The sequence below is a fragment of the Streptomyces sp. NPDC031210 genome, from assembly GCF_055570395.1.
On record NZ_JBVIHH010000015.1, the window covers coordinates 167,812 to 210,459 of the forward strand.

Below are 42,648 nucleotides of genomic sequence, written 5' to 3' on the forward strand. Positions count from 1 at the left end.
ACCTCCCCGTGCTCACTGCGCAGCACGGCGGTGGCACCGGCCGGGAGGCGCGCCCCGGTGGCGATCGCGATGGCGTGCCCGTCGGGGAGCACATCGGTGGGGGCGTGCCCGGCGAGGATGCCGTGGGCGGAGCGGGAGGCGGCGCCGGCGGGGCGGTCGAGGCGCCAGGGGCCGGGGCCGGAGACGGCCCAGCCGTCCATCGCGGAGGTGTCGAAGGACGGCAGATCGGTCAGCGCGGCCAGGGGTGCCGCGAGCGTACGGCCGAGCGCATCGGCGAGGGGGGCGGACTCGGGCGCGGGCGGCCCCGGCACGGCTCGGGCGGCGAGCTCACGCGCAGCCTGCCAGGCGGTGGCTTCGTGGGGGCGGTCCTCGGGTGAGCCGGGGAGGTCTTGCGCGCCGGGGGTGCCCGGGGAGGGGGAGAAGCCGGGGGACTCGGGCGAGTCGACGGTGGTGCCGCTGGTGTCGGCGGCCGGGCCGCGGTGACCGACCGACGCGGGGCCTGGGTCCTGGGCGGCGGGGTCCGGGGACCGGTTGGGATCGGCGGGATCGCAGGGACGGCCGGAGGTGAACGCGTCGTCGGAGCCGAATGCGTCGCCGGTGGCGGACGCGTCTCCGGCGCCGGACGCACGGCGGGTTCCGGACCCATCAAAAGCTCCCGGCACGATCACCGCATCGAAATCGAAGACCTCTGACGGATCGGGGAAATCGGCGTGGCCGGAGGGATGAGCGGAACCGGCGTCGGACGCGCTGGTGACCCCGGACGCGGCCGAGGCCGACGGGCCCGATGGGGCCGACGCTGTCCCCGTCGTCGCGTCTCCGTCCCGGTCAGGCGCCCGGCCGTCCCCGGGCCGCTCCCCGCGCGCCGGTGCCAGGCCGTTGGCCAGCGCGAGCGCGTCCTCCAGCGCGGCGTCGAACTCCCCGTCGTTCATTCCGCGCGCTTCGCTTCGGCACCCGCTGCGCCGCCGGCACCGTTCGCGCCCTCGGTCCCCGATTCCTCGGCGCTCTCCGCGGCCCAGCGGTTGGCCAGCGCGGCGGCCTTGCCGGCCAGCTCGTTCACGTCCCGGCCCTGCTGTCCGGCCGCGTAACCGATGAGGAACGTCGTCAGCGGCGCGGCCGGGCGGGCCACGCCGTGTGCCGCGTCCCGCGCGAGGTCGAGGAGTGCCGCCGTGTCGACATCGAGTGCGATGCCCAGTTCGGCCTTGACTGCGGTGATCCATTCGTCCAACACGTTCCCATGCTCCCTGATCCGGGCCCGCGCCGCGCTGAGGTCTTCCCAGGTGTCGCAGTCGAAGGACGCCCCGGCGGTGACATCCGGGACCCGTACGAGCGTCAACGCGGACGTCAGGGCGCGCAGCGGCAGACCGGCCAGGGTGCCGTGGGCGGCGCGCAACACGGCCAGCTCGCGGCGCAGCGCCTCGGCCCGGTAGGCGGCCACCAGCGGCTGGTCCCGGCCCTGCGCGTCGCGCAACACCGCCCCGTCGGGCGATCCGGCACGGCCCGCATCCGTCCCCGCGGTCCCCGCATCCGTTCGCTTCGCCGCCCCCAGCAGGGCGTCGACGGTCGCGGTGGTCAGGAACGGCAGGTCCGCCGACAGGACGAGGACGGTCGGGGCGGTGGTGTGCCGCAGACCGGCCTCCAGCGCGGCGAGCGGACCGCCACCCGGCGGGTCCTCCAGGGCCCGGACGACGGGACGGCTGGTCGGTCGCGCCGGGCCGACGACGACGGTGACCGCGGCGTCGGGGCAGGCGGCCAGCACCCGGTCCAGCAGGGGGCGGCCGCCGACGGACAGGGCGGGTTTGTCCGCCCCGCCGAGCCGGCGCGCCGCCCCTCCGGCCAGCACGAGGGTGTCGTAGTCGGTGTGGTCGCTCACCCCATGAGTATCACCGGACGCATCGCCCCCACACAGGGTTCATAGCGCGGATCACAGAGATCACAGAGGCCACAGACAGCCGGGGAGATCAGCGGAGATCGGCGGAGATCAGCAGAAGTAACGGTGAGGACCCCAATCGGCACGGCCGAGACCAAAAGGCCATGCCGGGATCAAAAGGCATGCCGGGATCAAGCGGTCACGGGAGCGACCACAGCCGGCTCACAGCGTGCGCAGCAGCAACGCCGGCTGTTCCACGCAGTCGGCGACGAACCGCAGGAAGCCGCCGGCCGTGCCGCCGTCGCACACCCGGTGATCGAAGGTGAACGAAAGCTGGACGACCTGCCGGACGGCCAACTCGCCGTTGTGCACCCAGGGTTTGGCGGCTATGCGGCCGACGCCGAGCATCGCGGCCTCGGGGTGGTTGATGATCGGCGTGGAGCCGTCGACCCCGAAGACGCCGTAGTTGTTGAGGGTGAACGTGCCGTGGGTCAGCTCGGCGAGCGACAGGCCACCGGAACGGGCGGTCTCGGTGAGCCGGGCCATCTCGGCGGACAGGTCCTCGACCGTACGGGCGTGCGCGTCCCGCACCACCGGCACCACTAGGCCGCGATCGGTCTGCGCGGCGAATCCGAGATGGACGGCGGGCAGCCGGACGATCTCCTGGGACTCGGTGTCGACGGTCGCGTTCAGCTCGGGGAACCGGGCGAGCGCGGCCGTGCAGATGCGGGCCAGCAGCGCGAGCAGCGAGACCTTGGGTGCGCCCGGCACGTTCATCGCGGCGCGGGCGGCGAGGAGTTCGGTGGCGTCGGCGTCGACCCAGCACGTCGCGTCCGGGATCTCCCGGCGGCTGCGGCTGAGCTTCGTGGCGGCGGCGCCCCGCATACCGCGCAGCGGGATCCGCTCGCCGACGGCGGCTCCGGCGCTGTCCCCCAGCCGTCCGGCTCCGGAGACCGTGCGGGCCCCGGTCCTGGTGGCGGTCGCGGCCCCCACCGCGTCCCTCTCCGCGATCCGGGCCGTCTCCTGCCGCTCCCGGAGGGCCTCCTCCTGATCGGCGCGTTCCCGGATGGCCCGCTCGACGTCCGTACGAAGAATCAGCCCGTCTCGGCCGGACCCCCGCAAACCCCGCAGATCCAGGCCGTGTTCGCGGGCCATCCGGCGCACCAGGGGCGAGATGACGGCCACCGCCCGCCCGTCGGCCGACTCCGCCTCCGCGCTCACGGGCCGCTCCTCCCCGGCAGCCGCCGCGAAGGCCGGCTCCACCGTGGCCGGCTCCACCGTGGTGGGCGCCGACGACTCGGACGCGGCGCCGGCGGTCCGCCCGCTGCGGGGGCCCTCACCGGGCGCCTCGTCCCGCGCGGTCCCGGCCGCACGCGGCGCGCCCGCCGCGGGGCCCACGCCGCCGGGCCGGATCCTGCGCCGCCGTGCCGCCGACGTGCTCGTGCCATACCCGACCAGCACATTTCCCGATCCCGAGTCCGCCGAACCGGAGTCCGCCGGCGCGGAGTCGGCGGCCGACTGCCCCGACCGCGCCGCCGCAGGTCCGGAAGCCGCCGCTCCCTCGGGCGCCGAGGTGGCCGCCGCACCAGCCGCGCCGGGCTTCGTGCCGTCCGCCACCAGGTCCTCCGGCACCGCGCCCACCGCGACCGTCACCAGCGGCGTGCCCACGGGGACTTCGTCCCCCTCCGCCCCGAAGCGGGCGGTCACCACGCCTCCGTAGGGGCACGGCACCTCCACCATCGCCTTGGCGGTCTCCACCTCGACGACCGGCTGGTCGACGGCCACGACTTCGCCGACCTCGACCAGCCAGTGCGTGATCGTCGCCTCGGTGAGGCCCTCCCCCAGGTCGGGGAGGGTGAATTCACGGACCACGGCCATCACTCACCACGTCCCTCGGTCCAGTCCGACTCCCACTGGAGACGGGCCACGGTGTCCAGAATCCGGTCGACCCCGGGCAGATGGTGCCGCTCCAGCATCGGCGGCGGATAGGGGATGTCGAATCCCGCGACGCGCAGGACCGGCGCCTCCAGGTGGTGGAAGCAGCGCTCGGTGATCCGTGCGGCGATCTCCCCGCCGGGGCCGCCGAAGCCGCCGGACTCGTGGACGACCACGGCCCGCCCGGTGCGCCGCACCGACGCGCACACCGTCTCGTCGTCGAACGGCACCAAGGAGCGCAGGTCGAGGACTTCCAGGTCCCAGCCTTCCGCGCGGGCCGCCTCGGCGGCCTCCAGGCAGGCCGGCAGCGACGGACCGTAGGTGATCAGCGTGGCGTCCCCGCCGCGGCGCCGGATCTCGGCGCGGCCGATGGGGGCGACCGGTGTGGGGTCGTCGGCCGCCCAGTCGGCCTTCGACCAGTACAGCCGCTTGGGTTCGAGGAAGACCACCGGGTCGTCCGAGGCGATGGCGGCGCGCAGCAGCCCGTAGGCGTCCTCGACGGTCGCCGGGGTGACGACATGGAGGCCGGGCGTGGCGAGGTAGTACGCCTCGGAGGAGTCACTGTGGTGTTCGACGCCGCCGATTCCGCCGCCGTAGGGGACGCGGATGGTCAGTGGCATCGGCAGGCCGCCGCGGGTGCGGTTGCGCATCCGCGCGACATGGCTGACCAGTTGCTCGAAGGCCGGGTAGGCGAACGCGTCGAACTGCATCTCGACGACCGGCCGCAGGCCGTACATGGCCATGCCGACGGCGGTGCCCAATATGCCCGCCTCGGCGAGGGGCGTGTCGGCGCAGCGGTCCTCGCCGAACTCCTTGGCCAGGCCGTCGGTGACCCGGAAGACGCCGCCCAGGGCGCCGACGTCCTCCCCCATGACGTGGACGGTGGGGTCCTCTGCCATGGCGTCGTGCAGCGCGCGGGTCAGTGCCTGCGCCATCGTGGCGGGTTTGCGGGCGGTCACCGGAGCGGTGGTCGTCATCGTCGGGCCCCCTCGGCGGACTCCTCGGCAAGGGCAGCGCGCCCGGAGGCCGCGGTATTCCCGCCGCTCGCGTCAATCTCGGCGTCTTCTGTGCCTTCTGCGGCTTCGGCGGCCAGCTCGGCGCGCAACCGGTCGGCCTGCTCCCGCAGTTGGCCGGTCTGCTCGGCGAAGACATGGGTGAACAGGTCCATCGGGTCCAGGACCGGGTCCTGGTTCATCCGCTCCCGCAGGTCCGCCGCGAGCTCCTCGGCAGCGGCCTTGGTCGCGTCGGTGAATTCGCCGGTCAGCAGGTCACGGTCCGCCAACTCGCGCTCCAGAAGGGCTATCGGGTCGTGTGCCCGCCAGGCCCGCACCTCGGAGTCGGTGCGGTAGCGGGTGGCGTCGTCGGCGTTGGTGTGGGCCTCGATGCGGTAGGTGACGGCCTCCACCAGGGTGGGGCCGCCACCCCGGCGGGCGCGTTCGACCGCGTCGGTGAGGACTTCGTGCACCGCCGGCGCGTCATTGCCGTCGACCAGGCGGCCCGGCATGCCGTAGCCGACGGCCTTGTGGGCGAGGGAGGGCGCGGCCGACTGCTTGGCGAGCGGTACGGAGATCGCGAAGCCGTTGTTCTGGACGAGGAAGACCACCGGCGCCTGCCACACGGCCGCGAAATTGAGCGCCTCGTGGAAGTCGCCCTCGCTCGTGCCGCCGTCGCCGACGAGCGCCAGGGCCACGACGTCGTCGCCCTTGAGCCGGGCGGCGTGCGCCAGGCCCACGGCGTGCGGGAGTTGGGTTGCCAGCGGGGTGCACAGCGGGGCGATGCGGTGCTCGCGCGGGTCGTAGCCGGTGTGCCAGTCGCCCCGGAGGAGGGTCAGGGCCTGTACGGGGTCGAGGCCCCGGGCGACCGCGGCGAGGGTGTCGCGGTAACTGGGGAAGAGCCAGTCGCGGTCCTTCAGCGCCAGCGCGGCGGCCACCTGGCAGGCTTCCTGCCCCGTGGAGGACGGATAGACCGCCAGCCGCCCCTGCCGGGTCAGGGCCGTGGCCTGCGCGTTGTACCGGCGGCCGCGGACCAGCTCGGCGTACAGCCGCCGCAGCAGGGCCGGGTCGAGCCGGCTCGCGGCGTCCGTCCCCAGGACGCGGTACGGCTGCGCGTCCGGCAGGAGGGGCGCGGGGTCGACGCGCGGCCGCCAGGCGGGCGGCGGGCCGGACAGGCCGCTCTTGTTCCTGCTGCTGCCGGGCTGCTCAAGGACCGTCATGACGAGCACCTCCTCGAATCGAAGGGGTGGCGCGAAGCGCCTCATATGGGGTGGGGGGCGGACGACGGACGGGCAGGATGGAACGGGTCGGGGCGGGTAGCCCTTCCCTACCGATTGTTCGGTCGCCGGTGCAATTTGGCTACAGGCGGGCCCAGCCTGTGGACAAACGGTTCTCCACAGCATGAGATGAAGCCCGGGCGTCCACAAAGGGGAGGCGGGACCATATGCAGGACGAACAGATGGCCAATCCCGGCGGGTCACCGGGGGCGGTCACGCCACCGTCCACGACCCCGCCGCCGCCCGTCGTCCGCCCGCTCGACACCATCGACCGCTCGATCCTGCGCATGCTCCAGACCGACGGCCGGGCCTCCGTCCGGTCCGTCGCCGAGCGGGTCCACGTCTCGCGTGCGAATGCCTACGCGCGGATAAACCGCCTGATCGACGACGGCGTCATACGCGGCTTCAGCGCCCGCGTAGACCAGGAACGCGCAGGTCAGGGCGCCTCGGCCTATATCACGCTGAAGATCGTGCAGAACTCCTGGCGGACGGTGCGCAAGCAGTTGACGGCGCTGCCGGGGGCGTCCCACATCGCGCTGGTCAGCGGCGATTTCGACGTCCTGTTCCTGGTGCACACCCGGGACAACCGCGAGCTGCGGGAACTGGTCCTCACCCGCATCCAGTCGATCCCGGAAGTCCTCAGCACCCGCACCCTGCTGGTCTTCGAGGAAACCGACCTCGGGACGGAGCAGCAGTAAGCACCGGGTGACGGGTGGCCGGGCGGTGACGGGCCGCGGTCCCGGAACCCCGCAGGCCCCGGTGGCGGCCGCGCTCCCGAAACCCCGCAGGCCCCGGTGGCGGCCGCGCTCCCGAAACCCCGCAGGCCCCCGTGACGGGCCGCGCTCCCGAAACCCCGCAGGCCCCGGTGGCCGGAATGACCTCAGCGGCCCCGGTGGGCCTAACGCCCCCGGCAACCCCGCCGACCCCTCAGGACTTGCGCAGACCCACGAAGGCCGTCCGCACCACGGCCTCGGCGACCTCGTCGCGGCTGGCCGCGCCCCCGCGCCCCGGCCGGTACCACTCCACGATCGAGTTGATCATGCCGAAGAGCAGCCTCGTGGCCAGCCGCAGATCGACGTCGTCCCGCAGGTCACCCTCGGCGGCGGCCTGCTTGAGCAGGTCGGCGACCTCATGGTCGAACTGGCGGCGGCGCTCCATGGCCCACCGCTCGGTGTCCGTGTTCCCCCGCACCCGCAGCAGCAGCGTGACGTAGGGAAGTTCGTCCATCAGCACCTCGGCCTCGCGCCGGGTGACGTACTCCAGCCGCTCGATCGCCCGCCCGCCGACCGCGCCCGGCTCCTCCAGCACACCGAACAGCCCGTCCAGGGCGCGGCTTATCGCCCGGCGCAACAGCTCTTCCTTGCTGCGGACGTGGTGGTAGATCGAGGACTTCGAGATGCCGGCCGCCTTGGAGAGGTGCTCCATGGAGGTGCCGTCGTACCCGCGCTCGATGAACACCTCCACGGCGACCGCGAGGAGCGAATCGGGCGTGTAGGTGTCGCGCTTGGCCATGGTCATGATTAGAACACCTGTCCTTGGAGTTCCGCACGGCGCCGCAGCGCCCAGGACGGTGCGTAGCGTCCACCGGCATTCTGGTGCATGGCCTCCAGCAGGTCCCACACCCACTCGGCACCCAGCCGCTCCGCCCACTCCAGGGGGCCGCCGGGGTAGTTCACGCCCAGGCGCATCGCGGTGTCGATGTCCTCGGGGGTCGCCACGCCGCGGCCCGCGGCGTCCACGGCGAAGTCCACGATCATCGCGACGGTCCGGGCGACGATCATGCCCGGTACGTCCTCGATGACGCTGACCTGCTTGCCCAGCGCCTGGAACAGCCCGACCGCCTCCGCGACGTCCCCCTCGGAGGCCGTCACCGAGGCGGCGAGGGCGATCCGGGTCGCGGCCCGGTAGTCGAGCGAGAGGTCGAACCGGATGTGCTTGCCGTAGACCACGCTCGTCGCCGGATTGCCGTTGGTCAGCGCCAGCGCGGCCCCGCCGGGCAGCCGGATGAAGCCCTCGGGCCCCGGGGCGCGGTCGCGGGTGACCTTGATGCCGGCCTCTTCGATCATCTCCCGCAGCACCTGGGCGGGCCCGGGCAGCTCGGCGTGCACGGCGACGGCGTCCGGGGCGGGGCACGGAGCGGCGGTGTGCGGCGCGGGGCGGGCGGCGCCCTCGGCGTAGTCGTACCAGCCCCGCCCGGACTTCCGGCCGAGCAGACCGGCCTCGACCAGCCGCCGCTGCGCCAGCGAGGGCGTGAACTTCGGGTCCTGGAAGAAGGACCGCCACACCGACTGGGTGACCGCTTCGTTCACGTCCTGGCCGATGAGGTCGGTCAGTTCGAAGGGGCCCATCTTGAAGCCGGCGCCCTCGCGCAGCACCGCGTCGATGGTGGCCGGATCGGCCGCCCGCTCCTCGTAGACGCGCAGGGCCTCGGCGTAGAACGGGCGGGCGACGCGGTTGACGATGAAGCCGGGGGTGTCCGCGCAGCGCACCGGCGTCTTGCCCCAGGCCGCGGCGGTCTCGTACGCGGTCGTCGCGGCCGACTCCTCGGTGGTGAAGCCGCTGATGACCTCGACCAGGGGGAGCAGCGGCGCGGGGTTGAAGAAGTGCAGGCCCACGCAGCGGCCGGGGTGGCGCAGCGGGCCGGCGACGGCGGTCACCGACAAGGAGGAGGTGTTCGTGGCCAGCAGGCAGTCCGGCGCGACGATCTCTTCCAGGGCGGTGAAAAGCTCCTGCTTGGCGGGCAGTTGTTCCGCGATCGCCTCGATGACCAGCGCGCTGCCGGCCAGGTCGGTGAGCGCGGCGGCGGGGGTGAGACGGTCGCGTGCGGCGTCCCGCTCGACCGCCTGGATCCGGCCTTTTTCGACGAGCCGATCCAGCCGCCGCACGATCTCCGCCGCGGCCTGCCCGGCCCGCCCGGGCACGGCGTCGTAGAGGCGCACGGGATGGCCGGCGACCAGCGCCACCTGCGCGATTCCCTGACCCATGGTGCCGGTGCCCACTACTGCCACGGGGCTGCTGGCCTCGATTGCCGTCATGCCGACAGATCCTTCCCGACCGACTTGTCCACAGGTTCGCCGGGCCCTCTTGCCCCGACCGATCGTTCGGTTACTCTAACTCCGTTGCCCTGTCCGCTCCCACTCCCGCGCGGCACGCGAGAAGGTGCGCCGCTCGGGGCCCGGAAAAGATCGCCCCGGGTCGCCCTTCCTTCTCTTCCCGCTTCCGCCGCTCTCCGCCCCATCCGCTCATCCCTTTCCGTTTCGCTTTCCGTTTCGCCTTTCGTTTCGCCTTCCGTGTTCCGCCCCATCCGCTTTCCGCCCGGCTCGACGAGGAGTTGGTCATCGATGGCCGCCGAAATGACCACAGCGCAGTTGATCGAGAAGCACCGCCCGACCCTCGATCAGGCGCTGGAGGCAATCCGCACCCGCGCCTACTGGTCCCCCCACCCCGAGCACCCGAAGGCGTACGGCGAAAACGCCGCGCCGGACGGCCTGGCCGCCTTCGAGGCGCTGCGCGGCAAGCGCTTCGAGCTGGACCAGCCGGGGACGGACGCCTGGACGGGCGGCGAAGTATCGCCCTACGGCCCGGAGTTGGGCATCAGCTACCCGCATCCGGATGTGGACGTGCTGCTGCCGGCCATGCGGGACGCGATCCCCGCCTGGCGTGCCGCGGGCCCTGAGGCGCGTGCGGCGGTGTGTGTGGAGATCCTGGCGCGCATCAGCGCCCGCACCCATGAGTTCGCGCAGGCCGTGATGCACACCAGCGGGCAGGCGTTCATGATGGCCTTCCAGGCGGGCGGGCCGCATGCCCAGGACCGCGGCCTGGAGGCGGTGGCGTACGCCTACGCCGAGCAGATCCGCACCCCGCAGCAGGCCCCGTGGTCCAAGCCGCAGGGCAAGCGCGATCCGCTGGAGCTGAGCAAGAGCTTCACGGCCGTGCCGCGCGGTGTGGCGCTGTTGATCGGCTGCAACACCTTCCCGACGTGGAACGGCTATCCGGGCCTGTTCGCCTCTCTGGCCACCGGCAATCCGGTGCTGGTCAAGCCCCACCCGAGGGCCGTCCTGCCGCTGGCGTTGACGGTCAGGGTGGCGCGCGAGGTGCTCGCCGAGGCCGGTTTCCCCGCCGACCTGGTGTGCCTGGCCGTCGACAAGCCGGGCGAGGGCCTGGCCAAGACCCTCGCCGTCCGCCCCGAGGTCCGCATCATCGACTACACCGGCTCGACGTCCTTCGGCGACTGGCTGGAGACGCACGCCCGCCAGGCGCAGGTCTTCACGGAGAAGGCCGGCGTCAACACCGTCGTCATCGACTCGACCGACGACTACAAGGGCATGCTCGGCAACCTCGCCTTCTCGCTGTCCCTCTACAGCGGCCAGATGTGCACCACACCGCAGAATCTGCTGATCCCGCGCGAGGGCATCAGCACGGACGCCGGACCCAAGTCGTACGACGAGGTGGTCAGCGATCTCGCGGGCGCGGTGAGCGGGCTGCTCGGCGATGACGCGCGGGCCAACGCGCTGCTGGGTGCGATCGTGAACCCGCAGGTCAAGGAGCGGATCGAGGCGGCTTCGGGGTTCGGCGAGGTGGCCTTGGCCTCCCGGGAGGTGACCCACCCGGAGTTCCCCGGCGCCACGGTCCGTACGCCCGTGATCGTCAAGCTCGACGGCGCCAAGCCGGACTCCGAGGCGGCCTATCTCTCGGAGTGCTTCGGCCCGGTGTCCTTCGCGGTGGCCGTCGACTCGGCGGCGGACGCGGTGGAGCTGCTGCGGCGTACCGTCCGGGAGAAGGGCGCCATGACCGTCGGCGCGTACACCACCTCCCCCGAGGTGGAGCAGCTCGTCCAGGACGCCTGCCTGGAGGAGTGTGCGCAGCTCTCGCTGAACCTCACCGGTGGCGTCTATGTGAACCAGACGGCGGCGTTCTCCGACTTCCACGGCTCCGGCGGCAATCCGGCGGCCAACGCGGCGCTGTGCGACGGCGCGTTCGTGGCCAACCGTTTCCGGACGGTGGAGGTGCGCAGGCCCGCGTAGGCGGCCGAGGAGCTGGGCGCCTTACGGGGCGCCCGGCGCCTCGATGCGGGCGTGGCGGCCTATCCAGGCGTGCATGGCGATGGCGGCCGCCGCCCCCGCGTTGATCGAACGGGTCGATCCGAACTGCGCGATCGAGCAGACCACGGAGGCGTGCCGGCGCGCTTCCTCGGTCAGCCCCGGTCCCTCCTGGCCGAACAGCAGCACACAGCGGCGGGGCAGCGCGGTCGTCTCCAGCGGCACGGCGCCGGGGAGGTTGTCGATCCCGATGATCGGCAGCTCTTCGGCGGCGGCCCAGGCGGTGAGGTCCGCGGTGTCCGGGTGATGGCGGACGTGCTGGTAGCGGTCGGTGACCATCGCGCCGCGGCGGTTCCAGCGGCGCCGGCCGACGATGTGGATCTCCTGGGCGAGGAAGGCGTTGGCGGTCCGGACGACCGAGCCGATGTTGAAGTCGTGGCCCCAGTTCTCGACCGCCACATGGAATTCGTGGCGGCGGGTGTCGAGGTCGGCGACGATCGCCTCCCGCGTCCAGTAGCGGTACTGGTCGACGACGTTGCGCCGGTCACCGTGCGCGAGCAGCTCGGGGTCGTAGTGGTCGCCCTCCGGCCAGGGCCGCGGATGCGGGCCGACGCCGATCTCGGGGCCGTAGCCCTCGTCGTACTGCACCGGCTCGGCGGGACCGGCCTCCGCGAGGGCAAGGGCGGTCGCGACCGCCCCGGGCTGGGCGTTCACGGCCTTGGGGGCGGTGTGCGGCCCGTCGGCGGCGGTCCGCACGCCGCCGACGGCCGTGATCTCGCCGCCCGGGGCGGTTTTCTCGCTGCTCACCCGACGAGGGTATGGCCATCGCCGCCGCCGCGCGTACCGGCCTCCTGGTCACCGCCCGGGGACTCGTGGCCGGGGCGGGGGGAGCGGCCGCGCCCGAACAGCCGCACGCGCAGTGCGGAGGCCCGCTCCGAGAGCCAGGTCAGGAAGTTCGTCGGCAGGAAGACCGCGTCCGCCGCGATCATCGCGAGGGAGAAGAACGGCAGGCCGAGCAGCACCGCGATCGAGAGGTGCTCGCAGATCATCACGACCAGCAGGACGTTCTTCAGCCGGCGGTTGAAGAGGGTGAAGGGGAAGGCGACCTGCACGATGACCGTGCCGTAGGTGATCAGCATGACGACCAGCCCGTTGCCGCCCAGCAGCTCCGAGAGGGCCGGCCAGGGGGAGAAGTAGTCCAGGTGCATCGGGTAGAAGACCGCGGTGCCGTCCTGCCAGCGGGAACCCTGGATCTTGTACCAGCCCGCGGTGGCGTAGATCAGGCAGACCTCGACCATGATCACCAGCAGGGCGCCGTTGTGCAGGAGCTTGGCGAGGGTGTCCATGACGATCCGGGGCTCGCCCGGCGCGTAGCGCCGCACCGCCCACCACAGCCCGTGTCCGGCCCACAGGGTCCACAGGGCCAGGCTCCAGCCGATGTGCGGGAACGGGCCGTTCTCGAACCAGGTCAGGCCGTAGCGGCCGAGGATCTGCGCGAGGGCCAGGCCGAGGCCCAGCACGCTCCACAGGACGACGCCGGGCACGTCCCGGGGGGCGGCGGGGGCGGCGGGGGCGGCGAGGGGACCCTCGCCGTCCTCGGCCGCCGTCCGCGCCGCTGCCGCCCGCTTCGCGCGGCGCGCGTCCAGCGACCACACCTGCCCACAGCGGGTCAGCACGAGGTAGAGCGACATCAGGTGGATGACGTTGTCGCCGCCGTCCCCGATGAAGACGCTGCGGTTCTGCAGGGAAAGCACGCCGACCATGAAGAGGACCGACATCGTGCGGGTGCGCCAGCCCAGCATCAGCAGGGCGCTCGCCACGATGGCGAACAGGTAGACGCACTCGAACCAGCCGGGGCTGTCGGACCAGGGCAGTACGGAGAAGGCGTGATTGCTGTCGAAGAGGCGGCGCGCCATGTCCAGGGTCCACGGGCTGTCGGGCCCGTAGAGCTCGTGGCGGTGGGGCCATTCCCGCAGCAGGAAGAGCAGCCAGGTGGCGGAGAAGCCGATCCGGATGACGGCGGTTTGGTACGGGGCCATCGCCCGGGCGGTGGCGCGTACGAAGCCGCGGCCGATGGCCCGCTCGATACGGGTCTCCTCAAGAGAGTCGGCCGGCGCGGCGGGCGCCGGCGGCTCCGGTGCTTCCGGGGCCTGGGGGTCGGGCGTGTGCGGTGCGTTCGGCCGCGAGTTCGTCGGCCGCTGCGGCGTGGGTGAGGTCACTTGTTCGTCGCCCCCTTGGGCAGGTCGTCTGCGGTGACCTGCCACCAGGGCAGCACGCGGTACACGGGCTTGGTGCTGATCTTCTCGGTGCTCCACGGCGGCGGGCTGACGGCCGTCGTCATGGAGCGGACCTGTATCCGCTCGACCCGGCCACCGCTGCGGGCCCACTCGGCGCCGAGCCGGGCCATCATGACGCGGCGGATGTAGCGCTCGGAGAGCTCGCCGCGCGGGCCGGTGGCGCGGTTCTGCGCGGTGTGGGAGTTGAGGTAGAACTCCCAGCCGCGGCGCAGTTGGTTCTGCTGGGTGTGGCTGGGCAGTGGGTTGTGGAGGATGGCCTGGCCGTCGCGGGCGGTCACATCGGTCCACCCGGTCGTCCGTCCGGCGCCGTCCCCGGTGCGCAACTGGGCTCTGACCTGCACGGCGATGTTCTGCTGGAGGGGGTTGGGCGCGAACAGCTTCCAGTTCTGCTCGTACTCGGGATACACGTAGTCGCCGATCAGCGAGCCCTGCTGTCTGCTGAGCGTGTTCGGCGGCGCGACGTGCAAAAACATCATCGCCAGATGAATCGCGACGGCTACCGCGACGGCGCAGGCCGCTGTGCCTATGACGATTCGTGAGGGTAGCGAGAGCGCGGCCAATGGCCGCGATTCGTCCCCGTATGACTGCATTCCCGCCCCGTTTCCAGAATCCGGTCGACTGACTCCGCTTCGGAACCGTACCTACGCGCCGACACCGGGCACACCCTCCCCCGAGTTATCCACAGCCTTGACACCGGCCGCCCGCCCACTCAACATTGAACCGAACGATCGGTCGGTCGGGAGCGAGGGGGCACCACATGACGACGATCGCGCCGGAAGATACGGCCTCCCAGGCCGCATTCGACGCCACCGTGGCCGCGGACGAGCGCATCGAACCGCGGGACTGGATGCCGGACGCCTACCGCTCATCGCTGGTCCGCCAGATCGCGCAGCACGCCCACTCCGAGATCATCGGCATGCAACCGGAAGCCAACTGGATCACCCGGGCGCCCTCACTGCGCCGCAAGGCGATCCTCATGGCGAAGGTGCAGGACGAAGCGGGCCACGGCCTGTATCTCTACAGCGCCGCCGAAACCCTCGGCACCAGCCGCGACGAGCTGCTCGACAAGCTGCACTCCGGCCGCCAGAAATACTCCTCGATCTTCAACTACCCCACCCTGACCTGGGCCGATGTCGGCGCCATCGGCTGGCTGGTGGACGGCGCGGCGATCACCAACCAGGTCCCGCTGTGCCGCTGCTCCTACGGCCCGTACGCCCGCGCCATGGTCCGCGTCTGCAAGGAGGAGTCCTTCCACCAGCGCCAGGGGTACGAACTGCTGCTGGCCCTGAGCCGGGGCACCGAGGCGCAGCACGCCATGGCGCAGGACGCGGTCGACCGCTGGTGGTGGCCGTCGCTGATGATGTTCGGCCCGCCCGACGACGAGTCGGCGCACTCCGCGCAGTCCATGGCCTGGAAGATCAAGCGGCATTCCAACGACGAGCTGCGCCAGCGCTTCGTCGACATCTGCGTCCCGCAGGCCGAAGCCCTCGGGCTCACCCTGCCCGACCCGGATCTGACGTGGAACGAAGCCCGCGGGCACTGGGATTTCGGACCCATCGACTGGGACGAGTTCCGCGAGGTGCTCAAGGGCAACGGCCCCTGCAACGCCGAGCGGATCGGCCGCCGGCGGCAAGCACACGAGGACGGCGCCTGGGTGCGCGAGGCAGCAGCCGCCCACGCGGCCAAGCACGGGGAGACGAACCGATGACCACACCCCTACCCGCGCAGCCCCCTACGGGCACGGCCGCGCCGACCGCCGAATGGCCGCTGTGGGAGGTGTTCGTCCGCAGCCGGCGCGGTCTGTCCCACACCCACGCCGGCAGCCTGCACGCCCCCGACGCCGAGATGGCCCTGCGCAACGCCCGCGATCTGTACACCCGCCGTTCCGAGGGCGTCTCGATCTGGGTGGTGCCCTCCGCCCAGGTCACCGCGTCCTCCCCGGACGAGAAGGACACGTTCTTCGAGCCCGCCGGCGACAAGCCCTACCGCCATCCGACCTTCTACGAAATCCCGGACGGGGTGCGACACCTTTGATGAACGTCACGCGCACCCCGGCCCTGGCCCTCGGGGACGACGCCCTGGTCCTGTCCCATCGCCTCGGCGAATGGGCCGGCCGCGCGCCGGTCCTGGAGGAGGAGGTCGCGCTCGCCAACATCGCCCTGGACCTCCTCGGCCAGGCCCGCGTCCTGCTCTCCCTGGCCGGCGACGAGGACGAGCTGGCGTATCTGCGGGAGGAACGGCAGTTCCGCAACGTCCAGCTCGTCGAGCAGCCCAACGGCGACTTCGCGCACACCATCGCCCGCCAGCTTTGCTTCTCCACCTACCAAGAGCTGTTGTTCGGCCATCTCGCCACCGCCGACAGCGAGTTGGCGCCGCTGGCCGCCAAAGCGGTCAAGGAGGTCGCCTACCACCGCGACCACGCCGAGCAATGGACGCTCCGCCTGGGTGACGGCACCGAGGAGAGCCACACCCGTATGCAGCAGGGTCTGGACGCCCTGTGGCGGTACACCGGCGAACTGTTCGAACCGGTCGACGGCCTGGACGTGCCCTGGTCCACGCTGCACGACACCTGGACGACCCGCGTGACCACCCTCCTCACCCGCGCCACGCTCACCGTTCCGCAGGGTCCGCAGCGCGGTGCCTGGACGGCGGGCGCCGGGCGCCAGGGCCTGCACACCGAGCCGTTCGGGCGCATGCTCGCCGAGATGCAGCACCTCCACCGCAGCCATCCGGGGGCGACATGGTGACCGACACGGCCCTGGAAGAGGAACTGCGCGCCCTGGCCGGCTCCGTGCCCGACCCGGAGCTGCCGGTCCTCACCCTCGCCGAGCTCGGCGTGGTGCGCGACGTGCGGCTGACGGCCCCCGACCACGTCGAGGTGCGGCTCACCCCCACTTACACCGGCTGTCCCGCCGTAGAAGCCATGTCGGCCGACATTGAGCGCGTCCTCCACGACCACGGCATCGCCGAAGTAGTCGTCCGTACGGTCCTCAGCCCGCCCTGGACCACCGACGCGATCACCGCCGAAGGCCGCCGCAAGCTCGCCGAGTTCGGCATCGCGCCACCGCGGCCCACCGGCCCTGCGGGCGGGCCGGTGGCCGTCGACCTCGCCATCCGCTGCCCGCACTGCGGGTCGACCGACACCACCCTGCTGAGCCGCTTCTCGTCCACGGCCTGCAAGGCCCTGCGCCGCTGCGAGTCCTGTCGCGAGCCTTTCGACCACTTCAAGGAGTTGTGATGTTCCACCCGCTGCGGGTCCGGGAGATCGAGCGGCTCACGGACGACGCGGTGGCCGTCACCTTCGCGGTCCCGCCCGAGCTGCACGAGACATTCCGGTACGCCCCCGGGCAGCACATCGCCCTGCGCAGAACGGTCGACGGCCAGGAGATCCGCCGGACCTACTCCCTGTGCTCCCCCGCCACCGACCCGCCCGTCCTGCGGGTGGGCATCCGCCTGGTCGAGGACGGCACGTTCTCGACGTACGCGCTCAAGGAGCTGGCGGTCGGCGACACCGTCGAGGTCATGGCGCCGGCCGGACGGTTCACGCTGGAGCCGCGGGCCGGTCATTTCGTGGGCATCGTCGGAGGCAGCGGCATCACTCCCGTGCTGTCCATCGCCGCCACCCTGCTCGCCCAGCGGCCGGACGCCCGCTTCTGCCTGATCCGCAGCGACCGCACGGCGGCCTCCACGATGTTCCTGGAGGAGGTGGCCGACCTCAAGGACCGCTATCCCGAGCGCTTCCAGTTGATCCAGACCCTCACCCGCGAAGAACAGCAGGCCGGTCTGCCCTCGGGACGGCTCGATGAGGAACGGCTGCGCGCCCTGCTGCCGGCGCTGCTGCCCACCGAGTCGGTGGACGGCTGGTTCCTGTGCGGCCCCTTCGGCCTGGTCCAAAGCGCCGAGCGGGCCCTGCGGGCCCTCCGCGTCCCCCGGGGCCGCATCCACGAAGAGATCTTCCACGTCGAGGACGGCACCGCCCTGGCACCGGCCGCCTCCACCCTGCCCACTCCCGCACACAGCACGGTGACCGCCACCCTGGACGGACGCTCCGGTAGCTGGCCCGTACAGGACGGCGAATCGCTGCTGGAGGCGGTCCTGCGCAACCGCGCGGACGCGCCGTACGCCTGCAAGGGCGGGGTGTGCGGCACCTGCCGGGCGTTCCTGGTCTCGGGGGAGATACGCATGGACCGCAACTTCGCGCTGGAGGCCGAGGAGGTCGACGCCGGTTATGTGCTGGCCTGCCAGTCGCATCCGGTGACCGAAAAGGTGGAGGTGGACTTCGACCGCTGAACCACCTCGGCACGCCGGCGCCATTCCCAATTCCTGCAACCTGTTCTACCTTGACGCTTCGTCAGATCGACGCGGCGCGTGGGAGGACAGACCAGTGGACTTCACCTTCACCGAGGAGCAGCAGGCCGCCGTCGAAGCGGCGAAGGCCGTCTTCTCCGGAGTCGCTCCCGATGGCGTACCCAGCCCGGCGCTCACCCCGGGAGCCGTCGCCGACGACTTCGACCGCGCCCTGTGGCACAAACTCGCCGACGCCGACCTGCTGAGCCTGCTCATCGCCCCGGAACACGGCGGTGCGGGACTCGACCCCCTCGCGCTCTGCCTCGTGCTGCGCGAGTCCGCCAAGGTGTTGGCACGCGTTCCGCTGCTGGAATCCGGCGCCGCCGCCCTGACCCTCCAGCGCTACGCGTCCGCCGAACTCCGCGCCGAGACACTGCCCCGCATCGCCACCGGCGACCTCGTCGTCACCGTCGCCTCCGGCGGCCGCACGGGGCACGATCCGGCAGAACTGGCCGTCGAAGCCCGCCAGGAAGCCGCCGACTGGATCCTGGACGGCTCCCACACCACCGTCCCCTGGGCCCAGGCCGCCGATCGCCTCCTGCTCCCCGCCCACACCCCCGACGGCCGGGCCGTTCTCGCTCTCGTCCCCCGCACCCACCCCGGCGTCACCCTCGACGACCAGGTCTCCACCAACGGAGAGCGCTACGCCGAGGTCCACCTGGCCTCCGTACGCGTCAGCGCCCGCGACACGCTCACCGACCCCGCCGCCTGGGAGTCGCTGCGCGACCTGCTCACCCTCGGCACCTGCGCGCTCGCCCTGGGCCTGGGAGAGCGCGTACTCACCATGACCAGCGACTACACCAGCAAACGCGAACAGTTCGGCTACCCCGTCGCCACCTTCCAGGCCGTCGCCGTCCAGGCCGCCGACCGCTTCATCGACCTGCGTGCCATGGAAGCCACCCTCTGGCAGGCCGCCTGGCGCCTCACCACGGACGCGGCCGGCCCGCTGCCGCCCGCCGGCGATGTCGCGGTCGCCAAGATCTGGGCCGCCGAGGGCGTACGCCGCGTCGTCCAGACCGCCCAGCACCTGCACGGCGGTTTCGGCGCCGACACCGACTACCCCCTGCACCGCTACCACGCCTGGGCCAAGCAGCTCGAACTCTCCCTCGGCCCCGCCGCAGCCCACGAGGAGGCCCTCGGCGACCTGCTCGCCGCGCACCCACTGGGCTGAGGCCGCTGAGGCATCAGCGGCCTCAGCGGCCACGACGCCACCGCAACACAGGCCCGCCCGCCCGCCGGCGGGCCACCGAAACGGCGGCGGGACGACCGGTCGAGCGACCCGGTCCCGCGCCCCGGTGAAGGCCGGCTAGATGACCGCGCCGGGGCCGCCCTGGGCATCCGTGACGGGACGGCCGGCGGCCTCCCACGCCTGCATGCCGCCGTCGACATTCACCGCGTCGATGCCCTGCTGCACCAGATACTGCGCCACCTGCGCCGAACGGCCACCGACCCGGCACACCACATAGACCGGCCCGCCATCGGCGGGAACGGCCTCGGTGAGCTCACCGAGGCGGGCGACGAACTCACTCATCGGGATGTGCAGCGCGCCCTCGGCGTGCCCCGCCTCCCACTCGTCGTCCTCCCGGACGTCCAGAAGGAAATCCTCCGACGTCAGAGCGTCGACACCGACCGTGGGCACAGAACCAATTCGCATACTTGCGACGCTACCCGACGAGCTGCGCGAGGTACGCCTCACGTTCCGCGACATCGGCGAGCAGCTTCTCGGCGATCTCGTCGAGCAGGGCGTCCGGATCCTGCGGCGCCATCTTGATCATCGCACCGATCGCACTCTCCTCCAGCTCCGCCGCGACGACAGCCAGCAGCTCCTTGCGCTCGGCCAGCCACTCCAGCCGGGCATAGAGCTCCTCACTCTCACTGAGCCGCTCCTCGACAGGCGCCGGACCGGCCTCCCACTCCCGCGCCAGTTCCCGCAGCTCCGCCTCGTCGCCCCGGCCGTACGCCGCGTTGACACGCGCGATGAACTCGTCCCGCCGGGCCCGCTCCGCGTCGTCCCGCGCCAGGTCCGGGTGCGCCTTACGCACCAGATCGCGGTAGGCCTTACGGGCGTCCTCGCTGGGCCGCACCTTCTGCGGCGGCCGCACCGACTGCCCGGTGAGCATCGCCTGCGCCTCCGGGAAGATCCCCTCGGAGCCGATCCACCCGTGGAACAGCTCCTCCACGTCCGGCATGGGCAGTACCGAGGCGCGCGCCTCGCGGGCCTTGCGGAGGTCCTCCGCGTCTCCCGTACGCGCCGCGACCGCCTCCGCGATCTGCGCGTCCAGCTCGTCCAGCCGCGCGTACATGGGGCCGAGCCGCTGGTGGTGCAGGCGGGAGAAGTTCTCCACCTCCACGCGGAACGTCTCCACCGCGATCTCGAACTCGATCAGCGCCTGCTCGGCCGCCAGCACCGCCTTCGCCAACCGCCGTGTCCCCTCATCCAAGGCAGCCTGATCGGCGGCCCTGGCCTCGGCATCGCCCTCCTGGTGCCGCCGGTCCTCCTGACCGCTGCCCGGGTCCTCCGGTGCCGGTGTGGCGTCCGGGGCCTGGGCTGCGGCCGGAGCTTGGGCGGCGGCCGGGGCGGACGGTGTGTCCGGCGCGTCCGGTCGTTCCTGGCCGTCCTGCGCGTTCTCCGCGTGCGAGTTCGTCACCCGGTCAGCGTACGGCCCACAGCGGGGAGCACTGTCCGCGTCCGGACGGCTCCGGACAGTGCCACCCCTACGTCACCGAGCGCCCACCCCCAGGACCAGCCCGTCGACATCCTGTGCTCGGGCACGCCCGCGTACCGCCCGTACCCACGCCGGAACACGTACCCGTACATGCACCGCTGCCGCCACGGCATCCGACGCGCGCACGCACCGGTGCCCCTACGCACACCGGCACTCGCACCGGCCACCCACCGCTTCGGGGACCGTCCCTCATACCCCCATTTCGGCCGCTATCCGGCCGCTCTTGACCGCCGCGATCAGGTCGGCGTGATCGGCTTCCGTACGGTCCGCGTAAGCCACCGCGAAGTCCGCCAGCGCCACGTCCAGCTCTTCCCCCTTGCCGCAGTATCCGGCCACCAAGCGCGGGTCGGCGCTGTGGGCATGGGCACGCGCGAGGAGCGCGCCCGTCATCCGTGCGTAGTCGTCCATCTGGTCGCCGGACAGTTCCGCCGGGTCCACGCTGCCCTTGCGGTTCCGGAACTGGCGGACCTGGAACGGCCGTCCCCCGCGCCGGCCCGCCCCGGCACGGGCACCGGCGCGGGACGCCGCCACGCCCGGCACATGCGCCGTGTCCCGCCCGGCCCCCGCCTCCCCTACGTCGGGCACGGTCGTCCAGCCCAGCAGCACGTCGCTGACGACCTGCATCCTGCGCTGTCCCAGCACCACCCGGCGCCCCTCGTGCGCCACGGGAGGCACCACGAAGCCCACCTTCTCCACGAACGGCGCCAGCACGGAGGCGCGGGCCTCCTTCACCTGGAGCACCAACGGCTCGCCCCGGTGATCGAGCAGCAGCACCACGTAGGAGCGCAGCCCCACGCTGCCCGTCCCGACCACGCGGAATGCCACGTCGTGCACGGCGTACCTGGCCAGCAGGGGCAGCCGGTCCTCCGGAAGCGTCTCCAGATAGGACGCGAGGGAGGAGGCAACGGCTGCCGCCTCCTCGTCCGGCACCCGGCGCAGCACCGGTGGCGCGTCGACGAACCGCCGCCCGCCGTCCGGGGTCTGTTCCGTCGCCTTCGCCGCGAACCGCGCGCTGGTGTTCTTCCGCGCCTTCGCCGCCACCCGCTCCAGCGTCCCCAGCAGATCCCGGGCGTCGGTGTGCGAGACCAGGGCTTCGTCGGCGATGGCGTTCCACGCCTCGGTCACCGGCAGCTTCGCCAGCAGCCGCATGGTGCGGCGGTACGCGCCCGCCGCGTCCTGGGCCGCCTTCCGGCAGTCGTCCTCGCTCGCGCCCGCTTCCCGGCCGGCGAGGACCAGGGAGGCGACGAGCCGCTTCACATCCCATTCCCACGGGCCGTGGAGGGTCTCGTCGAAGTCGTTGAGGTCGATGACGAGGCCGCCCCGGGCATCGCCGTAGAGGCCGAAGTTGGCGGCGTGCGCGTCGCCGCAGATCTGCGCCCCTATGCCAGTCACGGGACCTGCGGTCAGGTCATGCGCCATCAGGCCCGCGGATCCGCGCAGGAAGGCGAAGGGGCTCGCCGCCATGCGCCCGACCCGTATCGGGGTCAACTCCGGTCGGCGCCCGGCGTTGGACGCCTCGACCGCGGCCACCGCGTCCGGCCTGCCGGCCGGGACCGACAGCACCGCCTGCCGCGAACGGGACAACCGCTCCCGCAGCGCCCGGCCGACTGCCTTGGGCGACGGCCCGTCCGCCTCCGGCCTCGCGAACCCCGGTACGTACGGCACACGCGACATCGCGGCCACCTCCCCCTTCGCAACCTGCATCACCCGGCCTGCCGACCGGCACCGAATCCTTCCGACCCGGCTGCGCATGACGTTACAGAGAGTCCGGCCGCGCGGCAGAGGGCTGTGGATAACTCTCCGTGCGGAGCGGAAGGGGTGGACGGAGGGAGCGGGCGGGGAGGGGGAGTTGAGGGAAGTTGAGGGTAGGTCAGGGCACGCGGCCCGGCTTCGCGACCGGACCCACCCGACCGCCCCAAATCCCAATCCCCGCCCAACGCCCCAACGCCCCTTACACCCCTACACCCCCACAGCCTCCTCCATCTCCTCCTCCGCAGCCCCCCGCTCCGGCACCGTAGCCACCCCCGTAGTCGCCGCCCCCAGAGCGGCCACCCCCGCAGCCGCCACCCCAGTAGCACGCGCCACCGCCTCCGCCTCGGCCACACGCCGCCGCTTCTCCGCCACCGACGCCGCGCCGACCATCAGCAGACCGGCCACCAGCCACCACACCAGGGTCCAGACGTGCCCGGCCAGGCCGTACCCGTCGAAGTAGACATGGCTTCGGGTGCCCTCGACGAAGCCCGCGCCGTTCCAGAAGGCGTGCAGCGCCGCGAAGAACCCGTTCTGCATCTCGGGCCGGAAAATCCCTCCGGAGGACGTGAAGTTGAGCATCACGAACAGCGCCATCACGCCGAGCGTGGTCCACCGTTTGAGGAAGGTGTGCAGCCCGGTGCCGATCAGCAGGATGCCGGCGGAATACAGCCAGGCCATGCCCCACAGCCCCCACAGGCCGTGGTCGACAAGGTGGAAGACCGGCCCGGCGAACGCGGCCCCGATGACGCTGACGACGAGGGACGTGCCGGCCGCCAGCATCACCCGGAGCCGCAGGGGAAGGACGGCTCCGGCGCCGCCGATGACCGCGACCGAGGCGTAGGAGCCGATGCTGATCGCCACCAGCAGGAAGAAGATGCCCTGGCCGGTCGGGTCGTCCTCGGCGGTCGGCGCCACATCGGTGACCTTCAGCGGCGCGCCGTGCTGTGCCGCGATCGGCGTGAAGACCTTCTGCACCACCGAGGCACTGGTGTCGGATCCGGCGGTCGCCACGACCAGTTCGGGGTTCGGCTTCGCGCCCTTGGGGGCGTTCATCACGTAGGCGCCGAAGATGTCCTGGTGCTTGAGCCGGTCGACGGCGGCGGCGCGGTCGGGCAGCGTCCGTACGGTCAGGTCGCCGCCCGACGCGTCGTTGAGCGACTGGGCGAGCAGTTGGGCGCCACGATCCGAACCGACGACCGCGACGGGCAGGTGGTGCGGCGCGGGGTCAGCGAACGCGCCCAGGTAGGCCAGGCCCATCCCGACGCACATCAGCAGCGGGGTGATCAGGTGCGTCAGCACGTGACGCAGGCCGGCGGAATGGGTGGCGCGGTGGTCGTGGCGGCCGCCGCGCGCGTCGCTTCGGGGAGCGGTGGGTGGGACCGGACTCATGGGGCAGGCCCTCTCGGCTGGTCGGCTCAACTGCCGCCGGTAGCGGGCCACCGCGCACACAGTTGGTAATTACAACTCTCAATCTATGTTGTACTATACAACTAACTTCAGGAAAGGCAACCCGATGCCGCACCGCGATGACGCCGTCGAGACCATCCAGCAGGAGATGACCGCGTTCGCCCGCCGGGCCCGCGCCGCCGCCGCCCGCATGCACCCCGAACTGTCCCTGGTCTCCTACACCCTGCTCGCGCACCTCGACGACCAGGGCGGATGCCGGGCCACGGACCTCGCGGCGCACTACCTCCTGGACAAGTCCACGGTCAGCCGGCAGATCGCCGCGCTGGAGAACCTCGGCTTCGTCGAGCGCCGCGTGGACCCCGGCGACCACCGGGTGCAGGTGCTGCACCCCACCGCCAAGGGCGCCGAGGTGCTCGCCGACGTCACCGCGAGCCGCCGCCGGGCCTTCCGCGAACGCCTGGCCGACTGGGACGAGGACGACCTCGACCGCTTCGCGTCCTATCTGGTGCGCTACAACGCCGCCCAGCACAGGACCGGCTGATCCGACCGGCGCGCGGCGGACACCGAACGCCCCTCACCCGGCGACGCCCACAACCGGGCCACCATCCCGGGAACGCTCTCACTTGCGCTCACTTACGGAACCGATCCCCTTACGGAACCGATCCGCCTTACGGAACCGATCCGAACACTTACTTACGGAACCGCTCCGGACACTGCCCGCCTTCGGTGAGATACGTCTCCGCCCAGCGCGCCAGCTCCTTGAGCGAGGGCTCCATCGCCCGGCCGGCCTCCGTCAGCCGGTACGCGACGCGCAGCGGCGGCCCGGCGTCCACCTCGCGGACGACCAGGCCCGTCCCGGCCAGTTCCATGAGGCGGTCGGAGAGCATCCGCTCGCTGATCCCGGGGATGGCCCGCCGCAGATCGGCGAAGTGCACGGGCCCCGGCATCAAAGTGGCGACGATCAGGCCCGTCCAGCGCTTCCCGAAAAGCTCGAAAACGCGCGTCATGCCGACGTCGACCTGCCTGCACATCGCCTCACCACGGTCCGCCATGACACCAGCGTACCGCCCTCCCGTACGGTGCTGCGGAAAAGTAAGCTCCTGTGTTATACATAGTGGCATACGGAATTCAACCAACGTGCCGCGTCTCGTCCGGCCGCGAACCGAAGGACCGATCCTCATGGCCACGCTTCTGCACATCGACTCCTCCGTCTTCCCCGAGGGCGGCTCCGCCTCCCGCTCGGTCACCGCCGCCTTCCGCACGGCATGGGAGGAGCAGCACCCGGACGGCACGGTCATCTACCGCGACCTCGCGGCCGACCCGATCCCCCACCTCGACGGCGCGGGCGCCGGCGCGGCCTTCTCCGACCCCGCGACCCACACCCCCGAGCAACGGGCCGCCTACGCACTGCGGGTGGAGCTCGCCGAGGAGCTGGAGCGGGCGGACGCGATCGTCATAGGCGCGCCGATGTACAACTTCACGATCCCCTCGACGCTCAAGGCGTGGCTCGACCAGGCGATCATCATGGGCCGCACGGCCGGTGCGGAGCCGAGCGCCAAGGGCACCCCCGTCACCGTCGTCGCCAGCCGCGGCGGCTCGTACGCGCCGGGCACCCCGCGCGAGGGCTTCGAGTACGTCCAGAACTACCTCCAGGCCGTCCTGGGCGGCGGGCTCGGCCTCGACGTCGAGTTCATCGTCCCCGAGCTGACCATGGCGCCCTCCAACCCGGCGATGTCGGACCTCATCCCGAAGTTCGAGGCGTCCCGCGACAAGGCCCACGCGGACGCCGCGCTCAAGGCCAAGGCGTACGCCGAGCGCCTGGCCGCCTGACCCGCCGCCCTTCGCGGTCGCCCTTCGCGCCCGCCCCGGAAAGCACAGCCACACGGGGCGGGCCGGCCACCGGCGCGCACAGAGCGAGCCGGATGTGACGTACACCACGCACAACCGATGCCCCACCCCGCACCCCACGGGACTCCCCGCACCACAGGCAACAAAAAGACCCCCGGTCTCCGGATTTCTCCGGAGACCGGGGGTCTCATCTGTGCGCGAGGGGGGAGTTGAACCCCCACGCCCTTTCGGGCACTGGAACCTGAATCCAGCGCGTCTGCCTATTCCGCCACCCGCGCATGGGTGCTGCCGATCGATTCTCTCACGCGATCCGGGCTGTTCCGTCCGGGTCTTGTGCGAGCGCCTGCCGACATCCAGAAGATTAGCACGCTGTCGAGGGTGCCTTCACACGCCTTTCCCGAGGCCCCGGCCGGGCCCCGCACCGCGGCGCACGTCGAGGTGGCCGGCCGCCGCACGGCCGCCGCCGGCCCGCCGGCGCCCCCAGGGTTCACACTCGCGGTGTGCGCCAACGGAGATCGCCGCGCCCGCCGCGGGCCCCCCACCCACCGGAGCGGGTCGGCGGTTGCGGGACACTGTCGTCGGGGCACATCTACGATCGCAGTGCACAAGTGGTGAGCAAGGAGAGAGAAGCACCGGGCAACCCTGTGAGGGGCGACACTCGTCCTCCAGGCGGGAAAGGGGAACCAGCCGATTTCCCGACGCGTGGATACGATCAGTAAGCAGTATGAGGACGACCCCGACGAAGACTGAGGAAGGAGGTGCCCCGTGGGAGTACTGAAGCGTTTCGAGCAGCGTCTCGAAGGTCTCGTCAACGGCACCTTCGCCAAGGTGTTCAAGTCCGAGGTGCAGCCGGTGGAGATCGCCGGCGCGCTCCAGCGCGAGTGCGACAACAACGCCACCATCTGGAACCGCGACCGTACGGTCGTCCCCAACGACTTCATCGTCGAACTGAGCACCCCCGACTACGAGCGGCTCAGCCCCTACAGCGGGCAGCTCGGCGACGAGCTGTCCAGCATGGTGCGCGACTACGCCAAGCAGCAGCGGTACACCTTCATGGGCTCGATCAAGGTGCACCTGGAGAAGGCCGACGATCTCGACACCGGCCTGTACCGCGTCCGCAGTCGCACCCTCGCCTCCAGTTCGTCGCAGGAGCCGGGCCAGGCGGCCGACCGGCGCGCCCCCGCGGCGCCCCACGGCGGCCGGCCCGTCGGGGGCCACGTGGGCCCGCCCCCCATGCCCTCGTCCCCGCCTCCCGGCGGCGCGCAGCCCGTACCCCGTACGGCACCGCCCGGTGCAGGACCCCAGCCCTACGCGCAGACCCGGCGCTGGATCGAGATCAACGGCACCCGCCACCAGATCTCGCGCCCCACGCTCGTTCTGGGCCGCAGCACCGACGCTGACGTACGGATCGACGACCCGGGTGTCTCCCGGCGTCACTGTGAGATCCGGGTCGGAACGCCCCCCACGATCCAGGATCTGGGTTCCACGAACGGCATCGTGGTAGACGGGCAGCACACCACTCGCGCTAATCTCCGCGACGGCTCGCGGATTGTCGTGGGCAGTACCACCATCGTTTACCGGCAAGCCGAAGGGTGAAGCGGGGGCAATGTCAGAGCTGACCCTCACGGTCATGCGGTTGGGTTTCCTCGCCGTACTGTGGCTGTTCGTCATCGTGGCCGTTCAGGTCATCCGCAGCGATCTGTTCGGCACGCGCGTCACACAGCGCGGAGCCGCCAGGCGCGGCGGGCAGGAACCGCGCACGCAGCGCCAGGCTGCCGCGCCACCGCCGCAGCAGCGCCGCCAGGAAGGCGGCCGCGGCAACAACCGTCAGCGCCGAGGGGCCCCCACGAAACTGGTGGTCTCCGAGGGCACGCTGACGGGCACCACCGTCGCCCTCCAAGGCCAGACGATCTCGCTGGGTCGTGCACACGACTCGACGATCGTGCTGGACGACGACTACGCGTCGAGCAGGCATGCCAGGATCTACCCGGACCGTGACGGCCAGTGGATCGTCGAGGATCTCGGTTCCACCAACGGCACGTATCTGGACCGGACCCGGCTGACGACCCCGACACCGATTCCTCTGGGAGCCCCGATCCGCATCGGCAAGACCGTCATCGAGCTGCGGAAGTAGTACGACAATGAGCGAGCGGAGCGAGCGAGCCGCGGCGGTCCACTCGGCGGACCCGAGCGTGCTCCCGACCGGAGGGTGGGCACCGTGCGGATGTACCCCGAACCGACGGGTGAGGTGCGCATGAGTCTGTCACTGCGCTTCGCCGCCGGATCGCACAAGGGCATGATCCGGGAGGGCAACGAGGACTCCGGCTATGCCGGGCCGCGCCTGCTCGCCATCGCCGACGGCATGGGCGGCCAGGCCGCCGGCGAGGTCGCCTCCTCCGAGGTGATCTCCACCCTCGTCCAGCTCGACGACGACGTCCCCGGCTCCGACATCCTCACCTCCCTGGGTACGGCCGTTCAGCGCGCCAACGACCAGCTCCGCGTGATGGTCGAGGAGGACCCGCAGCTCGAGGGCATGGGCACGACCCTGACCGCCCTGCTGTGGACCGGTCAGCGGCTCGGCCTCGTGCACGTCGGCGACTCGCGGGCCTACCTGCTGCGCGACGGCGTGCTCACCCAGATCACGCAGGACCACACCTGGGTGCAGCGGCTCGTCGACGAGGGCCGCATCACCGAGGAAGAGGCGACCACCCACCCCCAGCGCTCCCTGCTGATGCGGGCGCTGGGCAGTGGCGATCATGTCGAGCCGGACCTGTCGATCCGCGAGGTGCGGGCCGGCGACCGGTATCTGATCTGCTCGGACGGGCTGTCCGGCGTCGTCAGCCACCAGACGCTGGAAGAGACCCTCGCCAGCTACCACGGGCCGCACGAGACGGTGCAGGAGCTGATCCAGCTCGCGCTGCGCGGCGGCGGGCCCGACAACATCACCTGCATCGTCGCCGACGTCCTGGACGTCGACGGCAATGACACGCTGACCATCCAGCTCAACGACACCCCCGTCATCGTGGGCGCCGTCGCGGAGAACCAGCACCAGCTCAGCGACCCCACCACGCTCCAGACGCCGGCCGCGCGCGCCGCCGAACTCGGCCGCCGCGACGGGCCGCCCGCGCCTGCCGGCGGTGCCTTCGGGCCGCCCGGCAGCGGTGACCTCGACGTCGGCGGGCCGCCCCACGGGTCGTTCGGGGCTTTCACCGACGAGGACTTCCTCAAGCCGCGGCGGCGCGGGAAGTGGCTCAAGCGGTCGCTGTTCGGCGCCCTCGCGCTGGCCGTCGTCGGCGGCGGGCTGTACGCCGGTTACCGCTGGACGCAGACGCAGTACTTCGTCGGCGCCAAGGACAACCACGTGGCGCTCTACAGAGGTATCAGCCAGGACCTCGCGTGGATCACGCTCAACGGCGTGGACGAGGACCACCCCGAGATCGAACTCAAGTACCTGCCGCTGTACCAGCGCAACCAGGTCAAGGAGACGATCGCGGTGGACGACCGCGGCCAGGGCGCCCAGAAGGTCTCCGAGCTCGGCAAGCAGGCCGGCGCCTGCCGCTCCAAGGAGCAGCGGGAGGCCGCCGAGCGCGAGGCCGCGCGCCAGAAGGGCGAGGGCCAGGCCGGCGGTACGGCCGGCGGCAAGGCGGGCGGGAAGACCGCCGCGCCGGGCGACAAGACCGCCAAGCCCTCGGCCACCACCCTGCCGGGCACCCTCGCCGCGGGCCCGTCGGCCACTCCCACACCCACCACCAGCCAGGCCCCCTCAGAGGAGCAGCAGAAGCTGGAAAAGAATTGCAGCACCCAGCAGTGAGGGCGTAGGGGGCCGTACATCTCATGAGCAGCACCACCAACACCACCACCATCGGCACCATCGGAGCCCCGAGCCGCCGCAACACCGAGCTGGCGATGCTCGTCTTCGCGGTGCTGATCCCGGTGTTCGCCTACATCAACGTCGGCCTGGCCAAGGACGGTTCGGTGCCCGCCGGCGTGCTGGGCTACGGCATCGGCCTGGGACTGCTGGCGGGCGTCACGCACCTCGTCGTCCGCAAGTGGGCGCCGTACGCCGACCCGCTGATGCTGCCCATCGCCACCCTGCTCAACGGCCTGGGCCTGGTGTTCATCTGGCGGCTCGACCAGGAGCCGCAGATCACCACCAAGAACCTGGGCGGCGCGATGGCGCCGGGCCAGATGATGTGGTCGACGCTGGGCGTCGCGCTGTTCCTGGGAGTGCTGGTCTTCCTCAAGGACCACCGTGTCCTGCAGCGCTACACCTACATCTCCATGGTGACGGCCCTGGTCCTGCTGATCGCGCCGGTGTTCTTCCCCGCGAAGTTCGGCGCCCGCATCTGGATCACGATTCCCGGCGTCGGCTCGCTGCAGCCCGGTGAGTTCGCCAAGATCGTCATCGCGATCTTCTTCGCGGGCTATCTGATGGTGAAGCGGGACGCCCTGGCGCTGGCCAGCCGCCGCTTCATGGGCCTGTACCTCCCGCGCGGCCGCGACCTCGGACCGATCCTCGTCATCTGGGCGCTGAGCCTGATGATCCTGGTCTTCGAGACGGACCTGGGCACCTCGCTGCTGTTCTTCGGCCTGTTCGTCGTCATGCTGTACGTCGCCACCGAGCGCACGAGCTGGATCGTGTTCGGTCTGCTGCTCAGCGCGGGCGGCGCGGTCGCGGTCGCGACGTTCGAGTCGCACGTCCAGACCCGTGTCCACAACTGGCTCAACCCGCTGGAGCTGAACAACGGAGGCGTCACCGAGACCGCCCAGGCGATGTACTCCTTCGGCTCCGGCGGCATCCTCGGGTCCGGCCTCGGGCAGGGTTACTCGCGTCTCATCGGCGGTATCGCGCCCAAGAGCGACTACATTCTCGCCACCGTCGGCGAGGAGATCGGTCTCGCCGGGCTGATGGGGATCCTGCTGCTGTACGGCCTGCTGATCGAGCGCGGAATCCGTACGGCGCTGGCCGCCCGCGACCCGTTCGGCAAGCTGCTGGCCATCGGCCTGTCCGGCGCGTTCGCGCTCCAGGTGTTCGTCGTCGCCGGCGGTGTGACGGGCCTGATCCCGCTGACCGGTATGACGATGCCGTTCCTCGCCCAGGGTGGTTCGTCCGTGATCGCCAACTGGGCGCTGGTCGCGATCCTGCTCCGCATCAGCGACACCGCGCGGCGGCCCGCACCGGCCCCCGCCCCGTCCACCGACGCCGAGATGACCCAGGTGGTCCGCCCGTGAACAAGCCCCTGCGCCGGGTCGCGATCTTCTGCGGCCTGCTCGTCCTCGCTCTGCTCGTCCGCGTCAACTGGGTGCAGTTCGTCCAGGCCGACGAGCTGAAGAACGACCCGCACAACCGCCGTGTCGCCATCGAGCGCTACAGCACGCCGCGCGGCAACATCATCGTCGACGGCAAGGCCGTCACCGGCTCCACCACCACCGACAGCGGCGACTTCAAGTACAAGCGGACGTACAAGAACGGTCCGATGTGGGCGCCGGTCACCGGCTACGCCTCGCAGGCCTTCGACGCCAACCAGCTCGAGAAGCTCAACGACGGCATCCTCTCCGGCACCGACGACCGGCTCTTCTTCAGCCGCACGGTGGACATGTTCACCGGCGGCAAGCAGAAGGGCGGCAACGTGGTGACCACCCTGGACGCCAAGGCCCAGAAGGCCGCCTTCGAGGGTCTCGGCGACAAGAAGGGCGCGGTCGCCGCGATCAACCCGGAGACCGGCGCGATCCTGGCGCTGGCCAGCACTCCGTCGTACGACCCGTCCAGCTTCGCCGGTATGAGCGACAAGGACGCCGAGGCGTACAACGCGCTGCAGAAGAAGAACAACCCCGACGAGCCGATGCTCAACCGGGCGCTGCGCCAGACCTACCCGCCCGGCTCCACCTTCAAGGTCGTCACGGCCGCCGCGGCCCTGGAGAACGGGCTCTACAGCGACGTCGACGCCAAGACCGACTCGCCGCTGCCCTACACGCTGCCGGACACCTCGGGCGTCGAGCTCAAGAACGAGGGCAACATCCCGTGCGAGGACGCCAGCCTGCGCGAGGCGCTGCGCTGGTCGTGCAACACCGTCTTCGGCAAGATCAGCGCCGACCTGGGCAACAGCAAGATGAAGTCCGAGGCGGAGAAGTTCGGCTTCAACGACCCGAAGATCGACACTCCGGTGCGCGCGGCGGAGAGCATCTACCCCAAGGACAACCGGCCGCAGAACGCCATGGCGGGCATCGGCCAGGCGTCCAACCGGGCCACACCGCTCCAGATGGCGATGGTCGCCTCGGCGGTCGCCAACGGCGGCAAGCTGATGAAGCCGTACATGGTCGAGCGGCTCGACGCGCCGAACCTCAACGTCGTCCAGCAGCACACGCCGCAGGAGATGAGCCAGCCGCTCAAGCCGGAGAACGCCCAAAAGCTCCAGGACATCATGCAGACCGTGGTCCAGAAGGGCACCGGCACGAACGCCCAGATCCCCGGTGTCACGGTGGGTGGCAAGACCGGCACGGCACAGCACGGCGAGGACAACAAGGACAACCCCTACGCCTGGTTCATTTCCTACGCCAAGACCTCCAAGGGCACGCCGGTCGCGGTGGCCGTCGTGATTGAGAGTTCCGACACGATTCGCGACGACATCGCGGGCGGCAAGCTCTCCGCTCCCATCGCCAAGCGCGTTATGGAGGCGGTACTCGAAGGCGAAAGGTGACCCCGGTGATGGCAGTACCGGTCGGATATCAGGTTGCGGCTGCGGCCCGGACCGGTACGGCGTGCCGGGTACCGTATGCCCGAACAGCACACCGCCGGACCACACACCGGTGCGGTCGGGACTGACGGAGAGGGCTGGAGAAGCTTATGGAAGAGCCGCGTCGCCTCGGCGGCCGGTACGAGCTGGGCTCGGTGCTCGGCCGCGGTGGCATGGCGGAGGTCTACCTCGCCCATGACAGCCGCCTTGGCCGCACCGTGGCTGTGAAGACGCTCCGGGTGGACCTCGCCCGTGATCCGTCCTTCCAGGCCCGGTTCCGCCGGGAGGCCCAGTCGGCCGCCTCGCTGAACCATCCGTCGATCGTCGCGGTCTACGACACCGGCGAGGACTACGTCGACGGCGTGTCGATCCCGTACATCGTCATGGAGTACGTCGACGGCTCCACGCTGCGTGAGCTGCTGCACTCCGGCCGGAAGCTGCTGCCCGAGCGGTCCCTGGAGATGACCGTCGGGGTGCTCCAGGCGCTGGAGTACTCGCACCGGGCGGGGATCGTCCACCGTGACATCAAGCCGGCCAACGTGATGTTGACGCGCACCGGCCAGGTCAAGGTCATGGACTTCGGTATCGCCCGCGCGATGGGCGACTCCGGCATGACGATGACCCAGACCGCGGCGGTCATCGGCACCGCGCAGTACCTCTCGCCCGAGCAGGCCAAGGGCGAGCAGGTCGACGCCCGCTCCGACCTGTACTCCACCGGCTGTCTGCTCTACGAACTCCTCACCGTGCGGCCGCCGTTCGTCGGTGACTCGCCGGTCGCGGTGGCCTATCAGCACGTCCGCGAAGAGCCGCAGAAGCCCAGCAACTTCGATCCCGAGATCACGCCCGAGATGGACGCCATCGTCCTGAAGGCGCTGGAGAAGGATCGCGACTACCGCTATCAGTCGGCGGACGAGATGCGCGCCGACATCGAGGCGGCACTGGACGGCCAGCCGGTGGCGGCCACCTCCGCCATGGGCGCCGCGGGCTACGGCCAGGACCAGCCCACCACCATGCTGCGGGCGCAGGACCCGGCGGGCCAGACGGCGATGCTGCCGCCGATGAACCCGGACGACGGGGGTTACGACGGCGGTGACCGGCGGCGGGGCGGCAAGAAGAGCAACGTCTCGACGATCCTGCTGGTGGTCGCGGCCCTCCTCGTCCTGGTCGGTGCGATCTTCATCGGCAAGGCGATGTTCAGCGGCGGCGGCGCCGCGGGCAAGGTGACGGTGCCCAGCCTGCAGGGCAAGACGCTGGCCCAGGCCAAGAAATCCGGGGAGAACAGCGCCTTCAAGGTCGCCGAAGGCGGCCGGGAGGCGTGCGACGACGTCAAGAAGAACCAGATCACCAAGCAGGACCCGGAATCCGGCGCGAAGATCGACAAGGATGAGACGGTCACCGTCACGCTGTGCACGGGCCCGCAGCAGATCACCATTCCCAGCGTCAAGGGGCTCACCGAGGACCAGGCCCGTTCGGATCTGGAGGACAAGGGCTTCACGAACATCGTGACCAGGAACGAGGTCTCCGACCGTGACCCGGGCACCGTTGCCCGGCAGAACCCGGAGCCGGGCGCCAAGCGGGCCAAGGACGCCAAGATCACGCTGTTCATCGCGCAGGAGTCGCCGAAGACCCCCGTCCCGAACCTCGTCGGGCAGGACTTCGAAGCGGCGAAGAAGCAGCTCAGGGATCTTGGTCTGCAGGTGTCCAAGCAGGAGCAGGAAGTCACCGATCCGGCGCAGATCGGCAAGGTGACGGCCATGGACCCGGCGGGCAACAGCCAGGTCGAGAAGAACTCGACCATCACGCTCACCGTCGGCAAGGCGGCGGCGCAGACGCCGGTGCCCCAGGTGGTCGGCCAGAAGGTGAAGGACGCCAAGCAGGCGCTCCAGGAGGCCGGCTTCACCAACGTCCAGTTCGCGCCCGGCAGCGCGACGGACGACAACGCCCGCGTGCTCAGCCAGGACCCAGCGGCGGGAACGCCGTCCGATCCCAAGACCACCACCGTGACCCTGACCACCGTCCCTGGTGGCGATGGGGGTAACGGCGGCAACGGCGGCAACGGCGGCGATGACGGTGGTGGCTTCTTCGGCGGCCCCTGGGGACGCGACTAGCGAACGGATGCCTCCCGGCCCGCGCCACGGCGTGTGACGGAGCCCCGGCAGCCCTTGGAGGGCGGCCGGGGCTCCGTCGTGTGGGGTGCGGTGTCGCCGTGCGGCGACGGCCTAGCGGATTTCCTCGGGAAGGGTGCGGTCCGCGTCGACCTTCTCCGTGCGCTCCAGCTCGCCCCAGACGACGTAGCGGTACGTCGAGGTGTAGACCGGGGTGCAGGTCGTGAGCGTGATGTAGCGGCCCGGCTTGCGCTTGCCGGACTCCTTGGGCACGTCGCTGAGGACATCGACGTTGTACTTCGAGGTCTCGGCGAGGGTCGAGTAGACCTTGTAGACGTACCAGGTGTCCTGCGTCTCGAAGACGATCGGGTCGCCGTTCTTGAGCTTGTCGATGTTGTGGAACTTCGCGCCGTGGCCGTCGCGGTGCGCGGCGAGCGTGAAGTTGCCCTTCTTGTCCTTGGGCAGTGCCGACTTGACCGGCTCGGTGTAGTAGCCGGCGACCCCCTCGTTGAGGACCTCGGGGTCGGTGCCCTTCTTGACCAGCACCTCGCCGCTGGTCATCGCCGGGACGTGCAGGAAGCCGATGCCGTCCTTGGTGTCCAGCTCGCCCGGGCTCCGGGAGCCGCCGTCCGCCCAGTGCCGGCGGACCTCGTCACTCTGCTTGTGGGCCTCGCGGTCGGCGAGGACGTTGGTCCACCACAGCGAGTAGGCGACGAACAGGCCCAGGATGAGTCCGGCCGTGATCAGCAGTTCGCCGATGACGCTGACGACGGAGGCGATGGCCCTCCGCACCCGGCGCGGTTTGGGTGACGGCGCGGACCGGTCGGTGTCCTCGTCGTATCCGGTGGCAGTCACCGCGTTGTACCCCTTTATGTTCGCTCAACTGGCGAGCGCATCCGGTTTGCCCTTGCTCCGCGGCCGCTCCTCGACCATCTTGCCCCAGACGATCAACCGAAAGGTACTGGTGAATTCCGGGGTGCAGGTCGTCAGTGTGATGTAGCGGCCCGGGCCGGTGAAACCGGAGCCGGGTGGCACGGGGCCGATCACGCTGGTGTTGCTGGGAGAGGTCTGCGGGAGGATGCTCTCCATCTCGTACGTGTAGTAGGCGGCCTTGGTCTCAACGATGATCTTGTCGCCCTTGGTGAGCCTGTTGACATAGCGGAACGGCTCGCCATGAGTGTTGCGATGGGCCGCCACCGCGAAGTTGCCCTTCTTGTCCCAGGGCATGGCGGTCTTGATCTTGCTGGTCTTGTCGTAGTGGCCGATCATGCCCTGGTCCAGCACGGAGTGCTTGTCGATGCCCTCGGCGATCGGCGCCTTCATGTCGAGCTTCGGGATGTACATGATCGCGAAGCGCTCCCCGGTCGCGAGGTTCTTCTTCTCCGCGCCGCCCTTGTCCCACTCGTGGCGCAGGGTGTTGGCCGCGCCGCCCGCCTCCTGCTCGGCCAGTACGTTGGTCCACCAGAGCTGGTAGGTCACGAACAGCAGCATCAGCACGCCCAGGGTGATGAACACCTCGCCCACCGCACGGCTGATGATCAGGCTGGGGCTGTCCTTGGCGGCACGGGCGGCGCGCCGCGCCTCCAGCCGGGAGGTGGGCGCGGGGGGCGGCAGCGTCACGGAAGCGGCGCCGGCGGCCGTGGCGGCCGTGGCGGCCTGGGTGGCCGTACTGGCCGCTCCGCTGTGGCGACCGCGCCTGCCGACCCTTCTGGCGGTCTCCTGAGCGGCCTTGCGTCGGGCCGCCCGTCCACCGAGCGCCGGCGCCGCGTCGCCTTCGCCGGTTTCCCGTGAATCGGTTTCACGTGAATCCGTTTCACGTGAAACCGCGGCCGCACGGCGTCGTCCGGCGCGCGTCGTGGCGGGCTCCTCGGCCTGCCGGAGCGCCATGGTCTCGTCGTCCAAGCGCGGCTCGGTGGCCGGCGACGGGGCGGGGGACGGAGCCGGGGAGGGTGCGGGGGACGGGACGAACGGCGGGCGGCGGGCCGGCGCGGCCCGGTCGGGCGCGGGGGCCTGCGGGCTCTGGGGCGCCGCGTCGTAGGCCGGCGACTGCTGCGGGCCCGCGTCGTAGGTCTGGGGCCGCTGCGGGCCCGCGCCGTACGCCTGGGGCCCTTGCGCGGCGGTGCCGGAGGCGTGGGACTGCCGGGGCACGGCGGGCCCGTAGGAAGGGGGCTGGGCCGCCTCTGCCGGGTCAGGGTCCTGGTGCGGTCGGAACCACGGTGACCCCTGGCCGCCCTGAGCCGGCGGCGCGTAAGGGTCGGGCGCCGGAGCCGGAGCCGGGGCGGGGGCCGGCCGGCCCGGCAGCGGATCGTTCAGCGGGTCGTCGAGCTGCCCCACCGCCGCCTCGAACGCGTCGGGGCTGCCGTACGGATCCTGCGGGCCGTACGGCTCCCGCGGCGCGTACGGCTCGTACGGTCCGCCGGGTCTCCCTTCACGCTCCGGGCGCGGGTCGGTCACGCTCCGGCCTTGCCGACCACCGGGGCAAGTCCCGTCGAGCGCTCCACCGCTCCTTCGTCGCCGCACTCGACCAGCCAGTTGGCGAGCATCTTGTGGCCCCACTCGGTCAGCACCGACTCGGGATGGAACTGCACACCCTCCACGGGCAGTTCGCGGTGCCGCAGCCCCATCGCGATCCGTCCGCCGGCCTCACCGGGGGCGCCCGGAAGCTCCGTCCAGGCGGTCACGACCAGCTCGTCGGGGACGGTGTCCGGCTCGACGGCGAGGGAGTGGTAGCGGGTGGCGGTGAAGGGGGAGGGCAGGCCGGAGAAGACGCCCGAGCCCTCATGGATGACGGGCGAGGTCTTGCCGTGCAGCAGCTCGGGCGCGCGGTCCACCACGCCGCCGTAGGCCACCGCCATCGACTGCATGCCCAGGCACACCCCGAAGACCGGTACGCCGGTGTCCGCGCAGTGCCGGACCATGTCGACGCAGACGCCGGCCTGCTCCGGCGTGCCGGGGCCGGGCGAGAGCAGGACGCCGTCGAAGCCGTCCTGGGCGTGGCCGAGGGAGACCTCGTCGTTGCGCAGCACCTCGCATTCGGCGCCGAGTTGGTAGAGGTACTGCACGAGGTTGAAGACGAAGCTGTCGTAGTTGTCGACCACGAGAATGCGCGCGCTCATCGGACGGCCGCCATCCCTTCGTCCACAGTGACGTCGTTGAAGGGGAGCAGCGGCTCCGCCCACGGGAAGACGTACTGGAAGAGCACGTAGACGACGGCCAGCACGAGCGCGAGTGAGAGCAGCGCCTTCACCCATGCGTTGCCCGGCAGATGCCGCCAGATCCAGCCGTACATGCTGTCGCTGTCCCCTTGCCGATGCCGATGACGTTGTCGATTGCCTCACCAGAGTAAGGGGCGGAGGCGGGCGCCGGTGGGTCAGCGGGTCAAAGCCGACGGCCTTCCCCGCGCCACGGGTTGGGTGGAATCCAGGTGGGCCCAGGCGATCAGGCGGTGGCTGTGGCCCCACTCCGGTTCGCAGGTCGTCAACGTGAGGTAGCGCCCGGGGCCGCGGTAGCCGGATTTCCGCGGCACGGGGTCGATCACGCCGACGTCGCCGGGCAGCGTCGTGTAGGGGCGGTTGTCGACGCGGTAGGTGAACCAGGTCGTGCCGTCGCTCACGACCACGGCGTCGCCGGGCCGCAGCCGGGGGAAGTCCTTGAAGGGGTCGCCGTAGGTGCGGCGGTGCCCGGCGACGGCGAAGTTGCCGGTCGCGCCGGGGCCGGCGGTGCGGGCGTAGTGGCCCAGGCCGCGCTGGAGGGTGGCGGTGGCGGTGCCTTGGAGGACGGGCTTGGCCCAGTCGGCGCCGAAGCGCGGGACGTACATGACGGCGAAGGGCTCGCCGTCCTCGGGCGCGGGCCGGGGCCGCGGGCCGGCGGTGGCGTCGCCGGCGGCTTCGGCCGGAGGCTCCCCGGGGTCGGGCGCCGGCCGGGACGACCACCTGTGGTGGAGCGCGCCGATCTCGCCGTCCATCGCGCTGTCGGCGCGCACGCCGGTCCAGAAGAGCACGTAGACCACGAACAGGACGATGAGGGTGCCGGCGGTGACGCAGATCTCGCTGGCCGTCCGGACGAGCAGGCGCACCGCTGCCGTCCGCCCCCGCACCGTCATCGGCCCCCGCCCCTTCCCGCCGCCCCGCGCGGTGCGGGCCTACGGCTTCACAGGCTGTGCGTAGTGGTGCTCCACTGTGCCGGAGTAGCCGGGCAGAGTCACCGCTTCGTGCTGGTCGACTTTCCAGCCCAGGCCGTAGGCGTTGACGTACTGGAGGTAGTTCTGGATGGCGGGGGAGGCGGTCAGCGCGCGGTTGAGCGCCTCGCGGTCGCCGACCGCGGTGACCTTGTAGGGCGGGGAGTAGACGCGGCCCTGGAGGATCAGGGTGTTGCCGACGCAGCGGACCGCGCTGGTGGAGATCAGCCGCTGGTCCATGACCCTGATGCCCTGGGCGCCGCCCTGCCACAGGGCGTTGACGACGGCCTGGAGGTCCTGCTGGTGGATGACGAGGTCGTTGGGCTGCGGCTCGGGGATGCCGGGGATCTTGGCGGTGGCGTTCGGCGGGGCGTCGGTGAGGGTGACGCTCACGCCCTGGCCCGCCAGCTTCTTGGTGCCGGCGCTCTTCTCCAGGGCCCTGAGCTTGGCGTCCTCGGCCTTGGAACTGCCGTTGTCGCGCTGGGCGAGCGCGTCGACCTCCTCGCGCAGCGTGGCGTTGCGGTCGTCCTGGGCGCCGTTTTTGTGGCTGCGCTCCTGGATGAGGTCGGACAGGCGGAGCATCGAGTCGTCGGAGCGCAGGTTGGTGCCGCGCGCGGTGTCGAAGCTCAGCCAGAACAGCAGTCCGGCGAGGGCGAAGACGGCGAGTGTGAGAATGCGTACGGGCCGCAGGTGGGAGCGGGCCGGGCGGCCGGAGGAGTCAGCGGAATTGCTCAACGTACCCTTACTCCTTACGACGCCGCGGAAGCACTACGCTAACGGACGCCCGGGCGAGGAAACGCTCCCCGTCGCTTCCCCCCTGGCCCCCGTCCCGTTTCATCCCCCGCGCGGTCAGCGCATCGACAGGAGAGTTCCTCGTGCCGAAGTCACGGATCCGCAAGAAGGACGACTTCACGCCGCCGCCGGCGAAGCAGACGACCAGTCTGAAGATGAGTTCCGGCCGTAGCTGGGTCGCGCCGCTGATGCTGGCGATGTTCCTCATCGGGCTGGCCTGGATCGTTCTGTTCTACGTGTCCGAGGGCGATCTGCCGATCAAGTCGATGGGCAACTGGAACATCGTGTGCGGTTTCGGCTTCATCGCGGTGGGCTTCGGCGTATCCACCCAGTGGAAGTAGCGCAAGCCCTGCCCAAGGCCATCCACACCGTTATCCACAGCCGGGGAAAACTTCAGAAGATCTGTGGATAACCCACTGGAGGTTGACGCCGGTGTGATCGGCGGCAACCTGCTCCCGGCCTCGGCTTCCCCCGATTTTCCTGGGGAAACGCAGGTCAGCGCGGACCGGAACGGACGTTCCCCACAGCTTGCACAAGATCGGGCACCCGCTGTGGACAACTTGGCGGACGCGGCCCTTCAGCCAATGAGCTGAAGGGTCCGTACCCACACCACCGCGACGATCGCCAGCAGCGCCACCGCGCACGTCACGCCCTGCACCAGCGCCCGGCGCTCACGCGGCGCGTGCACCATGCCGAACGCCACCGCCGCGCCCACCACGAGGCCGCCGATATGGGCCTGCCAGGCGATGTGCGGCCACAGGAATGTGAAGGCCAGGTTGAGGCCGAGCAGGATCAGCACCGGCTTCATGTCGTAGTTCATCCGGCGCATCAGCACGGCGGTCGCGCCCAGCAGCCCGAAGATCGCGCCGGAGGCACCGAGCGAGGGCTGGTCCGGTGACTCCAGCAGATACGACAGCGCGCTGCCGCCCAGACCGGCGAGCAGATAGAGCGCGAGGAAGCGGACGCGGCCCAGTGCCGCCTCCAGCGGCGGGCCCAGCCACCACAGCGAGAGCATGTTGAAGGCGATGTGCGGGATCTCCTGGTGCAGGAACATCGCGGTGAACAGGCGGTACCACTCGCCCTCGGCGACACCCTCGGGCAGAAACCCCGGCGGCGTACGGCCGAGCATCACCAGATCGCCCAGGAGCCGGTCCTCGGTCAGCTTCACCACGATGAAAACGGCCAGGTTGAGACCCAGCAGGATCTTGGTGAGCAGCCGCGGGTCGGCGGCGATCGAACCGCCCGCGAGGGTGCGCGGGGCCGTGGCGCGCGCCGTGTTGCCGGCGCCGTCGCCGCCGCGCACGCAACTCGGGCACTGGAAGCCGACCGAGGCGCTGACCATGCAGTCGGGGCAGATCGGCTTCTCGCAGCGGGTGCAGCGGATGCCGGTCGTGCGGTCCGGGTGGCGGTAGCAGGCCGGCGGGCCGTCGTCGCCCCGGGCGTCCTGCGGCTCCTGCGGGCTGCCTGGCACCTGATCCATCGGTCCCCTCGTCCTCTTCTCGTGCGGGCGCGCGAGCGCACCACCCGTCGCCCGGCCGTCTCCCCTGGACGAGCTGCGCGCCCCGCCTTGTCTACGACCGGGCGGGGCGCAATGGTTCCCTCGGGCGGGGCGAACGGGCCGGTCCGCGGGCGAACCGTCCGGTCAGCGGCTCTCGATGACGACCGACTCGATGACGACGTCCTGGAGGGGACGGTCGGTGCGCGGGTTGGTCTCGGTGGCGGCGATCGCGTCGACGACCTTCTTGCTCGCGTCGTTCGTGACCTCACCGAAGATGGTGTGCTTGCCGGTCAGCCAGGCGGTGGGCGAGACGGTGATGAAGAACTGCGAGCCGTTCGTGCCCGGGCCGGCGTTGGCCATCGCCAGGAGGTAGGGCTTGGTGAAGGCCAGGTCGGGGTGGAACTCGTCCCCGAACTCATAGCCGGGGCCGCCGGTGCCGTTGCCCAGCGGGTCGCCGCCCTGGAGCATGAAGCCGCTGATCACCCGGTGGAAGACCGTACCGTCGTACAGCTTGTCGGTGGACTTCTTGCCCGTCGCCGGGTGGGTCCACTCCCGCTCGCCCTTGGCGAGCTCGACGAAGTTCTTGACCGTCTTGGGCGCGTGGTTCGGCAGAAGCCGAATCTCGATGTCGCCCTGGTTGGTCTTCAGGGTGGCGTAGAGCTGCTCAGCCACGATCTACCTTCCATAAGTCTTCACTGACGGTCCCCGATCCTCGCATGGACCGGCCCGCCCGTAGTCCGGCCGCCGCCCGACGACACTCTTCGTACGGATTTCCTCGGCTCGGGCCGCTCCGGACCGACGCGGCGCGCGGATCGGCGGAGCCGGGTAAAGCGTGCCATTGTCGTCATAAGGACCTGAAAAAGCCGCCATGACCCGGATGCCCGCTCTCACATGCCGTGCGAAGCGTGAGCAGGCATGATCTTCAATCGGGTGGACAGGCGACACAACAGACATGGGGGACCAACCCCCAGAGCCCCGGACACGCCACCGAGGAGGAGGATCCCGTGACCCGCAAGGACAGCGTGCGCGCCGCGACCGGTACGGCCAGGGACAGCGTGCGGCACGCCGCGGAGGTGGTGGCTCCGTATGCCGGTACGGCCAAGGACACCGCCGCGCATCTCGCTCATGAGGCCCGCTGCCGCGTGGCCCCCAAGGTGGCCGTAGCCGCCCACCAGGCCCGTTCGCAGTACGACGCCCATCTGCAGCCGCGCCTGGAGCACGCCCGCGGTGCGCTGCCCCCCAAGGTGGACGCGGCCGCCACCAAGGCCGCCATCCGGACCCGTAAGGCGGCGCGGCAGGCCGCCGACTACACCGGCCCGCGCCTGGAGCACGCCGTGGTCAGCGCCCGGGCGGCCGCCGAGCCGGTGCGTGAGGAAGCCGTCGCCCGCACCACCGCCGCGCTCGCCGCACTGCGCGGCCAGGTGACGGCCGCCGAGATCGAAAAGCTCGTCAAGAAGCACCAGCGCCGGTCCAGGAACGGCCGGGTCGTCAAGCGGCTCGCGGTGATCGGCGTCGTGGCCGGCGGCGCGGTCGCGGCCTGGAAGTGGTGGGACAAGCAGGCCAACCCGGACTGGCTGGTCGAGCCGCCGGCGCCCACCGAGGTCGGTGACCGCGGCCGGTTGGACGCGGTCGACGGCAGTGAGGGCGCCTCCCTCGACCCGGAGGTCCAGGCCAAGCAGGCGGAGAACGAGTCGGACGAGCGCGGGCGCGGCACCACGGCCTGATACCACGCGGCGCACCGGCGGCACAGCCCTGGCAGCACCGGGGGGGGGGGGGGGGGGGGGGGGGGGGGGGGGGGGGGGGGGGGGGGGGGGGGGGGGGGGGGGGGGGGGGGGGGGGGGGGGGGGGGGGGGGG

The 42,648-nt window shown here is 71.2% G+C and carries 41 protein-coding genes and 1 tRNA gene (1 of these 42 only partly in view); 18 read left to right on the forward strand and 24 right to left on the reverse strand.

The window, feature by feature from the left end:
- From ACZ45Z_RS25980 to pdhA, 5 genes are all read right to left on the reverse strand, one after another.
- A protein-coding gene (locus ACZ45Z_RS25980; RefSeq protein ID WP_468366900.1) for a molybdopterin molybdotransferase MoeA crosses the window boundary here: on the reverse strand, positions 1–929 show its start. It extends 979 nt beyond the left edge of the window; the window shows 929 of its 1,908 coding nt (coding positions 1–929); its start codon is at positions 927–929; the stop codon falls past the left edge of the window.
- Positions 926–1,870: a DUF6457 domain-containing protein gene (locus tag ACZ45Z_RS25985; protein WP_468366903.1), complete on the reverse strand. Its 945-nt coding sequence runs from the start codon at positions 1,868–1,870 to the stop codon at positions 926–928. The genes ACZ45Z_RS25980 and ACZ45Z_RS25985 overlap by 4 nt, the downstream gene beginning before the upstream one ends.
- Positions 1,871–2,089: 219 nt before the next feature.
- Positions 2,090–3,745, reverse strand: coding sequence for a dihydrolipoamide acetyltransferase family protein (locus tag ACZ45Z_RS25990; RefSeq protein WP_468366906.1), 1,656 nt, complete (start codon positions 3,743–3,745; stop codon positions 2,090–2,092).
- Positions 3,745–4,779: an alpha-ketoacid dehydrogenase subunit beta gene (locus tag ACZ45Z_RS25995; protein ID WP_468366908.1), complete on the reverse strand. Its 1,035-nt coding sequence runs from the start codon at positions 4,777–4,779 to the stop codon at positions 3,745–3,747. Before ACZ45Z_RS25995 ends, ACZ45Z_RS25990 begins: the two co-directional genes overlap by 1 nt.
- Positions 4,776–6,014, reverse strand: a complete 1,239-nt coding sequence (gene pdhA / locus ACZ45Z_RS26000) for a pyruvate dehydrogenase (acetyl-transferring) E1 component subunit alpha (RefSeq protein ID WP_468366911.1) — start codon at positions 6,012–6,014, stop codon at positions 4,776–4,778. The genes ACZ45Z_RS25995 and pdhA overlap by 4 nt, the downstream gene beginning before the upstream one ends.
- A 224-nt stretch (positions 6,015–6,238) precedes the next feature.
- Here pdhA and ACZ45Z_RS26005 point away from each other — a divergent pair, with 224 nt between their 5' ends.
- Positions 6,239–6,769, forward strand: a complete 531-nt coding sequence (locus ACZ45Z_RS26005) for an Lrp/AsnC family transcriptional regulator (protein ID WP_468366914.1) — start codon at positions 6,239–6,241, stop codon at positions 6,767–6,769.
- Between the two features lie 229 nt (positions 6,770–6,998).
- Here ACZ45Z_RS26005 and ACZ45Z_RS26010 read toward each other — a convergent pair whose 3' ends face one another.
- Together ACZ45Z_RS26010 and ACZ45Z_RS26015 are read right to left on the reverse strand one after the other, a co-directional pair.
- Positions 6,999–7,589 carry a TetR/AcrR family transcriptional regulator gene (locus ACZ45Z_RS26010; protein WP_468366916.1) on the reverse strand — a complete coding sequence of 197 codons (591 nt, stop codon included), beginning with the start codon at positions 7,587–7,589 and terminating at the stop codon, positions 6,999–7,001.
- Positions 7,590–7,591: 2 nt separating this feature from the next.
- Positions 7,592–9,106 (reverse strand): 3-hydroxyacyl-CoA dehydrogenase, encoded by a 1,515-nt coding sequence (locus tag ACZ45Z_RS26015; protein WP_468366919.1) that lies wholly within the window; start codon positions 9,104–9,106, stop codon positions 7,592–7,594.
- A 306-nt stretch (positions 9,107–9,412) separates the two neighbouring features.
- Between ACZ45Z_RS26015 and paaN the strand changes: the two genes are divergently transcribed.
- Positions 9,413–11,095: a phenylacetic acid degradation protein PaaN gene (gene paaN / locus ACZ45Z_RS26020; protein ID WP_468366922.1), complete on the forward strand. Its 1,683-nt coding sequence runs from the start codon at positions 9,413–9,415 to the stop codon at positions 11,093–11,095.
- Between the two features lie 21 nt (positions 11,096–11,116).
- Here paaN and ACZ45Z_RS26025 read toward each other — a convergent pair whose 3' ends face one another.
- The 3 genes from ACZ45Z_RS26025 to ACZ45Z_RS26035 all read right to left on the reverse strand — a co-directional run bounded on the left by ACZ45Z_RS26025 (position 11,117) and on the right by ACZ45Z_RS26035 (position 13,883).
- Positions 11,117–11,824 (reverse strand): TrmH family RNA methyltransferase, encoded by a 708-nt coding sequence (locus tag ACZ45Z_RS26025; RefSeq protein ID WP_468367035.1) that lies wholly within the window; start codon positions 11,822–11,824, stop codon positions 11,117–11,119.
- Positions 11,825–11,913: 89 nt separating this feature from the next.
- A complete protein-coding gene (locus tag ACZ45Z_RS26030) occupies positions 11,914–13,329 on the reverse strand; it encodes an HTTM domain-containing protein (protein WP_468366925.1) in 1,416 nt (471 codons plus the stop codon).
- The gene (locus ACZ45Z_RS26035) at positions 13,326–13,883 is read right to left on the reverse strand and encodes a DUF5819 family protein (RefSeq protein ID WP_468366927.1); all 558 of its coding nucleotides are present in this window, start codon (positions 13,881–13,883) and stop codon (positions 13,326–13,328) included. Before ACZ45Z_RS26035 ends, ACZ45Z_RS26030 begins: the two co-directional genes overlap by 4 nt.
- Before the next feature lie 281 nt (positions 13,884–14,164).
- On the opposite strand from ACZ45Z_RS26035, the gene paaA reads away from it, so the two are divergent.
- From paaA to ACZ45Z_RS26065, 6 genes are all read left to right on the forward strand, one after another.
- Entirely contained in the window at positions 14,165–15,115 is a 951-nt protein-coding gene (gene paaA, locus ACZ45Z_RS26040; protein ID WP_468366930.1) for a 1,2-phenylacetyl-CoA epoxidase subunit PaaA, read from the forward strand.
- Positions 15,112–15,441 carry a 1,2-phenylacetyl-CoA epoxidase subunit PaaB gene (gene paaB, locus ACZ45Z_RS26045; protein WP_468366932.1) on the forward strand — a complete coding sequence of 110 codons (330 nt, stop codon included), beginning with the start codon at positions 15,112–15,114 and terminating at the stop codon, positions 15,439–15,441. The genes paaA and paaB overlap by 4 nt, the downstream gene beginning before the upstream one ends.
- Positions 15,441–16,154 carry a 1,2-phenylacetyl-CoA epoxidase subunit PaaC gene (gene paaC / locus ACZ45Z_RS26050; protein WP_468366934.1) on the forward strand — a complete coding sequence of 238 codons (714 nt, stop codon included), beginning with the start codon at positions 15,441–15,443 and terminating at the stop codon, positions 16,152–16,154. The genes paaB and paaC overlap by 1 nt, the downstream gene beginning before the upstream one ends.
- Positions 16,148–16,645, forward strand: a complete 498-nt coding sequence (gene paaD, locus ACZ45Z_RS26055; protein ID WP_468366937.1) for a 1,2-phenylacetyl-CoA epoxidase subunit PaaD — start codon at positions 16,148–16,150, stop codon at positions 16,643–16,645. Before paaC ends, paaD begins: the two co-directional genes overlap by 7 nt.
- A complete protein-coding gene (gene paaE, locus ACZ45Z_RS26060; protein ID WP_468366940.1) occupies positions 16,645–17,697 on the forward strand; it encodes a 1,2-phenylacetyl-CoA epoxidase subunit PaaE in 1,053 nt (350 codons plus the stop codon). The genes paaD and paaE overlap by 1 nt, the downstream gene beginning before the upstream one ends.
- A gap of 94 nt (positions 17,698–17,791) precedes the next feature.
- Entirely contained in the window at positions 17,792–18,925 is a 1,134-nt protein-coding gene (locus tag ACZ45Z_RS26065; RefSeq protein WP_468366942.1) for an acyl-CoA dehydrogenase family protein, read from the forward strand.
- Positions 18,926–19,060: 135 nt separating this feature from the next.
- Here ACZ45Z_RS26065 and ACZ45Z_RS26070 read toward each other — a convergent pair whose 3' ends face one another.
- The 4 genes from ACZ45Z_RS26070 to ACZ45Z_RS26085 all read right to left on the reverse strand — a co-directional run bounded on the left by ACZ45Z_RS26070 (position 19,061) and on the right by ACZ45Z_RS26085 (position 23,621).
- On the reverse strand, positions 19,061–19,408 hold the full coding sequence (locus ACZ45Z_RS26070) for a rhodanese-like domain-containing protein (protein ID WP_468366945.1): 348 nt from the start codon (positions 19,406–19,408) through the stop codon (positions 19,061–19,063).
- A 10-nt stretch (positions 19,409–19,418) separates the two neighbouring features.
- Positions 19,419–20,402 (reverse strand): J domain-containing protein, encoded by a 984-nt coding sequence (locus ACZ45Z_RS26075; protein WP_468366947.1) that lies wholly within the window; start codon positions 20,400–20,402, stop codon positions 19,419–19,421.
- Between the two features lie 267 nt (positions 20,403–20,669).
- Positions 20,670–22,154 (reverse strand): DUF2252 domain-containing protein, encoded by a 1,485-nt coding sequence (locus tag ACZ45Z_RS26080; protein WP_468366950.1) that lies wholly within the window; start codon positions 22,152–22,154, stop codon positions 20,670–20,672.
- 285 nt (positions 22,155–22,439) lie between these two features.
- Complete coding sequence (locus tag ACZ45Z_RS26085; RefSeq protein WP_468366953.1) at positions 22,440–23,621, reverse strand: ABC transporter permease; 1,182 nt, start codon at positions 23,619–23,621, stop codon at positions 22,440–22,442.
- Positions 23,622–23,745: 124 nt separating this feature from the next.
- Here ACZ45Z_RS26085 and ACZ45Z_RS26090 point away from each other — a divergent pair, with 124 nt between their 5' ends.
- Positions 23,746–24,180, forward strand: coding sequence for a MarR family winged helix-turn-helix transcriptional regulator (locus ACZ45Z_RS26090; RefSeq protein ID WP_468366956.1), 435 nt, complete (start codon positions 23,746–23,748; stop codon positions 24,178–24,180).
- A 148-nt stretch (positions 24,181–24,328) separates the two neighbouring features.
- Here the strand turns inward: ACZ45Z_RS26090 and ACZ45Z_RS26095 are convergent, their stop codons facing one another.
- Entirely contained in the window at positions 24,329–24,691 is a 363-nt protein-coding gene (locus ACZ45Z_RS26095) for a winged helix-turn-helix transcriptional regulator (protein ID WP_468366959.1), read from the reverse strand.
- Between the two features lie 127 nt (positions 24,692–24,818).
- On the opposite strand from ACZ45Z_RS26095, the gene ACZ45Z_RS26100 reads away from it, so the two are divergent.
- Positions 24,819–25,469, forward strand: coding sequence for an FMN-dependent NADH-azoreductase (locus tag ACZ45Z_RS26100; RefSeq protein ID WP_468366961.1), 651 nt, complete (start codon positions 24,819–24,821; stop codon positions 25,467–25,469).
- Positions 25,470–25,681: 212 nt separating this feature from the next.
- Here the strand turns inward: ACZ45Z_RS26100 and ACZ45Z_RS26105 are convergent.
- Positions 25,682–25,765, reverse strand: a tRNA-Leu gene (locus tag ACZ45Z_RS26105).
- Positions 25,766–26,252: 487 nt separating this feature from the next.
- Here ACZ45Z_RS26105 and ACZ45Z_RS26110 point away from each other — a divergent pair.
- The 6 genes from ACZ45Z_RS26110 (at position 26,253) to pknB (ending at position 34,329) form a co-directional block, all read left to right on the forward strand.
- The gene (locus tag ACZ45Z_RS26110) at positions 26,253–27,083 is read left to right on the forward strand and encodes an FhaA domain-containing protein (RefSeq protein WP_468366964.1); all 831 of its coding nucleotides are present in this window, start codon (positions 26,253–26,255) and stop codon (positions 27,081–27,083) included.
- A gap of 10 nt (positions 27,084–27,093) precedes the next feature.
- Positions 27,094–27,621 (forward strand): FHA domain-containing protein FhaB/FipA, encoded by a 528-nt coding sequence (locus tag ACZ45Z_RS26115; protein ID WP_468366967.1) that lies wholly within the window; start codon positions 27,094–27,096, stop codon positions 27,619–27,621.
- 120 nt (positions 27,622–27,741) lie between these two features.
- Entirely contained in the window at positions 27,742–29,298 is a 1,557-nt protein-coding gene (locus ACZ45Z_RS26120) for a PP2C family protein-serine/threonine phosphatase (RefSeq protein ID WP_468366970.1), read from the forward strand.
- A gap of 23 nt (positions 29,299–29,321) precedes the next feature.
- Positions 29,322–30,719 carry an FtsW/RodA/SpoVE family cell cycle protein gene (locus ACZ45Z_RS26125; RefSeq protein ID WP_468366972.1) on the forward strand — a complete coding sequence of 466 codons (1,398 nt, stop codon included), beginning with the start codon at positions 29,322–29,324 and terminating at the stop codon, positions 30,717–30,719.
- Positions 30,716–32,185, forward strand: a complete 1,470-nt coding sequence (locus ACZ45Z_RS26130) for a peptidoglycan D,D-transpeptidase FtsI family protein (protein WP_468366975.1) — start codon at positions 30,716–30,718, stop codon at positions 32,183–32,185. Before ACZ45Z_RS26125 ends, ACZ45Z_RS26130 begins: the two co-directional genes overlap by 4 nt.
- A gap of 146 nt (positions 32,186–32,331) precedes the next feature.
- Positions 32,332–34,329 (forward strand): Stk1 family PASTA domain-containing Ser/Thr kinase, encoded by a 1,998-nt coding sequence (gene pknB, locus ACZ45Z_RS26135; protein ID WP_468366978.1) that lies wholly within the window; start codon positions 32,332–32,334, stop codon positions 34,327–34,329.
- A gap of 111 nt (positions 34,330–34,440) precedes the next feature.
- Here the strand turns inward: pknB and ACZ45Z_RS26140 are convergent, their stop codons facing one another.
- The 6 genes from ACZ45Z_RS26140 to ACZ45Z_RS26165 all read right to left on the reverse strand — a co-directional run bounded on the left by ACZ45Z_RS26140 (position 34,441) and on the right by ACZ45Z_RS26165 (position 39,238).
- Entirely contained in the window at positions 34,441–35,181 is a 741-nt protein-coding gene (locus ACZ45Z_RS26140) for a class E sortase (protein ID WP_468366980.1), read from the reverse strand.
- Positions 35,182–35,205: 24 nt separating this feature from the next.
- Positions 35,206–36,780 carry a class E sortase gene (locus tag ACZ45Z_RS26145; protein WP_468366983.1) on the reverse strand — a complete coding sequence of 525 codons (1,575 nt, stop codon included), beginning with the start codon at positions 36,778–36,780 and terminating at the stop codon, positions 35,206–35,208.
- A complete protein-coding gene (locus ACZ45Z_RS26150) occupies positions 36,777–37,442 on the reverse strand; it encodes an aminodeoxychorismate/anthranilate synthase component II (protein ID WP_468366986.1) in 666 nt (221 codons plus the stop codon). The genes ACZ45Z_RS26145 and ACZ45Z_RS26150 overlap by 4 nt, the downstream gene beginning before the upstream one ends.
- On the reverse strand, positions 37,439–37,615 hold the full coding sequence (locus tag ACZ45Z_RS26155) for a hypothetical protein (protein ID WP_468366988.1): 177 nt from the start codon (positions 37,613–37,615) through the stop codon (positions 37,439–37,441). Before ACZ45Z_RS26155 ends, ACZ45Z_RS26150 begins: the two co-directional genes overlap by 4 nt.
- Before the next feature lie 81 nt (positions 37,616–37,696).
- The gene (locus ACZ45Z_RS26160; RefSeq protein ID WP_468366991.1) at positions 37,697–38,428 is read right to left on the reverse strand and encodes a class E sortase; all 732 of its coding nucleotides are present in this window, start codon (positions 38,426–38,428) and stop codon (positions 37,697–37,699) included.
- Positions 38,429–38,467: 39 nt separating this feature from the next.
- A complete protein-coding gene (locus ACZ45Z_RS26165) occupies positions 38,468–39,238 on the reverse strand; it encodes a DUF881 domain-containing protein (protein WP_468366993.1) in 771 nt (256 codons plus the stop codon).
- 140 nt (positions 39,239–39,378) lie between these two features.
- Here ACZ45Z_RS26165 and crgA point away from each other — a divergent pair, with 140 nt between their 5' ends.
- A complete protein-coding gene (gene crgA / locus ACZ45Z_RS26170) occupies positions 39,379–39,636 on the forward strand; it encodes a cell division protein CrgA (RefSeq protein WP_468366995.1) in 258 nt (85 codons plus the stop codon).
- A gap of 236 nt (positions 39,637–39,872) precedes the next feature.
- Here crgA and ACZ45Z_RS26175 read toward each other — a convergent pair whose 3' ends face one another.
- Positions 39,873–40,775 carry a rhomboid family intramembrane serine protease gene (locus ACZ45Z_RS26175; RefSeq protein ID WP_468366998.1) on the reverse strand — a complete coding sequence of 301 codons (903 nt, stop codon included), beginning with the start codon at positions 40,773–40,775 and terminating at the stop codon, positions 39,873–39,875.
- A 162-nt stretch (positions 40,776–40,937) separates the two neighbouring features.
- Complete coding sequence (locus tag ACZ45Z_RS26180) at positions 40,938–41,465, reverse strand: peptidylprolyl isomerase (protein WP_468367001.1); 528 nt, start codon at positions 41,463–41,465, stop codon at positions 40,938–40,940.
- Between the two features lie 332 nt (positions 41,466–41,797).
- On the opposite strand from ACZ45Z_RS26180, the gene ACZ45Z_RS26185 reads away from it, so the two are divergent.
- Positions 41,798–42,517 carry a DUF5324 family protein gene (locus ACZ45Z_RS26185; protein WP_468367004.1) on the forward strand — a complete coding sequence of 240 codons (720 nt, stop codon included), beginning with the start codon at positions 41,798–41,800 and terminating at the stop codon, positions 42,515–42,517.
- Positions 42,518–42,648: the final 131 nt, after the last annotated feature.

Excerpts from the sequence above, each read along its gene's own strand:
- paaB (WP_468366932.1), top strand. The coding sequence starts at position 15,112 with ATGACCACACCCCTACCCGCGCAGCCCCCTACGGGCACGGCCGCGCCG.
- paaD (WP_468366937.1), top strand. The coding sequence starts at position 16,148 with ATGGTGACCGACACGGCCCTGGAAGAGGAACTGCGCGCCCTGGCCGGC.
- ACZ45Z_RS26005 (WP_468366914.1), top strand. The coding sequence starts at position 6,239 with ATGCAGGACGAACAGATGGCCAATCCCGGCGGGTCACCGGGGGCGGTC.
- ACZ45Z_RS26160 (WP_468366991.1), bottom strand. The coding sequence starts at position 38,428 with ATGACGGTGCGGGGGCGGACGGCAGCGGTGCGCCTGCTCGTCCGGACG.
- ACZ45Z_RS26085 (WP_468366953.1), bottom strand. The coding sequence starts at position 23,621 with ATGAGTCCGGTCCCACCCACCGCTCCCCGAAGCGACGCGCGCGGCGGC.
- ACZ45Z_RS26090 (WP_468366956.1), top strand. The coding sequence starts at position 23,746 with ATGCCGCACCGCGATGACGCCGTCGAGACCATCCAGCAGGAGATGACC.
- ACZ45Z_RS26115 (WP_468366967.1), top strand. The coding sequence starts at position 27,094 with ATGTCAGAGCTGACCCTCACGGTCATGCGGTTGGGTTTCCTCGCCGTA.
- pknB (WP_468366978.1), top strand. The coding sequence starts at position 32,332 with ATGGAAGAGCCGCGTCGCCTCGGCGGCCGGTACGAGCTGGGCTCGGTG.
- ACZ45Z_RS26125 (WP_468366972.1), top strand. The coding sequence starts at position 29,322 with ATGAGCAGCACCACCAACACCACCACCATCGGCACCATCGGAGCCCCG.
- ACZ45Z_RS26015 (WP_468366919.1), bottom strand. The coding sequence starts at position 9,106 with ATGACGGCAATCGAGGCCAGCAGCCCCGTGGCAGTAGTGGGCACCGGC.
- ACZ45Z_RS26095 (WP_468366959.1), bottom strand. The coding sequence starts at position 24,691 with ATGGCGGACCGTGGTGAGGCGATGTGCAGGCAGGTCGACGTCGGCATG.
- ACZ45Z_RS26070 (WP_468366945.1), bottom strand. The coding sequence starts at position 19,408 with ATGCGAATTGGTTCTGTGCCCACGGTCGGTGTCGACGCTCTGACGTCG.
- pdhA (WP_468366911.1), bottom strand. The coding sequence starts at position 6,014 with ATGACGGTCCTTGAGCAGCCCGGCAGCAGCAGGAACAAGAGCGGCCTG.
- ACZ45Z_RS26080 (WP_468366950.1), bottom strand. The coding sequence starts at position 22,154 with ATGTCGCGTGTGCCGTACGTACCGGGGTTCGCGAGGCCGGAGGCGGAC.
- ACZ45Z_RS26010 (WP_468366916.1), bottom strand. The coding sequence starts at position 7,589 with ATGACCATGGCCAAGCGCGACACCTACACGCCCGATTCGCTCCTCGCG.
- ACZ45Z_RS26100 (WP_468366961.1), top strand. The coding sequence starts at position 24,819 with ATGGCCACGCTTCTGCACATCGACTCCTCCGTCTTCCCCGAGGGCGGC.
- ACZ45Z_RS26175 (WP_468366998.1), bottom strand. The coding sequence starts at position 40,775 with ATGGATCAGGTGCCAGGCAGCCCGCAGGAGCCGCAGGACGCCCGGGGC.
- ACZ45Z_RS26035 (WP_468366927.1), bottom strand. The coding sequence starts at position 13,883 with ATGATGTTTTTGCACGTCGCGCCGCCGAACACGCTCAGCAGACAGCAG.
- ACZ45Z_RS25995 (WP_468366908.1), bottom strand. The coding sequence starts at position 4,779 with ATGACGACCACCGCTCCGGTGACCGCCCGCAAACCCGCCACGATGGCG.
- paaN (WP_468366922.1), top strand. The coding sequence starts at position 9,413 with ATGGCCGCCGAAATGACCACAGCGCAGTTGATCGAGAAGCACCGCCCG.
- ACZ45Z_RS26120 (WP_468366970.1), top strand. The coding sequence starts at position 27,742 with ATGAGTCTGTCACTGCGCTTCGCCGCCGGATCGCACAAGGGCATGATC.
- ACZ45Z_RS26150 (WP_468366986.1), bottom strand. The coding sequence starts at position 37,442 with ATGAGCGCGCGCATTCTCGTGGTCGACAACTACGACAGCTTCGTCTTC.
- ACZ45Z_RS25990 (WP_468366906.1), bottom strand. The coding sequence starts at position 3,745 with ATGGCCGTGGTCCGTGAATTCACCCTCCCCGACCTGGGGGAGGGCCTC.
- paaC (WP_468366934.1), top strand. The coding sequence starts at position 15,441 with ATGAACGTCACGCGCACCCCGGCCCTGGCCCTCGGGGACGACGCCCTG.
- paaE (WP_468366940.1), top strand. The coding sequence starts at position 16,645 with ATGTTCCACCCGCTGCGGGTCCGGGAGATCGAGCGGCTCACGGACGAC.
- paaA (WP_468366930.1), top strand. The coding sequence starts at position 14,165 with ATGACGACGATCGCGCCGGAAGATACGGCCTCCCAGGCCGCATTCGAC.
- ACZ45Z_RS26155 (WP_468366988.1), bottom strand. The coding sequence starts at position 37,615 with ATGTACGGCTGGATCTGGCGGCATCTGCCGGGCAACGCATGGGTGAAG.